Source organism: Janthinobacterium agaricidamnosum (assembly GCF_003667705.1).
Classification (GTDB): Bacteria; Pseudomonadota; Gammaproteobacteria; order Burkholderiales; family Burkholderiaceae_D; genus Janthinobacterium.
Window position 1 is genome coordinate 2,172,084 of record NZ_CP033019.1, and the last position, 55,212, is coordinate 2,227,295.

60 protein-coding genes (2 of these 60 running past the window's edge) are annotated in these 55,212 nt (G+C 62.9%); 15 read left to right on the forward strand and 45 right to left on the reverse strand.

Translation table 11 applies throughout. The annotated features are described in order from the left end of the window. The 13 genes from D9M09_RS09980 to flgB all read right to left on the reverse strand — a co-directional run. Positions 1–920, reverse strand: the 5' portion of a protein-coding gene (locus D9M09_RS09980) for an IS1595 family transposase (protein WP_121669186.1). Its footprint begins 49 nt before the window's first position; 920 of the gene's 969 nt are visible here — the first part of the coding sequence; its start codon is at positions 918–920; the stop codon falls past the left edge of the window. Positions 921–1,090: 170 nt separating this feature from the next. Further along, positions 1,091–2,134 carry a hypothetical protein gene (locus D9M09_RS09985; RefSeq protein WP_070219884.1) on the reverse strand — a complete coding sequence of 348 codons (1,044 nt, stop codon included), beginning with the start codon at positions 2,132–2,134 and terminating at the stop codon, positions 1,091–1,093. Between the two features lie 5 nt (positions 2,135–2,139). After that, positions 2,140–3,051, reverse strand: coding sequence for a flagellar hook-associated protein FlgL (gene flgL, locus D9M09_RS09990; protein WP_070219886.1), 912 nt, complete (start codon positions 3,049–3,051; stop codon positions 2,140–2,142). Between the two features lie 10 nt (positions 3,052–3,061). After that, on the reverse strand, positions 3,062–4,423 hold the full coding sequence (flgK, locus tag D9M09_RS09995; protein ID WP_070219888.1) for a flagellar hook-associated protein FlgK: 1,362 nt from the start codon (positions 4,421–4,423) through the stop codon (positions 3,062–3,064). An 81-nt stretch (positions 4,424–4,504) separates the two neighbouring features. After that, the gene (locus D9M09_RS10000; protein ID WP_373633016.1) at positions 4,505–4,897 is read right to left on the reverse strand and encodes a flagellar biosynthesis protein FlgJ; all 393 of its coding nucleotides are present in this window, start codon (positions 4,895–4,897) and stop codon (positions 4,505–4,507) included. Further along, on the reverse strand, positions 4,894–6,006 hold the full coding sequence (locus D9M09_RS10005; protein WP_070219890.1) for a flagellar basal body P-ring protein FlgI: 1,113 nt from the start codon (positions 6,004–6,006) through the stop codon (positions 4,894–4,896). The genes D9M09_RS10000 and D9M09_RS10005 overlap by 4 nt, the downstream gene beginning before the upstream one ends. 9 nt (positions 6,007–6,015) lie before the next feature. After that, positions 6,016–6,678 carry a flagellar basal body L-ring protein FlgH gene (flgH, locus tag D9M09_RS10010; protein ID WP_046685514.1) on the reverse strand — a complete coding sequence of 221 codons (663 nt, stop codon included), beginning with the start codon at positions 6,676–6,678 and terminating at the stop codon, positions 6,016–6,018. Positions 6,679–6,689: 11 nt separating this feature from the next. Next, positions 6,690–7,478, reverse strand: a complete 789-nt coding sequence (gene flgG, locus D9M09_RS10015) for a flagellar basal-body rod protein FlgG (protein WP_170909686.1) — start codon at positions 7,476–7,478, stop codon at positions 6,690–6,692. Positions 7,479–7,510: 32 nt separating this feature from the next. Further along, the gene (locus D9M09_RS10020) at positions 7,511–8,239 is read right to left on the reverse strand and encodes a flagellar basal body rod protein FlgF (RefSeq protein WP_070219896.1); all 729 of its coding nucleotides are present in this window, start codon (positions 8,237–8,239) and stop codon (positions 7,511–7,513) included. Positions 8,240–8,265: 26 nt separating this feature from the next. Then, on the reverse strand, positions 8,266–9,444 hold the full coding sequence (locus D9M09_RS10025; RefSeq protein WP_070310097.1) for a flagellar hook protein FlgE: 1,179 nt from the start codon (positions 9,442–9,444) through the stop codon (positions 8,266–8,268). Positions 9,445–9,502: 58 nt separating this feature from the next. After that, positions 9,503–10,156 (reverse strand): flagellar hook capping FlgD N-terminal domain-containing protein, encoded by a 654-nt coding sequence (locus D9M09_RS10030; protein ID WP_070310095.1) that lies wholly within the window; start codon positions 10,154–10,156, stop codon positions 9,503–9,505. Between the two features lie 3 nt (positions 10,157–10,159). Beyond that, complete coding sequence (gene flgC, locus D9M09_RS10035; RefSeq protein ID WP_034757795.1) at positions 10,160–10,576, reverse strand: flagellar basal body rod protein FlgC; 417 nt, start codon at positions 10,574–10,576, stop codon at positions 10,160–10,162. 8 nt (positions 10,577–10,584) lie between these two features. Continuing rightward, a complete protein-coding gene (gene flgB, locus D9M09_RS10040; RefSeq protein WP_034758109.1) occupies positions 10,585–10,947 on the reverse strand; it encodes a flagellar basal body rod protein FlgB in 363 nt (120 codons plus the stop codon). 281 nt (positions 10,948–11,228) lie between these two features. Between flgB and flgA the strand changes: the two genes are divergently transcribed. After that, positions 11,229–11,849, forward strand: a complete 621-nt coding sequence (flgA, locus tag D9M09_RS10045; protein WP_227742151.1) for a flagellar basal body P-ring formation chaperone FlgA — start codon at positions 11,229–11,231, stop codon at positions 11,847–11,849. Between the two features lie 7 nt (positions 11,850–11,856). On the opposite strand, the gene D9M09_RS10050 is transcribed toward flgA, so the two are convergent. From D9M09_RS10050 to D9M09_RS10130, 17 genes are all read right to left on the reverse strand, one after another. Further along, a complete protein-coding gene (locus tag D9M09_RS10050; protein ID WP_070219908.1) occupies positions 11,857–12,609 on the reverse strand; it encodes a glycoside hydrolase family 73 protein in 753 nt (250 codons plus the stop codon). Next, positions 12,596–13,036: a flagellar export chaperone FlgN gene (flgN, locus tag D9M09_RS10055; RefSeq protein ID WP_121669187.1), complete on the reverse strand. Its 441-nt coding sequence runs from the start codon at positions 13,034–13,036 to the stop codon at positions 12,596–12,598. Before flgN ends, D9M09_RS10050 begins: the two co-directional genes overlap by 14 nt. Beyond that, on the reverse strand, positions 13,033–13,323 hold the full coding sequence (flgM, locus tag D9M09_RS10060; RefSeq protein WP_034757812.1) for a flagellar biosynthesis anti-sigma factor FlgM: 291 nt from the start codon (positions 13,321–13,323) through the stop codon (positions 13,033–13,035). The genes flgN and flgM overlap by 4 nt, the downstream gene beginning before the upstream one ends. Positions 13,324–13,339: 16 nt before the next feature. Continuing rightward, entirely contained in the window at positions 13,340–14,401 is a 1,062-nt protein-coding gene (locus D9M09_RS10065; protein ID WP_070219910.1) for a flagellar motor protein MotB, read from the reverse strand. Beyond that, a complete protein-coding gene (gene motA, locus D9M09_RS10070) occupies positions 14,328–15,242 on the reverse strand; it encodes a flagellar motor stator protein MotA (protein ID WP_034757817.1) in 915 nt (304 codons plus the stop codon). Before motA ends, D9M09_RS10065 begins: the two co-directional genes overlap by 74 nt. 56 nt (positions 15,243–15,298) lie before the next feature. Continuing rightward, a complete protein-coding gene (locus tag D9M09_RS10075) occupies positions 15,299–16,042 on the reverse strand; it encodes a FliA/WhiG family RNA polymerase sigma factor (protein WP_046684903.1) in 744 nt (247 codons plus the stop codon). 33 nt (positions 16,043–16,075) lie between these two features. Next, positions 16,076–16,540 carry a flagellar basal body-associated FliL family protein gene (locus D9M09_RS10080; protein ID WP_306798497.1) on the reverse strand — a complete coding sequence of 155 codons (465 nt, stop codon included), beginning with the start codon at positions 16,538–16,540 and terminating at the stop codon, positions 16,076–16,078. Between the two features lie 11 nt (positions 16,541–16,551). Beyond that, on the reverse strand, positions 16,552–17,715 hold the full coding sequence (locus D9M09_RS10085; RefSeq protein WP_121669188.1) for a flagellar hook-length control protein FliK: 1,164 nt from the start codon (positions 17,713–17,715) through the stop codon (positions 16,552–16,554). Beyond that, positions 17,712–17,990 carry a hypothetical protein gene (locus D9M09_RS10090; protein WP_227742152.1) on the reverse strand — a complete coding sequence of 93 codons (279 nt, stop codon included), beginning with the start codon at positions 17,988–17,990 and terminating at the stop codon, positions 17,712–17,714. Before D9M09_RS10090 ends, D9M09_RS10085 begins: the two co-directional genes overlap by 4 nt. 31 nt (positions 17,991–18,021) lie before the next feature. Next, entirely contained in the window at positions 18,022–18,411 is a 390-nt protein-coding gene (gene fliS, locus D9M09_RS10095) for a flagellar export chaperone FliS (RefSeq protein ID WP_070219791.1), read from the reverse strand. Positions 18,412–18,462: 51 nt separating this feature from the next. Next, positions 18,463–19,887 (reverse strand): flagellar filament capping protein FliD, encoded by a 1,425-nt coding sequence (gene fliD, locus D9M09_RS10100; RefSeq protein WP_121669189.1) that lies wholly within the window; start codon positions 19,885–19,887, stop codon positions 18,463–18,465. Positions 19,888–19,976: 89 nt separating this feature from the next. Further along, positions 19,977–20,414 carry a flagellar export protein FliJ gene (locus D9M09_RS10105; protein WP_070289072.1) on the reverse strand — a complete coding sequence of 146 codons (438 nt, stop codon included), beginning with the start codon at positions 20,412–20,414 and terminating at the stop codon, positions 19,977–19,979. An 8-nt stretch (positions 20,415–20,422) separates the two neighbouring features. Further along, positions 20,423–21,733, reverse strand: coding sequence for a flagellar protein export ATPase FliI (gene fliI / locus D9M09_RS10110; RefSeq protein WP_121669190.1), 1,311 nt, complete (start codon positions 21,731–21,733; stop codon positions 20,423–20,425). Next, positions 21,730–22,419 carry a flagellar assembly protein FliH gene (gene fliH, locus D9M09_RS10115; RefSeq protein WP_070219799.1) on the reverse strand — a complete coding sequence of 230 codons (690 nt, stop codon included), beginning with the start codon at positions 22,417–22,419 and terminating at the stop codon, positions 21,730–21,732. The genes fliI and fliH overlap by 4 nt, the downstream gene beginning before the upstream one ends. Continuing rightward, positions 22,416–23,456 carry a flagellar motor switch protein FliG gene (locus tag D9M09_RS10120; RefSeq protein WP_070219807.1) on the reverse strand — a complete coding sequence of 347 codons (1,041 nt, stop codon included), beginning with the start codon at positions 23,454–23,456 and terminating at the stop codon, positions 22,416–22,418. The genes fliH and D9M09_RS10120 overlap by 4 nt, the downstream gene beginning before the upstream one ends. Further along, positions 23,434–25,170 carry a flagellar basal-body MS-ring/collar protein FliF gene (fliF, locus tag D9M09_RS10125; protein WP_121669191.1) on the reverse strand — a complete coding sequence of 579 codons (1,737 nt, stop codon included), beginning with the start codon at positions 25,168–25,170 and terminating at the stop codon, positions 23,434–23,436. Before fliF ends, D9M09_RS10120 begins: the two co-directional genes overlap by 23 nt. Before the next feature lie 60 nt (positions 25,171–25,230). Next, positions 25,231–25,569 carry a flagellar hook-basal body complex protein FliE gene (locus D9M09_RS10130; RefSeq protein ID WP_034787870.1) on the reverse strand — a complete coding sequence of 113 codons (339 nt, stop codon included), beginning with the start codon at positions 25,567–25,569 and terminating at the stop codon, positions 25,231–25,233. 554 nt (positions 25,570–26,123) lie between these two features. Between D9M09_RS10130 and D9M09_RS10135 the strand changes: the two genes are divergently transcribed. Genes D9M09_RS10135 through D9M09_RS10165 form a run of 7 tightly spaced genes read left to right on the forward strand, consistent with a single transcriptional unit; the run spans position 26,124 to position 32,465 of the window. Then, positions 26,124–27,002, forward strand: a complete 879-nt coding sequence (locus D9M09_RS10135) for a FliM/FliN family flagellar motor switch protein (protein ID WP_162995626.1) — start codon at positions 26,124–26,126, stop codon at positions 27,000–27,002. A 1-nt stretch (position 27,003) separates the two neighbouring features. Continuing rightward, positions 27,004–27,369 carry a FliM/FliN family flagellar motor switch protein gene (locus tag D9M09_RS10140; RefSeq protein ID WP_070220030.1) on the forward strand — a complete coding sequence of 122 codons (366 nt, stop codon included), beginning with the start codon at positions 27,004–27,006 and terminating at the stop codon, positions 27,367–27,369. Continuing rightward, positions 27,366–28,136 (forward strand): flagellar type III secretion system pore protein FliP, encoded by a 771-nt coding sequence (gene fliP, locus D9M09_RS10145; RefSeq protein ID WP_070289077.1) that lies wholly within the window; start codon positions 27,366–27,368, stop codon positions 28,134–28,136. The genes D9M09_RS10140 and fliP overlap by 4 nt, the downstream gene beginning before the upstream one ends. A gap of 3 nt (positions 28,137–28,139) precedes the next feature. Then, positions 28,140–28,412: a flagellar biosynthetic protein FliQ gene (locus D9M09_RS10150; RefSeq protein WP_034757874.1), complete on the forward strand. Its 273-nt coding sequence runs from the start codon at positions 28,140–28,142 to the stop codon at positions 28,410–28,412. Between the two features lie 11 nt (positions 28,413–28,423). Beyond that, a complete protein-coding gene (locus D9M09_RS10155) occupies positions 28,424–29,221 on the forward strand; it encodes a flagellar biosynthetic protein FliR (RefSeq protein ID WP_086137689.1) in 798 nt (265 codons plus the stop codon). 20 nt (positions 29,222–29,241) lie between these two features. Then, positions 29,242–30,381, forward strand: coding sequence for an EscU/YscU/HrcU family type III secretion system export apparatus switch protein (locus D9M09_RS10160; RefSeq protein ID WP_070289078.1), 1,140 nt, complete (start codon positions 29,242–29,244; stop codon positions 30,379–30,381). Continuing rightward, on the forward strand, positions 30,378–32,465 hold the full coding sequence (locus D9M09_RS10165) for a flagellar biosynthesis protein FlhA (protein ID WP_070220038.1): 2,088 nt from the start codon (positions 30,378–30,380) through the stop codon (positions 32,463–32,465). The genes D9M09_RS10160 and D9M09_RS10165 overlap by 4 nt, the downstream gene beginning before the upstream one ends. A gap of 81 nt (positions 32,466–32,546) precedes the next feature. Here the strand turns inward: D9M09_RS10165 and D9M09_RS10170 are convergent, their stop codons facing one another. The 12 genes from D9M09_RS10170 to D9M09_RS10225 all read right to left on the reverse strand — a co-directional run bounded on the left by D9M09_RS10170 (position 32,547) and on the right by D9M09_RS10225 (position 46,879). Further along, a complete protein-coding gene (locus tag D9M09_RS10170) occupies positions 32,547–33,653 on the reverse strand; it encodes a hypothetical protein (protein WP_205602348.1) in 1,107 nt (368 codons plus the stop codon). 40 nt (positions 33,654–33,693) lie between these two features. After that, a complete protein-coding gene (locus tag D9M09_RS10175; protein WP_121669193.1) occupies positions 33,694–34,548 on the reverse strand; it encodes a flagellin in 855 nt (284 codons plus the stop codon). 191 nt (positions 34,549–34,739) lie between these two features. Continuing rightward, positions 34,740–35,591 (reverse strand): flagellin, encoded by an 852-nt coding sequence (locus D9M09_RS10180; protein ID WP_121669194.1) that lies wholly within the window; start codon positions 35,589–35,591, stop codon positions 34,740–34,742. A gap of 164 nt (positions 35,592–35,755) precedes the next feature. Further along, a complete protein-coding gene (locus D9M09_RS10185) occupies positions 35,756–36,775 on the reverse strand; it encodes an aromatic ring-hydroxylating oxygenase subunit alpha (RefSeq protein WP_070289081.1) in 1,020 nt (339 codons plus the stop codon). Then, entirely contained in the window at positions 36,772–37,404 is a 633-nt protein-coding gene (locus D9M09_RS10190; protein ID WP_070220049.1) for a NeuD/PglB/VioB family sugar acetyltransferase, read from the reverse strand. The genes D9M09_RS10185 and D9M09_RS10190 overlap by 4 nt, the downstream gene beginning before the upstream one ends. Before the next feature lie 8 nt (positions 37,405–37,412). Beyond that, entirely contained in the window at positions 37,413–38,168 is a 756-nt protein-coding gene (locus D9M09_RS10195; protein WP_430886696.1) for an SDR family NAD(P)-dependent oxidoreductase, read from the reverse strand. 6 nt (positions 38,169–38,174) lie between these two features. After that, positions 38,175–39,230, reverse strand: coding sequence for a ketoacyl-ACP synthase III (locus D9M09_RS10200; RefSeq protein ID WP_121669195.1), 1,056 nt, complete (start codon positions 39,228–39,230; stop codon positions 38,175–38,177). A gap of 2 nt (positions 39,231–39,232) precedes the next feature. Next, complete coding sequence (locus tag D9M09_RS10205; RefSeq protein ID WP_121669196.1) at positions 39,233–39,451, reverse strand: acyl carrier protein; 219 nt, start codon at positions 39,449–39,451, stop codon at positions 39,233–39,235. Positions 39,452–39,495: 44 nt separating this feature from the next. Next, positions 39,496–40,512 carry a ketoacyl-ACP synthase III gene (locus D9M09_RS10210; protein WP_121669197.1) on the reverse strand — a complete coding sequence of 339 codons (1,017 nt, stop codon included), beginning with the start codon at positions 40,510–40,512 and terminating at the stop codon, positions 39,496–39,498. Between the two features lie 43 nt (positions 40,513–40,555). Beyond that, a complete protein-coding gene (locus D9M09_RS10215; RefSeq protein ID WP_070310082.1) occupies positions 40,556–41,671 on the reverse strand; it encodes a DegT/DnrJ/EryC1/StrS family aminotransferase in 1,116 nt (371 codons plus the stop codon). Further along, a complete protein-coding gene (locus D9M09_RS10220) occupies positions 41,668–44,880 on the reverse strand; it encodes a tetratricopeptide repeat protein (protein WP_121669198.1) in 3,213 nt (1,070 codons plus the stop codon). Before D9M09_RS10220 ends, D9M09_RS10215 begins: the two co-directional genes overlap by 4 nt. A 322-nt stretch (positions 44,881–45,202) precedes the next feature. Further along, complete coding sequence (locus tag D9M09_RS10225; RefSeq protein WP_175444538.1) at positions 45,203–46,879, reverse strand: electron transfer flavoprotein-ubiquinone oxidoreductase; 1,677 nt, start codon at positions 46,877–46,879, stop codon at positions 45,203–45,205. Positions 46,880–47,143: 264 nt separating this feature from the next. On the opposite strand from D9M09_RS10225, the gene D9M09_RS10230 reads away from it, so the two are divergent. The 3 genes from D9M09_RS10230 to D9M09_RS10240 all read left to right on the forward strand — a co-directional run bounded on the left by D9M09_RS10230 (position 47,144) and on the right by D9M09_RS10240 (position 49,426). Further along, entirely contained in the window at positions 47,144–47,920 is a 777-nt protein-coding gene (locus D9M09_RS10230) for an SDR family oxidoreductase (protein ID WP_070221564.1), read from the forward strand. A 157-nt stretch (positions 47,921–48,077) separates the two neighbouring features. Then, positions 48,078–48,602 carry a class I SAM-dependent methyltransferase gene (locus D9M09_RS10235; protein WP_240453602.1) on the forward strand — a complete coding sequence of 175 codons (525 nt, stop codon included), beginning with the start codon at positions 48,078–48,080 and terminating at the stop codon, positions 48,600–48,602. An 8-nt stretch (positions 48,603–48,610) separates the two neighbouring features. Further along, entirely contained in the window at positions 48,611–49,426 is an 816-nt protein-coding gene (locus D9M09_RS10240) for a phytanoyl-CoA dioxygenase family protein (RefSeq protein ID WP_070289088.1), read from the forward strand. A 9-nt stretch (positions 49,427–49,435) separates the two neighbouring features. Here D9M09_RS10240 and D9M09_RS10245 read toward each other — a convergent pair whose 3' ends face one another. Beyond that, on the reverse strand, positions 49,436–50,002 hold the full coding sequence (locus D9M09_RS10245) for a LuxR C-terminal-related transcriptional regulator (RefSeq protein ID WP_070221561.1): 567 nt from the start codon (positions 50,000–50,002) through the stop codon (positions 49,436–49,438). Between the two features lie 147 nt (positions 50,003–50,149). Here D9M09_RS10245 and D9M09_RS10250 point away from each other — a divergent pair, with 147 nt between their 5' ends. The 3 genes from D9M09_RS10250 (at position 50,150) to D9M09_RS10260 (ending at position 52,884) form a co-directional block, all read left to right on the forward strand. Further along, positions 50,150–50,848, forward strand: coding sequence for a CoA transferase subunit A (locus tag D9M09_RS10250; protein ID WP_034752348.1), 699 nt, complete (start codon positions 50,150–50,152; stop codon positions 50,846–50,848). A gap of 21 nt (positions 50,849–50,869) precedes the next feature. Then, complete coding sequence (locus D9M09_RS10255) at positions 50,870–51,520, forward strand: CoA transferase subunit B (protein ID WP_070221586.1); 651 nt, start codon at positions 50,870–50,872, stop codon at positions 51,518–51,520. Positions 51,521–51,672: 152 nt separating this feature from the next. After that, on the forward strand, positions 51,673–52,884 hold the full coding sequence (locus D9M09_RS10260) for a T6SS phospholipase effector Tle1-like catalytic domain-containing protein (protein ID WP_162995627.1): 1,212 nt from the start codon (positions 51,673–51,675) through the stop codon (positions 52,882–52,884). Positions 52,885–52,893: 9 nt separating this feature from the next. On the opposite strand, the gene D9M09_RS10265 is transcribed toward D9M09_RS10260, so the two are convergent. Further along, the gene (locus D9M09_RS10265) at positions 52,894–53,307 is read right to left on the reverse strand and encodes a DoxX family protein (protein ID WP_121671035.1); all 414 of its coding nucleotides are present in this window, start codon (positions 53,305–53,307) and stop codon (positions 52,894–52,896) included. 249 nt (positions 53,308–53,556) lie between these two features. Next, complete coding sequence (locus D9M09_RS10270) at positions 53,557–54,858, reverse strand: dicarboxylate/amino acid:cation symporter (RefSeq protein WP_121669201.1); 1,302 nt, start codon at positions 54,856–54,858, stop codon at positions 53,557–53,559. A 263-nt stretch (positions 54,859–55,121) separates the two neighbouring features. On the opposite strand from D9M09_RS10270, the gene D9M09_RS10275 reads away from it, so the two are divergent. Then, positions 55,122–55,212 carry the 5' portion of an alpha/beta fold hydrolase gene (locus D9M09_RS10275; protein WP_121669202.1) on the forward strand. It continues 791 nt past the right edge of the window, so the window shows 91 of its 882 coding nt (coding positions 1–91); it begins with the start codon at positions 55,122–55,124; its stop codon lies beyond the right edge, outside the window.

Sequence of the window (55,212 nt, forward strand, 5' to 3'; positions counted from 1 at the left end):
GTTTCCGGGGAGCGGATGCGCCCGGCGTCCAGTATCCAGCGCCACCCCAGGTAATTCGGCAGATAACGGCTGGCCACGCCATGGAAGATGCGCAGCCAGCCGCGCAAGCGGCTGTGATACGCGTTGACGTTCTGCACGTGGGCGGCGCCCTGCACGCGGATGCCGGCACGCACATTGACGGTCTGGTGACTGATCCCCGCTTCACGCGCGAAGGCGCGATAGGCAGCGTGGCCGTCGGTCATCAGCAAGATGTCCTTGTCGATCACCGGCGGCAGGCAGGCATGCAGCTGCGCCTTGGTCAGCGCCCCTTTTCCCGCGATGAAATCGCGGGTTTGTCCCGTGCGGTCGCGCGCCACCAGGATGCAGACTTGTTCACTGGAAATGCCGCGCTTGCGGGCATGGCCGCCACGGCGGCGCGCCGGACGCGTCAGATGCCGCGCGCCCTTTTCCGATTCCAGCACATACAGCTCGTCCGCTTCGGCGATGCCATGCAGGCAATGGGGCCGGTCCGTCTTGGCCAGGCTTAAAAACCGGTGGCGCCAGCGAAAGGCGGTGTTGCGGTGCACGCCCAGCTGGCCTGCCGCCTTGCGCACGGAAGCCGACTCGAGCAGGCAGTCGGCGTAGTCGAGCCACAAGGTCTTGTGGCGCAAGCGCGCCAGCGGCGTGCCGGTGAGCGCATTGAAGGTGCGTCCGCACGGCACGCAGCGGTAGCGCTGCAGTCCGTGCGCATGACCGTGCCGGTGCGCATGGCTGCTGTTGCAGGCGGGACAGTGTAACCGCTGCCGGGCCACGCTTTCGACCAGTGCCACGGCGGCGTTCTGCGATCCTGCCCCGCGCAGCAGAGCAGTGCTCGCCTGACGCTGGCGACGGCTCAGTGCGGCAAACTGGGTGATGAAGGTTTTCCATTCGGCTGACTGCATGGATGGCTCCCGTTTGTCTGCGATGCACAGTCAGACAGCCGGGGCTGGGGAAGATTCCTTGAGTTCCCCTATTTGTCGGGGACAGAGCCTACGGATTTCCACCGTCCTGAGCTAGGGGGCGTGCCCCATTATTGCCGCGTGCGCCAGGGCGGCGCACGCGCGGGGAGCGATTATTCGAGGCCCAGCAGGGCGACGACTCTCTCGCGGCTGATGCCGACCAATGCCGAGCTGATCGCCAGCAGCGATTCATAGCCGGGCTCGCTGGCCTTTTGCGTGAAGTTTTCCGCCAGGGTATCCATGCTGACGTGCACCTGCACCGGTTGCGCGCGGGCAACTCGTCCCGTCGCTTGCGCCAGGGCCAGACTGACGGAGCTGCGCGCCGCCTGCAACTGCGCCAGCGCCTGCACCACTTGCTGCAAGGTGGCGCGCAGGGCTTCCACGTCGCCGGTATGCCATTCTTCCGGGGCGATGGCGGCCGGCTCCGCATCCGTGCGCACGCGGCTCATCTGGCCGGTCGGATAGCGGATGCCGCTGCCGCGCACGGACAGGCTGTCGCGCACGTTGGCCCAGGCCGCCTCCGACGTGCTGAACACCAGTTCGCCATTCTCACCCAGTTTGACGCCGATACCCGATGGCATCAAGGCGCGGTCGAAGCGCGAGACGATTTCGTTCGCGCTCAGGCCAGGTTCGATATTGACCGAGCGCAATGCCTGGTTCGCGCCGCCGACGGAAAACGCCAGCACTTCCTGCGGGCCTTCCTGCAGGCTGGCCATGGTCAGGCCGCGGATGCTGAAGTTTTGCTGTGCCGCGCGCGGGCTGGTATAGCTGAGTTGTGCGTCGAGCGTGCCGCCTGAGGCGCTGGCGCGCTGGCGCCAGGTATTGCTGAACTGGCGTACTCTCGCTTCGACTTGCCCTTCGCGGCCCTGGCGCGCGGCCAGCTTGGCCGCCAGCTCGCTTTTCAGCGCTTGCAACTGGCTGCTGCTGCGTTCCAGGTAGTCGAGCGTTTGCTGCGCGTTGGAAATCTCCCCCTGCAGCTGGTGATCCCAGTTGCTCAGGCCGCGTTGCAGGCTCGCCGTCGACCTCTTCGCCGCCGGCGCATCGCTGCGCGCGCTGGCGCTGCCGTTGATGGCGGCGGACGCGTCATCAACGACGCGGGCTGTGCCGGCGCCTTTGGCATTGACGCCGGAAGAGGAGGGAGTCTGAACGATTTGCATGATGGTCAGAGAAGATCAAACAGGGAAATGGTGCCAACCTTGGCGTATGCCTTGTATGTTGCCTGCAGGGCTGTCTGGTAGCCGGTCAGTTCGATGGCCGCCGCACCCATGTCGGTCTTTTTCAGGTCCAGCAGGGCCGAATCGTTCGACAGTGAGACATTGGCCAGGTTGCCTGACAAGGTGGACAGAATGTTCTGCGCGCCGCCGAAGATGGCGATCTTGCCCGAGAGCAGATCCATGCCGTCATCCGTGCCATTCAGGCCTGCGCCCACCACGGCCCGCACGGCCGGGTCATTCGGGCTGACGCCCGGCGTGCCGAGGGTGGTGATGACCTGGTCGATCTTGTTGAGCCATACTTCCAGATTCTTCACGTCGACGTTGGCCGCCTGCGTCACGCCATTGCCCACCACCACGGTCTGCGTGTCGGTATTGCCGATGTAGCTGTAGCGCGAACCGGCAGCCGCCGTCGCGTCGTACTTGATCGCCGGCTGGTCGGTGGCGGTGCCGGAAAACATGTAGCGGCCTTCCTGGTCCTTCAGGTTGGCCGTGTACAGCACGCTGTCGCGCATGGCGACCAGCGATTGCGTCATCGCATTCAGGTCGTCGGGGGCGTTGCTGCCGTCGGCCGCCCACACGAGCAGGTCGCGCGCCTGGCCCATGTCGGTAACCATGCTCGACAGGTAGTTTTCGTTTTTCAGCAGGCGCACTTTGACTGTGGCGATATTGTCCTGGTACTGGGTGACCATGGCTTGCTCGCGCGTCAGGCGCGAAATGCGCACGTTGCCGATCGGGTCATCCGACGGCAGCTGGATGCGCAAGCCCGACGCCATCTGCTGGGTCAGGTAATTGATGCGTTCTTGATTTTGCTGAAGAGAAATATTAATCAGCGATTGGTACTGGCTACTGGCAACACGCATGATCTTCTCCTTAACCCATCATTTGCAAAGTGGCGTCAAACAAGGTATTCGCCACGGAAATGACTTTCATGTTTGCCTGGTACATATTCTGAAATTCGACCAGGTTCATCGCTTCTTCGTCCTTGTTCACGCCGCTCGTGGATTTCCAGTCGTCGATCGCTTGCGCGCGCACCGTGCTGGCCGTTTTCAGCAAGGCCTGGTTCTGCTGGCTGTAGATCGCCAGCTTGCCGACCAGCTGCGTGTCCGCGTCGCTCATCAGGACGGAACCCACCCAGCTGACGTTGATCGGTTGATTCTTGATGTCGATCAGTTTCTGCAAGTTGCCGCTGTCGCCGGCCTGGCCCGTCAGCGACAGGGCCAGGTCCTTGGCGTTGAAGCCAGGGGTAATGCTCAGCTTGCCATTCGCGTAGGCCAGCAGGGGACCGCCGGCCGTGCCGGCCATGGTTGTTCCCAGCGCCAGTTGCGCGTTGACCTTGCTGGTCAACTGGGTGGCCATGTCCTGCAGCGACTGCTGCAGCGGTTTCAGGGTATTTTTTTCGAATTCGCCCAGGCCGCCCATCTGGCCGCCGATGGCGACCAGATCGAGCGTGTACGAGGACTTGGCGAAATCGAGGCTCAGCGTCTGGTCGCCCGTGTTCGTCATGGTGCTGCTCAGGGTGCCGGCCAGGCTGCCGATGACCAGAGGCTGGCCCGACTTCAGCGAGACATTGCGCGAGCCGTCCGGCTGGTCGAGCACCTCGATGCCCATTTGCGAGGCCAGGCCATCGATCAGCTGGTCGCGCGCATCCATCAGCGACGACACGTTCGTGCCCGACGCAGTGGAGGTGCTGATACGCTGGTTCAACGCGGCGATATTGGCCAGGGTGGTATTGGCTTGCGGCACAATCGCCGCCCGTTGTTGCTGGACCGACAGCAACTGGTTGCCCATGACGGTGCTGATGCTGTTGAAGCGCTGCGCCATGGCGTCGGCGGAAGTGACGATCTGCTGGCGCAGCGGCGTCGACGTCGGGTCGACGGCGGCCGCGTTCAGGGCCTTGAAGAAACCGTCGATGCCATTGCTGATGCTCGACGCATCGTCGCCCATCACGCGCTCGAGCTGGGTCAGGTAAGGCTGGGTCTGCGAGCGGGCGCCCTGGTCGGACGCGGCACGCCACATTTGCTGGCTCTTGTAAGCATCGGCAAAACGCAGCAAGGCGGACACTTCCACGCCATTGCCGGCCGAACGCACGCCGGCGGTGGCGCCAAGCGATGACAGCAGCACACCCTGGCGCGTGTAGCCCGCCGTTTGCAGGTTGGCGATGTTCTGGCTGGCCGCATTGAGTGCGGCCTGGGCGGCGATGCTGCCTGACAATGCATTGCTGATGATGCTCATTGGGCAAGTTTCTTTCGTGAAGAGTGTGGCGCGTGCGGGTGGGCAGGCACTGAATCGTTGTTACCTTGTACAGGCGACGCTTCAGACGGATTTATTAAGCGGCGCTGCAATATTGTCGGTCTTGACAGCGCCACGGGCTGTCACCGGGGCGCCGGCGGGCGGCAGCAGCTGGCGCAGGATGGCGTCGGCGATGCCGAAGGCGCGCTGGCCGGCCATCTTGTCGGCCACCAGGTTATCAGCCATTTCCAGCATGTCGCTGTTGACCGGGTCCTTGAAGACGCTGTCTTCGCCCGCCATCTCGCGCGTGCCCGAACGCATCTGGCGCAGCATGTGCGAGATGAAGAAGGCTTCGAACTTGACGGCCGCCTCGGTGGCCTTGGCCGCATAACGGGGATCGGCCGGCGTGGCCGCGGCGGGCGTCTTGTCGTCGAGGGCCGAGGGCAGGGCGCCGCTGCTGTCGTTGATATTCATCATATGACCACCAGTTCGCCTTCGATGGCCCCTGCTTGGTCCAGGGCTTGCAGAATTGCCATGATGTCATCGGGCGAGGCGCCCAGGCTGTTGACCACGTCGATAATCGACTGCAGCTTGGCACCGGCCGGCCATTTGAACATATTGCCATTGCCCTGGTCGACGGATACTTTCGACTGCGGCGTAACGGTGGTCTGGCCGCGGCCGAACGGCGCCGGCTGGCTGACGGCCGAACTTTCGGAAATGACGACCTTGAGCGAGCCGTGCGTGACGGCGGCCGCCTTGACGCGCAAGCCTTCGGCGATGACCACGGTGCCGGTGCGCGAATTGAAGACCACTTTCGGCGTATCGACGCCGACATCGACGGAGAGCGCTTCGAGCTTGGCCATGAAGGCCACGCGCTGGGTCGGGTTTTCCGGCGCCAGTACCTCCACGCTGGTGGCGTCGCGCGTGGTGGCGACGGCGCCAAAGCGGCGGTTGACGGCTTCGACGATATTGATGGCCGTCTCGAAATGCGGGTGGCGCAAGTTCAGGGTGACGGTCGGCTTGGTCGAGAAATCGCTGAGGATTTCGCGTTCGATGTTGGCGCCGTTGGGAATGCGGCCCGAGGTCGGCGTGTTGACGGTGACGGACGAGCCGCTCTTGCCGGTGGCGTTCAAGCCGCCGACGACGACGTTGCCTTGTGCCAACGCATACGTTTCATTGTCGGCCGCGCGCAATTGCGTCAGCAGCAAGGTGCCGCCGCGCAAGCTCTTCGCATCGCCCAGGGACGAGACGGTGACATCGATGGCCTGGCCACGGCGGTATCCTGGAGGAAACACGGCACTGACCATGACGGTGGCGACGTTCTTGCTTTTTGCTTCGGCGCCGTCGGGCATCTTCACGCCGAATTGCTTGAGCATGTTGACCACGGACTGGCTGGAAAACTTCACCTGGGTGGTGTCGCCGCTGCCGTTCAGGCCCACGACGAGGCCGTAGCCGACCAGCGGGTTGTCGCGCACGCCCTCGATACTGACCAGGTTGCGCAGCACTTGCGCGGCGCTGGCGGGCAGGGCAAAGCCGGAGAGCGCGGCCAGCATGGCTGCCAGGGGCAGGGCGGAACGAAATTTCATGAGCTCACCTTAAAACGGCATCCATGGGCCGACGAAGAAGCGCGTCAGCCAGCCTGGTGTATTGGCTTCGGCCAGGGTGCCCTGGCCGGAATAGGCGATCTGTGCATTGGCGATGCGCAGGGACGAGACCTGGTTGTTCGAATCGATGTCGGCCGCGCGCAGGTAGCCGCGCAGGCGCACGAATTCCTCGCCCTGGTTCAGGGTCAGCGTTTTCTCGCCCTGCACGCGCAGCAAGCCGTTCGGCAGCACTTCCTGCACGATCACAGTGATGGCGCCGGACAGCGCATTTTGCTGCGTGCTGGTCGAGTCGCCGGCGAAGTTGCGGTCGGCCGACAGGTCGATGCCCGTCTTGGGGAAGGTCTTGCCGAGGATGTTGGCCGCATTCACGCCGACGGACGAACCCTTGTTGAACGAGGTGCCGGCCTTCTTGCTCGCCTGCGTGGTTTCCTGCAGGGCCACCGTGACGACGTCGCCGACGCGGAAGGCGCGGCTGTCCGAAATCAGGTCCAGGCCCGCGTCGGGATTGAAAACGCCGCCGCCCACGCCGCCGCGCGCAGCGCTGCGCGGCGCCACGGGCAGCGGCGTATCGGAAAAGCTGGGCGCCACCGGCGCGGCCGGCTGGCTGGCGCAACCGGCCATCAACACCAGCAGCATGGCTGCCGTGGCTTTCATGGCGATTCTCATCAGCGTGCCGCTTGCGCCAGGTATTGCAGCATATTGTCGGCGGCCGACAGCACCTTGGTGTTCATTTCATAGGTGCGCTGGGCAGCGATCATGTCGACCATCTCTTCGACCACCTGCACGTTCGAGCCTTCCAGCGCGAACTGTTTCAGCTTGCCCAGTGCGCCTTCGCCGGGACGGCCTTCCGTCGGCGTGCCGCTCGATGCCGTTTCCTGGAACAGGTTTTCGCCCAGTGCCAGCAGGCCCGTCGGGTTGACGAAGCTGGTCAGGTTCAGCTGGCCCAGCTGGGTGCCGTTGACATTGCCCGGCACGGTGGCCGTGACCATGCCGTTTTCACCGATGGTGATCGCCGTCGCATTGTTCGGCACGGTGATCTGCGGCACCAGCGGCAAGCCCTGGGCATTGACCATCACGCCGTTTTCATTGATGCCGAGCTGGCCGGCGCGCGTGTAGGCCGCTTCGCCGTTCGGGCGCAGCACTTGCAGGAAGCCGTTGCCGGTGATGGCGACGTCGAATTCGCGGCTCGTCGTTTGCAGGCTGCCGGTGGTAAACACCTTTTGCGTGCCGACCATGTGCGTACCGTTACCCAGCTGCACGCCCGATGGCGACAGGGTATTGTCGGCGCGCTGCGTGCCCGGCTGCTGCTCGACCTGGTAAAACAGGTCTTCGAAGACGACGCGGTCGCGCTTGAAGCCAACGGTATTGACGTTGGCCAGGTTGTTCGCGATGGCTTGCAGCTTGGCGTCTTGTGCCTGCACGCCGGTCTTGCTGATCCACATTGCTGGATTCATGATTTACTCCTGGTAATTGGTTGGCGTTGGGCTCAGGCGCCCAGCAGGCGGTTGCCGGACTCGGTCATCGCGTCGCTGGCCTTGAAAATTTTCATTTGCATTTCGAAACTGCGGTTCAGGCTCATGGTGGCGACCATTTCCTCGACGGCCGACACGTTGCTGCCTTCCAGGTGACGGTCGCGCAGGCGCACCGCCGGGTCGGCCTGCAAGTCTTCGCCGCTGCGTGCCACGATCAGGCCCGCCTCGTTCTTCGTCAACTCGCCCGATTCCGCATTGACCAGCTTGAGCTTGTCGACGGTCTGCATTTGCGCCGTTCCTGGCACCTGGATGGAAATCGTGCCATCGGCGCCGATCGACAGGCTGGTGTGCTCGGGAATCGTGATCGGACCGCCTTCGCCCAGCACGGGCCGGCCGTTGATGGTCAGCGCGCCCGTTTCATCGAGGTCCATGGCGCCGGCGCGCGTGTAGGCTTCACCGTTTTGCCATTGCACAGCGAGAAAGCCGGGGCCCGTGACGGCCACGTCGAGTTCGCGTCCCGTTTCCTTGATGGCGCCCGTGCGCGTGCCGACGGCGCTCGACTGCGTCTGCGTCATGTGGCGGTCGTCGTAGCCATAGCCGTTTTGCAGCGGCTGGGCAGTGGACACTTCCAGGTTGGCGCGAAAGCCGCCCGTCTCGATATTGGCCAGGTTGTTGGCGTGTACCTGCTGTGCCCGCAGGGCACGGTCGGCCCCGCTCATGGCGGTATAAATCAGCGCATCCATTGCTTTTTACCTTTGCGTATCGTGGATTACAGCGCTTGCATCAGCGATTGCAGCATGGCGTTCTCGGTCGAGATGACCTTCGAGTTCGCCTGGTAGTTGCGCTGCGACGTCATCAGGCCCACCAGTTCGGAGGTGATGTCGACGTTCGACTGTTCCAGCGAGCTCGTCACCAGTTTGCCGGCCATGCCGACGCCCGGACGGTCATAGATGGCGGTGCCGGAGGTGGTCGAGGCGACCCAGCTGGTATCGTTGACGGCCGTCAGCCCGCCTTCGTCAGGGAAGGTGGCCAGGGCGATCACGCCGATGCTTTGCTTCTGGCCGTTCGTGTATTTGGCCACGACGGAGCCGTCGTCGGCCAGTTCCACGCCCGTGTAGGTGCCCGAGGCATAGCCGTCGGCGCGGTCGGTCGAGGTGGTCGCTTCACCGGCGAACTGGGTCGTGCCCGTGTAGTCGATGGCGATCGACAGCGCTGCGGCGCCAGGCGGCGTCGGGAACACCGGCGTGGCGGTCGTTCCGGTCACCAGCTTGCCGTTCGTGTCGAAGGTCATGCTCGTCACCGGCGTCACATCGGCGTTGTCAAAGGTGTAGTGCACGTCCACGCCCGTCGCCGTCTTGACGAAGTACTGGCCCAGCGAGTGCTTGGCGCCCAGCGAATCGTAGACGATCGAGGACTTGGCGCTGTTGTAGCTCAGTTCGTTGGTCTTGTTGAAAGGCACGGCCTTGATGGTCCATTCGGACGACATGTTGGCGGCATATGCCAGCTTGGTCGATGCCACGGCGGGAATCTGGCCCGTCGGAATGTTCATGTCGCCCATGGTGCCCAGGGTGGTGCTGCCTTTGACGGCGGCATAGCCCTGTACCAGGCGGCCGTTCGAGTCGATCAGCTTGCCATCGCTGCTGGCCGAAAAGATGCCGACCCGGCTGTAGCTCATGGTGTTTTGCGCATCGCGCGCGACGAAAAAGCCGCGGCCGTCGATGGCCGCGTCGAGCGCGCGGCCCGTGTTCAGCACGCCGCCAGTGAGCGACATGCTTTGCGTGATCGAGCCGATTTCCGTGCCCGTGGCGCGCGAACCGGCATACATGGCCGAAAAGTTGGCGCGGCTGCTCTTGAAGCCGTAGGTGCCGGCATTGGCGATATTGTTACTGGTGCTGTTCAACTGTTGGTTGATGGACTGGATACCGGACAGCGCGATGTCGAAACTCATGTTGACTTCCTTTAGTGAAGGACGAGATTAGTGTTCAGGAAACGAAGGGGCGAGCGGATCAGGCCGTCTTGCCGTTGAAGCCGGTGATCGCGCCAGGGTTGACTTCGCCCAGGTTCGACACGCTCAAAATCATGCTGCCGCCGGACGACAGGCGCACGCTGTTGAGCTTGCCCGCGATGTCGACCGATGGTTTTTCGGTGCCATTGGTGGTGACCGCCATGGTGTACGTGCCTGCAGGCAAACCCAAGGCGACGGGATCGATGGTGAACGGCACCGTGCCGGCCGACTTGGCGCCCAGTTCGATCTTGTATTCCTTGTCGTCGATGCCTTTCAGGGTCACGGTGGTCTTGGTGGTGCCGGCCGCCAGCGCGATGCTGCCGCTGACCTTGCTCTTGTCGAGCTGCACCGTTTCGCTGTTGACCATGACTTCGGAGCCTACCTGCGCGCCCAGGGCCAGCACCTGCATCGATTGCAGCACGCTGGCATTGGCGCTGGTCAGCGTCGACAGGTTTTGCATCGCTTCCGTCTGCGCCTGCTGCGTCAATTGATTGACGAACTGGCTCGGATCGGTCGGCGCCAGGGGATCCTGGTTCTTGATCTGCGCGACCAGCAACTTGGTGAACATGTCCTGGGTGGCATTGTTTTGCGATTTGACGGCATTGTTGTTGCTGCCGCTGCCATTGGTGTTGTTTGTAAAGAGATTGGTTTCCATGGATTATGCTTCACCTAATTTGAGGAGCGATTGCTGCATCGACTTGATGCGGCCCAGAACTTCGACATTGGTTTCAAACGCGCGCGAGGCCGACATCATGTCGGTCATCTCGGCTACCTGGTTGACGTTGGGGTAGAACACCATGCCGTCGGCATTGGCCATCGGGTGGCCCGGTTCATACACCTTGCGCAGCGGCTCATCGCTTTGCACCACGTCGAGCACCTGAACGCGTCCGCCGGCGCCGCTGGCGCCCGGGCCATCCATCACGGCCGCAAACACGGGTTTGCGCGCGCGGTAGGTTTCGCCTTCGGAACCGGCAACGGAATCGGCATTGGCCAGGTTGCTGGCGATGGTATTGAGGCGCACGGTCTGCGCCGCCATCGCCGAACCGGCGATCTTGGAAATATCCTGGAAGCTCATGCTGATCCTTATTGTCCGGAAATGGCCTTGGACAGACCCTTCAGTTTCATGTTGACGAAAGTGAGGCTGGTCTGGAAGTCGGTGGCATTCTGCGAGAACGCCGCCTGCTCGACGCCGATTTCGACGGTATTGCCGTCGCGGCTGGGGTGGTAGGGTACGCGGTACAGGGCACTGGCATCGTCATCGGTCGACAGCAGGCCGGCCTCGTTATCCTGCAATTGTTGCAGGGCGCTGCCGAAATCCATGTCCATGGCCTGGAAGCCGGGCGTGTTTTCATTGGCGATGTTGGCCGCCAGCACGCGTGTACGGTCGGCACGCAGTGCGAGTGCATCGGCATGCACGCCCAGCGCATCCTTGAAATTAATCCCCATGGTCATCCTTTGTGTTGAATTCGATCGTGCTTTTTGCGGTTTGGTCCAGAAAATAAGTGGTGCAGAGGTAAAATCCCAGCCAAGTCATGTTGACGCATGGTAAGGTCATGCCGCTTCAGTATCTTTGATTAAGGTTAGCAATGATTTACTTTGAGAACTATTCCGTGATGTGGAACAAGGCGCAATGTCGTCACATACTGCTGCCAAGCCTATTTTTACTGACCAGCCTATATAGTAGTGCAGGTCGCGCAGAATTGCCAGCCGACAATATATTTTCACGTGTGGAACAGCTAGCTCGCGAGCAATTGACACAGCAGGCGGCCACGGCGGGACTGCTGGAACCCCAGTTTCAGGTGACCGTCGTGAAAAGCACGCGCCCCATGCCGGCGTGCGCCGCGCCCGTTGCGCTGGAAACGGCGGACAGCCGCTCGGCGCAGCGCATGCGCTTTGTCGCAGTGTGTCCTGGAAGCAACGGATGGCGTTACGAAATGCTGGCGCGCGGCAGCATCACGGCGCAAGTGGCCGTCACCAGCGCCCCCGTCACGGCCAATACGCCGTTGCAATCGGGTGACGTGGTGCTGGCGCGGCGGGACGTGACGATGGTGCCGGACAGTATTTCTGCCTTGCCTGGCGCGATTGGCCTGTCGAGCCGGCGCAGCTTGCGTGCCGGCGAAGTGCTGCGCCAGGGACAGCTGGCCTCGCCCGTGCTGATCAAGCGGGGCAGTGCGGTCAACATCGTGGCGCGCAAGGAGCAGGTGGAAGTGAGCATGGCCGGCGAGGCGATGGATCCGGGCGCGCTTGGCGAGCTGATCCGCGTGCGCAACGCCACCAGCGGCACGGTGATACGCGCCAGGGTGGTCGATGCGGGCGTGGTGGAGCCGGCCGAACTTCCCGGCCGTTAAAGGGAACTTACTCGGCGGCGGCCGTGCGCTGCAGACGTGTCGCCAGTTGGGTTAGCTTGGCGGCATAGTTGGGGTCGGTGGCATAGCCGCCGCGCGCCAAACCCTGCGCGAAGGCGCCCGCGTCGGCGCCCGTGTTGAGGGCGGCGCGGTAGCGTGGATTGTCGAGCAGCACTTGCGCATAGTCGCGGAAGGCGCTGGCCTGGTCCGGGTAGCTGCGGAAGCGCTCGGTTTTCTTCAGCGCCGTGCCGCTGCCAGCCTCGTATTCGGTCGTCAGGTTGCTGGCCACGTCGCCCTGCCATTTGCCGCCGGCCTTGATGCCGAACAGATTATTGGTGTCCGCGCCCGTGCCCTGGCGCAGCGGACGCTGGCCCCAGCCCGATTCCAGCGCCGCGTGGGCGGCGACGATTTCCGGCGCCACGCCCAGGCGCGCGCCCGTTTCTTCCGTCCATGGCTTGATCGAGGCGAGGAATTGCTGCTGCGTTTCGCCGATCTCGCCGCCCTGGCTGATGGCGCCCAGCACATTGACGGGCTGGCTTTGCTCCAGGTAGGCGCGTCCTTGCGGGCTCAGGTTGGTGGCGTTGCCGCCGCCCTGTTCGATGAAGCGGGCCACTTCGCCCTGTACTTGCCGGAACACGCTGCCAAAGCCGCCGCTGGAGGCCGTGGATTCGGTGGCGCGCATATTGCTCTGCACGGCATGGGTCGCCGCCGTCGATGGCGTCGCCGCCGTGGCGCGGGTGGTCAGGAAATCAGCCTGGCGCATACGTATCTTCCTCGCCATGCAGCACGCGCTGCATGATGCTGTACTGCTCTGTTAATAAATCGCTGTTGCGGGCATTCAGGCGCTTGCATTCGAGCACCATCTGCTCGAGCGCGGCCCAGTCGCGCTGGGCGGTGGCACGCGCGTCTTCTTGTAACAGCGCAAACAATTGGGGCATGTCGCCTTGCGGGCCCAGCAGGGCGGTGACGAGACTGACACGCTGGCGGCGGCGTGCGTCGAGTGGCTCGACGGCGGCGACGAGCTGGTCGGCCAGCGCCGTCAGCCGGGTGCTCTGGTGGTGCAAGGTGGCCTGAAATTGCTCTTCCAATAAGGTTTGCAGCGCGGCATAGCCGGCGCGGTCATCCGTCATGCCTTGCAGCACGCGGCGCACGGCTTCCTGGCGCGTGATGCCCTTGCGCGGCGCGGTCACGATTCGCCGCCGTGGAAACGCTGGATCAGGCCCGCCAGTTTCGATGGATCGAACGGCAACTCGCCCTTGGCCAGCGCATCGCGCAGCATGGCCACTCTTTCATGGTCGATCTCGGGCATGGCGCGCAGGGCGGCCATGGCCGGCTGCAGCACGGCCGATTGCAGTTCCGCCCCGGCCGACGAGCCGCCCATGGCGCCGGCGGCGCCCGCGTTTTCGGCGATCGCCTCGGCCGGCGCGACGGCGCTGCTGCGCACGGCAGCACCGGTGTTGCCGGAGGAGATTTTCATACGTTGTCCCTTGCCCTTAATTTGCATGCTCTTCCCGATCTTTCTTTGCGGGCAGGCCCAGTTTTTCGCGCAGGCGTTGCAGGGTGCCGGAGTCCGGTTCACCCACCTGCAGCTCGTCGCCTTGCGGCTTTTGTCCGGCCATGCCGAACATGGCGGCGATGCTGTCGGCCTGGCCACGCGTCAATATTAACAGTTCGATGCGGCGGTTGATGCCGGCACTGGCATTTTTCACGTCCAGCGGCGCGCGGTCGGCCATGCCGACCACTTGCAGCACGCTGTCCGGACTCATGCTGCCGATCAGCAATTGCGCGCGCGCCGACATGGCGCGGTTGGCCGACAGGGTCCAGTTCGAGAAGCCTTCATAGCCGGTATTGGCGTATTGCATCGAGTCCGTATGGCCGACGATCAGCATCTGGTTCTCCATTTGCGCAAACACGGGCCCCATCTGGCGCAGCAGCTTGCGGAAACGGTCGGTCGGCACGGCGCTGCCGCGCACGAACATGCCTTGCTTGTCCGTATCGTGCAGCATGACGCGCAAGCCGTATGGCGTGATCACCGATTGCAGGTTGCTCTTCAGTCCCGCTTCGTCGCTGAGCTTGTCGAGCGCGCGCGACAGGGACAGCAAATCTTCCGGCGACTGGTAGCTGACCTTGGTCTGGTTTTGCGGCGCCGCGCCAGCCTTGCCGTCCTGCGTTTGCTTGCCTTCCGTGCGCGTGTCGCCCGTGCCCTTGCGGGGCATGGGGAAGCGCTCGATCAGGCTGCCGCGCGGGCCGCCTTTCTGTTCCGGCATGACGCCCTGGCCTTCGCCCTGGCGGCTGCCTGCCGACGCGTCCATCATGATTTCCTTCATCGCCTGCTGCTCGCGCGCGGCCATCAGCCACAGCACGAGGAACAGCGACAGCAGGGCCAGGCAAAAGTCGGCGAACGCTACTTTCCAGGCGCCGCCATGGCCATCGTCGTCATGCTTGCGGCCGGCACGCTTGATGATGGCCTGTTCATGTTTCTCATGCGGCTTTAGCACGGCGGCCTCCCCGGCCTTGGCCTTGCTCTTGTTCGGCGCCGCCATCTTCCAGCGCATTGATCCAGCTTTCCAGCTGTGCGAAGCTCGGTTTGATGTTCAGCTGCACCAGGCGGCGGCCCGCATCGATGGCCAGCAGGGGCGGCTTGCCCGCCACGTGCGTGACCAGCACGACCTTCACGCATTCCATGGTCGAGCCTTCCTCGCCCACCAGCTGTTTCATCATGTTGCACATCGGATCGAGCACGCCGTAGCAAAAGAAGATGCCGATGAAGGTACCGACCATGGCAGCGCCCACTTTTTCCGAAATTTCCGCCGCATCCGCGCCGTCGGCCACGGAATTCATGGCCATCACGATGCCGAGCACGGCGGCCAGAATACCGAAGCCGGGCATGGCTTCGGCGATCTTGTGCAGGGACTTCGACGGCTGCAGCAATTCGTCGTGGATGGCTTCGAGTTCCTGCTCCAGCACGCCTTCGAGTTCATGCGCGTTGATCTTGCCCATCGCCATCAAACGGAAGTTGTCGACGATAAAGGCCAGCAGCTTCGGCTCTTCCAGCACCAGCGGATAGCGCTGGAACAGGGCGCTTTCGCGCGGCGCCTCGACGTGGGCGTCCAGCGCCTTCAGGCCGCCGGCGGCCGTTTGCAGCAGTTCATACATCAGCAGCAGCAACTGGCGCTGGAATTCCGAGCCTTGCTTCTTGTGCGTGACGATCTTGCGCATCTGGTGCAGCATTTCACCGAGTACATGCTTCGGGTTGCCCAGCACCAGGGCGCCGACGGCGGCGCCGATGATGATGATCAACTCGACCGGTTGCCAGATCGCGTGGACGGTGCCGCCCATCAGGGCGAAGCCTCCGAATACACACCCCATCACGATTAAGATACCGATAATTACCATGTCAACTGCCTTTCTGCGTCATTGTGCTGCGTCAATTTGATGGATAGTGCTGAAACTTATGCGTCTTGCAGCATGGCTTTCATCTTGCCCAGCGCCGTCTTGTTGAGCTGGCAGACGCGGGCGTCGCTCAGGTCCAGTACGGCGGCTATTTCCTTGTAGCTCAGTTCGAATTCGTAATACATCTGGATCACGCGCTGCTCGCGTTCGTCGAGCGCGCGCAGCGCCTGCTCCAGGCTGCGCCGCACCATCAATTGCTCTTCCGGGCTCGGTGCGCTGTCGGCCTGTCCCAGGCTTTCCTGCAGCACTTCATCGAAACTGGCGATCAGCTCGGCGTTTTCCGCCAACTGGTATTCCTGGAAAGCTTCCGGCGTCAGCTTCAGCGCGGCCATGATTTCCGCGTCCAGCGGCTCGCGTCCGAGGCGGCGGGTCAGGGCGCGCACGCTGTCGCGCAGACGGTGGCTTTCCTGGCGCACGGCGCGCGGGCGCCAGTCCTGGCGTCGCAGTTCATCGAGGATGGCGCCACGGATGCGCAGGCTGGCATAGCTGCCGAAAGACTGGTCCGGCACGCCGTAGCGGCGCAAGGCTTCGAGCAGGCCCATCAGGCCGATCTGTTCCATGTCGTCGCGGTCGATGGCGCCCGACACCTGCGAATTGAGCTGGCGCACGATGCGTTTCACCAAAGGGGAGTACGCCACCAGATGTTGTTGCTCTTCAGCAACGCTGAGCACGGCCGCGCAAGCGCTGGCGGCGGCATATTCGCCGGCGCCATACGCTTCCTGGTATTGCTCTACATAGGCCAAGGGATCTCCCACTAGGTCGGCTGGCGTGTTGGCTTATTCAATGATCAGCTTGCCGACCATGACTTCGGTGAACGGTTTTTCCATCTGTTCACGCTCGTAGCTGACATTGAAGGCTTTGTTGATCTGCTCGGCATATTGTTCCACGGTCATGGTCTGCGCCTTGTCCAGCGGAAAACTCGACAGGGTGCTGACGGCGATCGAGCGCATCAGCGGCAAGTGATCCTTGGTCAGCTTTTCCTTTTCCTCGGTGGTGGCGATCACCAGGTCGGCCGACAGGTAATGCGTTTCGCCTTCGCCGGGGCCGCGGCGCAACATCACGATGACTTTGTCCAGCGTGAGGAACTTGCGCGCCTTCTTGCCCGTGGCGGGCGGTGGCGGGGCTTTCGCTTCGGCGACATCGGCATGGCCGGCGACCGGCTTGGCCAAATACCAGATGGCGCCGCCAGCGGCGCCGGCGGCCAGCACGGCCACGCCGACAAAGCCGGCTATCAGTTTCATTTTCATATTCATCAGGCGGTCTCTCGCTCGTGGCTGGCGTATGTGGTAGCGGCGGTGCTGCCGTCGGACAGGGCGCGTCCCGGCTCGGCGTCGTCCTGCTGGCGGCCCGGCTGACGCTGGCCGCGCGCATCGCCTTCGGCGAACGCCTGGGCAGCGGGGCTGCGCGGGGTGGCGCTGATATTGACGGCCACGTCGGTGTACTGGCGCTGCGCCAGGTCGCTGCGCATGTTCTCGCCGATGCCTTGCAACTGGCGCAACACTTCCGAATTCGACGCCGTGACGTTCACCTGCAGCGCGCCGGCCGTATGGCGGATGGAAATTTCAATGCGTCCCAGCATGGGCGGCTCGAGGCGGATCGTTGCGTGTTCGCTGTTGCGGCCGATCTGCGTCTGCAGGCGTTCGCCCAGCGCTTCGCGCAGCGGTTCCTGCCATTGCTGGGCTGGGCCGTTGAGCTTGATGGTGTCGCCGGCCGGGGCCGCTGTGGCCGTATTGCCGACCGTGCCCGTCAGGCCCAGGTTGGGCGTGGCCGGTGCCGGCGTCGCGGCGCCACGTTCGCCTTCGCGCGCGGCAACGGCAGGCGCGGCGACGGCGGTTGCCGGAGCGCTTTGCTGCAGCAGCGATTCGAACGGCTGTGCCGGCGAGCCGCCCTTGGCGGCCGTCGCCGGGTTGGCGGCGGCCAGCGGCTCGCGCGTGTCGCGGCCTGGCGCTGGCGCCGTTGCCGGTGCGTTCAGGGTGACCGCCGACGGATGCAGGCTGATGTTGAGTGCCGGATTGGCTTGCGCCGCATTCGCCTGCACCTGTGTCTGCGCTTGTGTCTGAACTTGCGCCTGGGCGGCGGCACGCGTCTCGGCTGCGGCCGCGTCCGTTGGCGGCAGCATGCTCACCGGCAAGCCGATAACGGGGGCGGCCATGGCCGGCAGGCTGCTGTCGGCCTGGCTGTCGCTGTCGCTCTCCTTCGCGGGAGCGGGCGTGTCGGTGTCGGCCGTTTCCACGCCCGTCACGTCAAGCACCTGCGCAAACAGGGGCAGGGCGGAGGGCACGGTGCCAGTAGCGGCATAGCCTGGTGTGCCGGGCAAGGCGGCGGCCTGTGACGGCGCTGCCGCCGGTGCTGGTGCAGCTGCCGCAGGGGTCGCCGGTGCCGGAGCGGCCGGCGCCGTGTTGAAGTTCATGATCATGCTTGATTCCCGTCCGAGTCGTATTCGCCGAGCGCGGCGTAGGCGACCCAACCTTCCTTATTTGCCTGTAATGCACCCAGGTGTTGACCCAGGCGTTCTTTTTCCTCAGAGCAAATTTTAACCGCTTGCGCGTGATTTTTGCGCAATTGCAACAATTCTGTTTGTTCCAGCGCACTCCATGCGCCCCGTTCGGCCAGCAAGGGGATGTTTTTCGCCAGGCTGGCGGACAGTTTTCCCATGGCTTCCCAATCCGCTTGCGCGATGGCGGCGCTCAATTGCCGGTTCAGCTGTTGCAGGATGCCGCGCCTAGGCATTGTTGGCCTGGACGCCCACCCAGCCGCGCTTGATGGTGGTCATCAGGGTAGTCACTTCGTCGATCAGGGTCGGGTCGAGCTTGATGCCGGCCGTGTACAGGCGCGCCACGCAATAGTCGTACAGGCGGGCCAGGTTGACGACCACTTCGCCGCCATTGTCGAAATCGAGCGAGCTCGACAGACCGTTGATGATTTGCGTGCATTTATCCAGGCTGATGGCCTTTTGCTCGTAGCGCTTGCCTACGATATGCCCGCGCGCGCGCGCCAGTTCTTCCAGCAGGCCGTCCGTCAGCACCAGTACCAGCTCGACCGGTGTGGCGCGGGCGGTCTGGGCATCCAGGTTGACGGCATGGTAGTTGCCGTAAGCTTCATTGTTTAACATGTCTTATTTCTCACTGTCTAAACTTGCGGCGGCGCGGCAGGCACGCTCGCCTTAGGATTTGTCGTTGCCAAACATGGCGTCGAACATGTCGACCGTCTTGTACATCTGTTCCTGCATGACTTGCAGGCGCGTATATTGATCCAGGAAACGCTTGTAGGCCGTGTTGTACTGGCTCGTCAGCAGGTCGGTGCTTTTGCTCAGCGACTTCTGCAAGCTGGTATTCGCATCGAGACGCTGCACCAGCTGGCCCTTGGTGATATTGCTCCATTGGCCCAACGCCTTGTCCAGGCCGCCTAACACGCCCGATGGGGCCGACAGGCTGTTGTTGCCAAACAACTTGTCCAGGTCGCCAGGGTTCGATGCCAGCTTGGCGGTCAGCTTGGCCGTATTCAGGCTCAGCGTGCCGTCGCGGTTGGCGGTCACGCCGTAGGAGACCAGCGAGACGCCGCCGACGCTCTGGCGCAGCAGATTGTTCAAATTGCTGCGCAGGGCGTTCAGGCCGGAATCGTGGGCAAAGATGCCGGCCGCGACGTTCTTGTCCGGGTCGCCGGAACTGGCCAGGCCGTCCAGCACGCTTTTCAGCTTGTTGTAGGCATCGACGAATGCCTGCACATTGGTTGCCGTGCCGCCGCTGTCGGTTGCCACCGTGACCGTCACGGGCGCGTCGCCCGTGTTCATGGCCTTGGTGAAGGTCATTTTCACGCCCGTCACGTTGGTAAAGGTATTCGACGCCTGCGTGATTTGCGTGCCGGTGTCCTTTGCGCCCAGCCAGACGATGGCGTCCTGCGCCTTGACGACTTCCTTGATGTTGGTGGCCGCGTCCGTCACCAGGGCCTTGGTCAGCGCGGTATTCGTCACGCTCGACGCGTCCAGCGTGACGGCGTTTTCCTTGCCAGTCAGGTTCGATGTCAATACCAGCTGCGCCTGGTTGCCGATGGTGACGATGGAAGCCGTCACGCGCGAATTGTTCTTGCTGTTGCCATTGATGGCGGCGGCGATTTCCTGCGGCGTCAGGTTGCCGTCGGCATCCTTGTCAGCGGCGCTCAGGTCGATGTCAAAGCTGTTGTCTGCGGTGACGGGGGCCAGCGGATCGCCGATCCGCACGGCCAGCGTGCCGCTGCCGGCGGCGGGGCTGCTGGCGAGGCCGCTGTACGAAGTCTGGCTGGCTGTGGCCAGTTGCTGTACGAAAAAGGAATAGCTGCCGGCAACTGCCGTGGCATCGGCCGTGCCGCTGCCATAGGCGGTATTGCTGAAGGTGGCGGACTGGCTCAGCAGCGACTTGCTGCTGCTCATGGTCGTCATCGTACTTTGGAAGGCGCTCATGGCCAGCTTCAGGTTGTTCAGCGCCGCGGCCGTGGTGTTGGCCAGTGCGGTTTGCTTAGTCAATTTGTCCTGCTGCGCCGCGACCGACTTGGTAGCCAGGTTTTTTGCAGTGACGAGCGGATCGTATTGCGGTGCAGTAATTACGTTTGCCATGCCAGACTCCTGAATAAAGGGATATACCGGTACAAGGCGACCCCCATTCCCGTTTTGTGAAGTTTTCCTGAAAGAAACTTACACCAACCTCATTTTACCTGTCCGCGGAACCAGAATTGCGTCGCCAGCTCGTCTTGCCGCTTGGCATCGACACGTTGTTGCTCATTTGCAACATGTTTTTGTTTTTGCGTCAGCACCTGGTCCAATACTTCGCGCTTGGCCCAGGCCGTATTGAGCGCGCGTTGCGAGACGGCCATGTTGGCCTCGTGCAAATGCAGGTCGGTACGGTGCTGGTCGGCCATCTGCATGACGGCTTGCTTGAAGTTGCCGCAATTGACGGACAGGGCCAGGGGCAGGGCGCCGCTGGGGCCGCTATCCGTGTACAGACCCGTCAGGCGCTCCAGGTTTTTCTGGTAGCGCTCGCGCACGGCCGTCTGCGCCGCCATTTCGCCTTGCAGGCGTTCGACTTCGGTGCTGCGCAGGCCGACCAGGGTGGTCAGGTTGCGGATAGTATGCGCGTCGCTCACGTATGCTCCTAGGCCATGATCTGTTCAAGTTGTTCGATGCACTGCCCCATCGGCGCCTCTTCCTTGGTGCCCTGGCACAGGAAGGCTTCGATGGGCGCGTGCAACTGCACGGCGCGGTCGGTGATCGGGTCGGCGCCGGGCACGTAGGCGCCCAGCGGGATCAGGTCGCGCACGCGCGCATGGCGCGCCATCGACGCTTTCAGCGCGCGCGCCGCCTGCATGTGGGGGGGCGTGATCACCTGCGCCATGCAGCGGCTGATCGAGGCGGCGATATCGATGGCGGGGTAGTGGCCCCGCTCGGCCAGTTCGCGCGTGAGCACGATGTGGCCGTCGAGAATTGCGCGCGCCGTATCGACCACGGGGTCCTGCTGGTCGTCGCCTTCGGCCAGCACCGTGTAGATGGCGCTCATGCTGCCTTCCGGGTGGGCGCCGTTGCCGGCGCTTTCCACCAGTTGCGGCAGGTTCGAAAACACGGACGGCGGGTAGCCGCGCGTGGCCGGCGGCTCGCCCAGGGCCAGCGCCACTTCGCGCAAGGCCATCGCATAGCGCGTGAGCGAGTCGACCAGCAGCAGCACGTGCTTGCCCTGGTCGCGGTAATGGGCGGCGATCGAATGGCACAGTTCGGTGGCCATGATGCGCATCAAGGGCGATTCGTCGGCCGGCGCGATCACCAGCACGGCCTTTTTCAAGCCTTCGGCGCCCAGCGATTTTTCCACGAATTCGCGCACTTCGCGGCCCCGCTCGCCGATCAGGCCGACGACGACGACATCGGCCACGGTCTGGCGCGTGATCAGGCCCAGCAGCACGCTCTTGCCCACGCCGGAGCCGGCCATCAGGCCCACGCGCTGGCCCTTGCCCAGGGTCAGCATGCTGTTAATCGCCCGCACGCCCACGTCCAGCGGTTCGACCACCGGTTGTTTCTTCAGGGGATTGATCTTCGGCGGCGTCACTTCCAGGATGTGTTCGCCGCCGAGGCGGCCCAGGTCGTCGATCGGCTCGCCCAGGCCATTGACCATGCGGCCCAGCCACGACGGGCCGATCTGCAGGCTGGCCTTGTCGGGCAGGGGCAGGACTCTGGCGCCCGTGGTAAGGCCCGTCGCCTTCTTGAACGGCATTAAATACGACAGTTTTTCGCGGAAGCCGACGACTTGCGCATCGAGCCATTCGCCATTGACTGTTTCAATTTGACAACGCTGGCCCGTGTGCAGGCGGCAGCCGGCGCTTTCCAGCAGCAGGCCGGAGGCGCCGACCAGGCGGCCGGTGGGTGTCGCGACCGGGATGTCGCCGATCTCGAAGCTGCGCAGCGTGTCGGCGATCATGCAGGCGCGCCGTGGTCTGCGTGTTCGGCGGCCAGCGCCAGGTGGCTGCTGACCTGCTCCATGCAGGCCGACAGGCGCTGATGGCAGCCCGCATCGACTTCATTGTCGCCGGCCTTGATGCGGCATTCGCCCGCGTCGAGGCGCGCGTCGGCGATCAGGTTCCAGCGCTTGGCGCGCTTCGGATCGAGTTCGCTGATGCGTTTGAGTTCTTCCGGATTGAGGAAGACGTCGATTTCCTCGCGCGTGGGCGGCATCGAGGCCAGGGTCTCGTCGACCAGGGCCAGCAATTGCACCGGCTGCAGCGCCAGTTCCGCGCGGATCACCTGGCGCGCCACCTTGGCCACCAAGTCGACCACTTCCTTGCGCTGCGCTTCGCGGTAATCGGCGCGCACTTTCTTCAGGTCGCGCAAGATGGCGTCGACGGGGCGGGCCAGGCGGTCCAGCGCCACCAGCGTTTCATTGCGGCCTTCTTCGCGGCCCTGCGCCATGCCGTCGCTGCGCCCGGCGTCGTAGCCATCCTGCTGGCCTTGCACCAGGCCCACTTCGTAGCCGTCGCGCTGGCCCTGCTCGAAACCTTCCGAGACGGACGCCTGCCACTGGCCATCCGTGTCCTCGTTGGAGGCACGCTGGCCGGCGGCGATGAATTGCGACAGCGGCGGGAAACGATACGAGCGGAAGTGTTTCATTCGATCACCGCTTCGGCAAACAGTTGCACTTCGATCTCGCCCGCATCGGCGAGGCCTTTGACGGTGGCCATGATTTCCTGGCGCGTCTGTTCGATGCGCGACAGGGGCACGGGGCCGGAGCGGCGCATCATGTCTTCGAAACTCTGCGCCTGGCGGCGCGGCATGGTTTTCAGCACGGCGTCGCGGATCGACGGTTCCGCGCCCTTCAGTGCAATCGCCCACTGTTCCATCGGCACGTCTTCCAGGATGCGCGTGAGCGTGACATCGCTCTGCGTGGCCAGGATCAGGAAGTCGTACATGCTCAGTTCGATTTCCGACACGACGTCCGGGTCGTGCGCACGCAGCAGTTCGACCAGCGCGGCGCGGTTGCCCGGCATGCGGTTGAGAATCTCGGCCGCCTGGCGGATGCCCTCGACGCTGGTGCTTTGCGTGTCGAGCGCGCCCAGGCAGCGGCCCACCAGTTCGTCGAGCTCGACCAGCAGGTCGCGGTCGATCTCGTCCAGGCGCGCCAGGTTCAGCAAGACCAGGTCGCGGCCTTCGGCGGGCAGGGCGTCGAGGATCTGGCCGGCCAGCGCGGGCGGCAGGAAGGCCAGGAACACGGCTTGCATCTGCACGTGCTCGTTGACGATGTATTCGGCCAGCCATTTTGGCGAGGCCCATTGCAGGCGCGCCATTTTGGGGCGGATGGCGTCGCCGTAAATGTTGTTGAGCACGCTATTTGCGATATCGCTGCCCAGCGCCATGTCCAGCGAGCGCTTCAGGTAGCTGCGCGAGGCGCCGTGCACGCCGCTTTGCTGGCGGTAGTCGTCGAAGAAGGTCTGCATGGCCGTTTTCACGGATTCGACCTTGATGCCGCTCATGCGCGACATCACTTGCGTGACTTCCAGCAATTCTTCGCGCGACAGGCAGCGCAGCACGTTGGCGGCCTGTTCTTCGCCGATGCTCAGCAGCACGATGGCGGCCTGTTCCACTGGGTTCAGGCTGGCGCTTTCGTATTCGGCGCCGTCGGAGGGATTATTGTTGTTGAGTTCGGCCATTTTTCTGCATCCATTGTTTGACGACTTCGGCGACACGCTCGGGTTCTTTTTCCGCCAGCACTTTCAGGTGGTCGACCATCACGTCGACCGCCGAGCCTGGTGGCGGCAAGTCATAATTTTCCAGCAGCGGCACGACCGGCATGGCGTTGCCGGCGGCGGCTTCGCCCTCGAGCGCCAGCGGGCTGCCATTCACGCCCAAGGCCGGCGCGCCGGCGGCGGTCACGCCATTGGCGCCGGCGGCGGCGTTGCTGCCGCCCAGCGCCAGGGCCGGATCGAGCTGTTTCAGTGCCGGCGGCGCCAGGCGCGTGGTCAGCAGGCGCAGCAGCGGACGCAGGATCAGGAAGTAGCCGAGCACGGCGCCCAGGGCGTACAGCAGCCAGCTGCTGAAATCGACGACGGTGTCGCGCTCTTCCCACCACTGCGCCACGGGCGGCTTGGCAGGGAAGGGCAGCGCCGTCAGGCTCAGGCTGTCGCCGCGCTGGGCGTTGATGCCCAGGCCGCTGTTGAGCATTTTTTCGATATTGCCCAGTTCGGCTGGTGTCCAGCCCGTTTTCGGGTTCGGTGCGGCGGCGCTGTTGAGGACGACGGCGACGCTGAGTTTTTCCAGGCGGCCACGGCTGCGCTTGATCTGCGTGATGCTGCGGTCATACGCGTACTGGCGCGTGGTGGCGTTCTTGCGGGCCGTGCCGTCGTCGGACGGCTTCGGCGCGCCATCGGCGGGCGCGGCGCCGGCGGCGTCGGCCGGTGCCGGCACGGCGGCCGCTGGCGGACGGTTCGACAGGCTGCCGGGAATGCCGGCCACGGTGCGGTTGCGTTCCTGCTCTTCGCGCATCGCTTCGCTCGTCACTTTCGGCGCTTCGCCGTATTTTTCCAGCGTTTCGTCCACGCGGTCGTTGTTCACGGCGGCCGTCACGCTGAGCTTGAAGTTGTCTTCGCCGATGACGGGACCGAGCAAGCCCGTGACGTTGCGGCGGATTTCATCCTGAAAGCGTTTCGCGCCTTCATTGCCGGCGGCCGACGCATCGAAACCGTCCGTCAGGTCGACGTGCGAGGACAGCAGGTTGCCGCCCTGGTCGACCAGGCTCACGCGCGTGGGCGCCAGGCTGGCGACGCTGCCGGCCACCATGTTGATGACGGCGGCGATCTGTTCCGGCGCCAGGGTGCGGCCCGGTTTCAGCGCCACGACGATGGAAGCCGACGATTTGTCGCCGTCGCTGGCGACGAACGACGTCGACTTGGCAATCGACAGATGGACGCGCGCCGAAGCGATCGCGTCCATCGTCATGATGCTTTGCGCGAGTTCGCCTTCCAGGCCTCGGCGGAAGCGCACGTCCTGCACGAATTGCGATACGCCCAGCGGGTCATTCTTGTCCATCAGTTCCAGGCCGGCCGGCAGCTGCGCCGTCACGCCCTTCGAGGCGAGCAGCATGCGTACCTTGCCCAGCATGGCGTCGGGCACCAGCACCTGGCCGCTGTCCGGATGCAAACGGTAGGGGATGTGCTCGGCGTCCAGGGTGGCCATCATGTCCGTCACGGCCACTTTTTCGCGCGCGCCAAACACCGGCTTGTAGTTGGCCTGGTCGCGCCAGGCATACATGGTCACCATGGCGGTGATGCCGATGGCCAGCACGACGATGGGAACCAGGTTTTTCAGCAGGGCGGGTGGGATGGCGGGCTGGGCGCCAGGGCGCCAGCGCGCAAATGCGGACTTCATGGTGGTAATCACTTGGGGTAACTTTCGCTGGGAGGCTGGGCGTGGATCAGGACGTGAAGATTACAGAGGCAGTTTGATGAGTTCGTCGACCGCGCCCATGACCTTGTTGCGCACTTGCATCAACATGGAAAAGGACAGGCTCGCTTCCTGGCTGGCCAGCATGGCGCCGACCATGTCGTCGCTCTTGCCGCTGTCGACGTCGCTCATTTTTTGTGCAGCCATGCGGTCATCGCCGTTGACCTTGCCGATGGCGTCTTTCATGCTTTGCGCAAACGAGAAGCCGGATTGTTCCGGTGCGCCGAACTGGGCGGCCGGCGCGATGCTGGCGCCCAGGGCGCGCGCGTCATTGCTCAGTGCTGCCAGATCGGCCTTGATCAGACCTGCGAGTTCGTTGCTCATCTTGCCCTCTACTTTCAATATGCGGTGACGTATCAATCAGAAATTACTGGTGTTGCCATTCCGGCAGGCATTCCATCCAATGCCATCTTGCCCGGCCCAATTGACAGGGCCCATCAGTTTTATCAGTTGCCACACCATCCGCTCAAGCAGATTCAACAAACCCGGCAGAACCGCGCCGAATGATTTACATGGCCATGATAACTAATAATTATCTGATAAAAGTTTCTTCTGGTGGCAATAAGAGGGGCTGGAAACTGCCATAAAAACCGGAATCAGGTAAGCGGAATGGCGCACTGCAAATCACTTTTTTCTCGCTATAAGCTTACCTCGAGGCAACTATAAAGTAAAGAGAGGATTGCCTCAAGGAATATTGATACATGGCAATATTTTGCTTTTTCATGTATTGTTCAGCACCGTAGTCATCCAGCATGCGATACGATGCGCAATCGTTTGCTCGCCGGCCGGCCGGTTGGCAAGGCCAAGATGATGCTGTATTTAATTTCGGGCGATCCGTATAATTTGTTCTGCCACCGCAATACCGACATGACCACTACATGACAATCATTACCAAGACAGATCAAACTGCGCGCCATCAAGTCCTCGATTCCTGTCTGCTTGGACGTCCTGTCCATTTGCTGCATGTATTCGGCGCCCAGCTGCGCGACGACCTGGCCGTGGCCCTGCGCCAGCCGATGAGCCGGCGCTACTGGGGCAATTTCCAGATCGATGCCGTGACCTTGTCGCGCGTGGAGAGCGAGGACAGCGCGAATCGCTGGCTGAGTTTTTCCACGCCGGCCGGTCAGCCGGGCTTTGCGCTCGAACGGCAGATCCTCTTGAGCGTGCTGAACTATCGCTACGGTAGTGCCGGCGCCAAGGGCGCGCTGCCCGATCCGGCGCAAGTGCGCGTGACGGCCACGGAAGAGCGCCTCGCTGTGGTGCTGGGACAACAGTTGGTGAACAGTTTGTTCACGCGCATCCACAAGAATCTGCAAACCCTGGGCAAGAGCAGCGAGATCGACACCAGTGCCGAGGTGGCCGTGCAGTCTGGCGTGCACCCGGCGCGCGGCAGCTGGATCGTCACCGTGTCGCTCAGCGACGTCGAGGCGGGGCAGAGCGGCCAGTTCTGGTTCTCGCTGGACAAGCGCCTGATGGCCGATGTGCTGCGCGGCCTGCTGCCCGAACGCGCGCAAGCGAAGAAAGCCTTGCGCGGCAGCGTGCGCCCGCTCGCGTCGCGCCTGCAAGTGACCCTGGAAGGCCGGCTGGTCAGCAAGCAGATGCAGCTGGGCGCCTTGTTCGACCTGCGCGTGGGCGACGTGATTCCCGTCAGTCTGAGCCGTACTGACGTCATGCTGGACGACTCCCGTTTATTTACAGCGGCTGTTTCCGAACACAAGGGCAAGCTCTGTTTAACCTCATTTGAAGATGTCGAATAATATGAATATGACCGATACCAACCAGAGCGAAACCCTGCTGGAAGACCTGGGCGATGACATGATCATCGACCAGGGCGACGTTGCCGACGTGGCCAGCACCCGCGCGCGCCGCGACATTCCGCAGATGATGCGCAAGATTCCCGTCACCCTGACCCTGGAAGTGGGCTCGGCCCGCATTTCGCTGGAAGAGTTGATGGCCATCGGCCCGGAAAGCGTGATCGAACTCGACATGCTGGCCGGCGAACCGCTGGTGATCAAGGTCAATGGCACGCCGATCGGCCGTGCCGAAGTGGTGGTGGCCGGCGAGAACTATGGCCTGAAAGTCATCGACCTCGACGGCCTCAACCTCGACCTGATGACAGCATGAAGCTGGCGGTACCCGGCTTGAGCCGGCGCCGCGGCGCGCTGGCTGCCGCGCTGGCTGTCCCTGTTCTGATGCTGTGCTGCAGCGCCGCCGGCGCGCAGGACCTGCTCGCCGGCGTGGTGCCGGGCGCGAAGACCGACTTGTCGGTGAAGATGCAGATCCTCGTCGTCATGACACTGCTCGGGCTGCTGCCCGTGATGGTCATGATGATGACCAGCTTTACCCGCTTCGTCATCGTGCTGTCCCTGCTGCGCCAGGCCCTGGGCCTGCAGCAGGGCTTGCCCAACCGTATCGTCACCGGCATCGCCCTGATTCTCACCTTGCTGGTCATGCGCCCCATCGGCGACCAGATATGGAAGGACGCGTTCGTGCCTTACGACCGCGACCAGATCGGCATGCAGGAAGCGCTGAAGATCGCCGAAGTGCCGATTTCGCGCTTCATGCTGGCGCAGACGAGCAAGGCCGCGCTGGCGCAGATCGCGCACCTGGCCGGCGAACCGTCGACCATGCGCCCGCAAGACCACAGTTTCACGGTCAAGCTGGCCGCGTTCGTGTTGTCCGAACTCAAGACAGCGTTCCAGATCGGCTGCATGCTGTTCATTCCCTTCCTCATCATCGACCTGGTGGTGGCGTCCGTGCTGATGGCCATGGGCATGATGATGCTCTCGCCGCTCGTCATCTCGCTGCCGTTCAAGCTGCTGCTGTTCGTGCTGGTCGACGGCTGGACGCTGACCGTCAACACCTTAGTTACCAGCATACAGGGCTATTGACCGATGTTTACCCCTGAAGTCGCCGTCGACCTGATCATCGAAGCGCTGCATGTCGTCATGCTGCTGGTGGTGATTCTGGTCGTGCCGGGTTTGCTCATGGGCTTGCTGGTCGCGCTGGTGCAGGCGGCCACCTCGATCAATGAACAGACCATGAGTTTCCTGCCGCGCCTGCTGGTCACCCTGCTGGCCCTGATCCTGGCCGGACGCTGGATGGCCGGTTACCTGATGGATTATTGCGTGTCCATTTTTCAGCGCGCCGCCACCCTGGTCGGATAGCGCCGCGCGCCATGGATCAGATTTTCAATCAGGTGCTGCCGTTTCTGCTGGCCGTGTGGTGGCCGTTCTGCCGCATCCTGGCCATGCTCAGCGCTTCGCCCGTCATCGGCGACGCCATGGTGCCCGTCCCCGTGCGGGTGCTGCTGTCGCTGGTGCTGGCGATCCTGATGCTGCCCGTGATGCAGGCCTCGGGCGTGTCGCAGGACTTGCTGAAGATCGATCCGTTTTCCCTGCATGCGCTCGTCGCCACCCTGGAGCAGGCCGTCATCGGCTTCGTCCTGGGCCTGGCCTTCCACTTCGCCATGTCCGTCATGTCGGTGCTCGGTTACCTCGTGTCGAGCCAGGTGGGTTTTTCCATGGCCGTCATGAACGATCCGCTCAACGGCACCTCGTCGGACGTGATCACGGGGATGCTCACCATCATGTGCATGATCGTGTTTTTCGCCATCGACGGCCACCTCGTGCTGACGGGCGTGATCGGCGCCAGTTTCAAGGCATGGCCCGTGGGGCAGGGCTACGGGCCGCTGCTGCTGCAGACGGTGGCGTATAACGTGGCGTGGATCTTCGCCGCCGCCATGCTGCTGGCCTTGCCCATCGTCTTTTCCACCATGGTGGTGCAACTGGGCTTTGGCTTCCTGAACCGCGTGGCGCCGTCGCTGAACCTGTTTTCGCTGGGCTTTTCCATGATCACCATGTTCGGCCTGCTGATGCTGGGACAGATCGTGCGCTTTATTCCGGAGCACTACATCGCCATGACGAACCGCGTGCTCGACATGATCGCCGAACAGATGCGGGTGGCCCATGGATAGCGCGCGGAAAGGTGTGACGCATGGCGGATAGCAGCACGGGCGACAAGACAGAAAAGGCTTCAGCACAGAAGCTGAAGAAATCGCGCCAGGAAGGGCAGGTGGTGCGTTCGCGCGACCTGTCGACGGCGCTGGGTATTCTGATCAGCATGAAGGTCTTCATTTACCTGCTGCCCGGCTATCTGGTGAGCTTTCGCGAGCTGTTCGCCATGGCCTTCATGCCGCTCGACAGCAAGGGCGCGCTGGACAATGCCATGTCGATGGCGTTTACCACGTCCGTGGGTTTGCTGATCAAGATGATCGTGCCGCTGTTCTGCGTGCCCTTGTTTGTTGTGCTCGGCTCATTGGTCCCTGGCGGCTGGGTCATCAGCACGAAGAACTGGATGCCGAAGATGGAGCGCCTGAGCCCGGCCAAGAACCTGGGCCGCCTGGTGTCGCCCAAGCATGGCTTTGAATTCGGCTTGTCGATCGCCAAGGCCGCCGTGCTGGGCATGGTGCTCGTGCACGTGAGCCGCTCCAGCCTGACGCAGTACGTGGACTTGCAACACCGGCCCCTGCAGCAAGCCATGCTCGACGGCTCGGCGCTGATGCTCGACGGCCTGATGGCGCTCATTTCCGTCTTCGTGCTGTTTGCCATCATCGACGTGCCGGCGCAGGCGTTTTTCTTTGCCCGCAACCAGCGCATGAGCAAGCAGGATGTCAAGGAAGAACATAAAAGCAGCGAAGGGCGGCCCGAAGTGCGCCAGCGCATCCGCCAGCTGCAGCAGCAGATCGGCCGGCGCAGCGTGCGCAAGACCGTGCCCGACGCCGACGTGGTGATCGTCAACCCCGAGCATTACGCCGTCGCGCTCAAGTATGACCAGGACCGCGCCGAGGCGCCGTTTGTCGTTGCCAAGGGCGTCGACGAGATGGCGCTGTATATCCGGCAAGTGGCGAAGGAACACAACATCGAAACGCTGGAGTTGCCGCCGCTGGCGCGCGCCATCTACAACACCAGCCAGGTGCAGCAGCAGATTCCCGTGCAGCTGTACCAGGCCGTGTCGCAGGTGCTCAACTACATCCTGCAGCTGAAAGCATTCCGTACTGGGCAGCGCGCCGCCCAGCCCCCATTTCCCACCGAGGTGGTCGTGCCATCTCATTTGAGCGAGGTAGTACCTTCATGAATTTCCTGAACCGGTTGGTTGCCGAAATGCGCCGCCACAAGTTCGCCACGCCGCTGTTCCTGCTGGTGATCCTGGCGATGATCATCTTGCCGCTGCCGCCCGTGCTGCTCGATATCTTGTTCACTTTCAATATCGTGCTGGCACTGATCGTCATCCTCGTCAGCGTGTCGGCCAAGCGGCCGCTCGACTTCTCCGTCTTCCCGACGGTGATTCTGGCCACCACCATGCTCAGGCTGACCCTGAACGTGGCGTCCACGCGCGTGGTGCTGCTGCACGGCCATACGGGCGCGGATGCGGCCGGTAAGGTGATCGAGGCGTTTGGTAACGTGGTCATCGGCGGTAACTTCGTCGTCGGTATCGTCGTCTTCGTGATTTTGATGATCATCAACTTCGCCGTCGTCACCAAGGGCGCCGAGCGTATTTCCGAGGTGTCGGCGCGCTTTACCCTCGATGCCTTGCCGGGCAAGCAGATGGCGATCGACGCTGACCTGAACGCCGGCCTGATCAATCAGGAAAAAGCCCAGATCCGCCGCAAGGACGTGGCCGCCGAAGCCGACTTCTATGGCGCCATGGATGGCGCATCGAAGTTCGTGCGCGGCGATGCCGTCGCCAGTATCCTGATTTTGATCATCAATATGGTCGGCGGCGTGGCCATCGGCTCGCTGATGCACGACCTGTCGTTCGGCGACGCTTTCCGCCAGTACGCACTGCTGACCATCGGCGATGGCCTGGTGGCGCAGATTCCGGCGCTGCTGCTGTCGGCCGCGGCCGCCATCCTGGTGACCCGCATCAGCGATTCGGGCGATTTCGAGCAGCAAGTGGCGGGCCAGGTGCTGACCTCGCCAACGGTGATCTACAGCGCGGCCGGCATGATGGTGGCGCTGGCCCTGATTCCTGGCATGCCGTGGTTCATGTTCATGACCTTTGCCGCCGTGCTGGCCTTTGTTGCCTGGCGCCTGACCAAGCGCGTGAAGGGGCCCGACGCGGCCGGCATGGCGGCCATCGAGGCGGCCTTGCGCGACGACAAGCCTGCCGAACTGGAGTGGCAGCAACTGCCCGCCGTGCAGCCGCTGATGGTGATGCTCGGCTATAAGCTGGTCGGCATGGTGGATAAAACGCAAGGCGAACCTTTGACCAAGCGCGTCAAGGGCGTGCGCCAGAGCCTGTCCGAAGCGATGGGCTTGCTGCTGCCGAATATCGGCGTGCGCGACGATCTGGCCCTGAAACCGTCGCAGTACGCGATCGTGCTGTCGGGCACCGTGGTGGCGCAGGCGGAAGTGCAGGCCGACCGGCTGATGGCGATCCCGTCGCCGAACGTGTATGGCCAGCTCGACGGCATTCCCGGCATCGAACCGGCCTACGGCATGCCCGTCACGTGGATCGAGCCGAGTGAAAAGGCGCATGCGCTGGGCCTCGGTTACCAGGTCATCGAGGCGCCCAGCGTGATCGCCACGCACTTGTCGAAAATGGTGCGCGAATACCTGCCGGAACTGTTCCGCCACGAAGACGTGTCGAACCTGATGGAGCGCCTGACGGCCCTGTCGCCGAAGCTGGCCGGTGCGCTGGACAAGGCCCTGACGCACACGCAGATGCTGCGCGTGTTCCGTGTCTTGTTGGCGGAAAATGTGTCCCTGAAGGATATCGTGCCCATCGCCACCACCTTGCTCGACAGTTCGGAAACGACCAAGGACCCGATCCTGCTGGCGGCCGAGGTGCGTTGCGCGCTGCGGCGCCAGATCGTCAGCGGCCTGTTCGGCCAGAAGATGGAAATGCAGGCGTTTAATCTGGGCGGCGAACTGGAAAACATGCTGCTCGGTTCCTTGAACCAGGCGCGCCAGTCGGGCAAGGTGACGCTCGATAACTATCCGATCGACCCGCATCTGCTGTCGCAGCTGCAAGTGAACATGCCGGTGGCGCGCGAGCAGATGAAGCAGCAGGCCACGCCGCCGCTGCTGCTGGTGCTGCCGCAGATCCGTCCGCTGCTGGCCCGCTACGCGCGCCTGTTCGCGCCAGGCCTGCACGTGCTGTCATACAATGAAATTCCGGAAAACCGCGAAGTGAGCATCATCGGCACGGTGGGCTAGTACGGTGAATTGAAAGAAAAACGGCGCCGCGGGCGCCGTTTTTTTATGTTGCTTTAATCCTGTTGCATCAATCCTGCTGCATCAATCCTGCTCGTCGATGGGCGGCAGCAGGTCGTGCTCCTGGCCGTCGGCCAGCAGCAGCACGGTGCCGCCCTGCGCCGCGTCTTCCGCGTCGCCATAGTCGTAGCCGAGCGGCGCCGCCACTTCCTTCGAGACAAAGATGGCCTCCTCTTCGGCTTGGGCTTCGGCCGCAGCCGCCGCGGGCGCATCGGGATCGGCCGCCGCTTCCGCTTCCGGCTGCGTCAGCAGCAGGGCCACTTCGGCCATCGCGCGGAACAGGGGCAGCGACAGCGAGGCGGCGCCCGCCTGCATCGGGTAATTGCCGTGCATGCGCTGTGCATGCAGCTGGCGATTCAGGCGGCAGCGCACCAGGCGCAGGCCCGCGCGCCGCACGGCGTCGGCGATCTCGGGCAGGGCCAGGCGCAGATGGCGCAGCGCGGCTTCCTCGTCGGCGGCCAGTTCCAGCAGCACGCCGTCGCCGGACGGCTCCATCTGGATCACCACCCGGCCGATGCCGATGATGATCAGCTCGACGCGCAGCGCCACCTTGCCGCGCCGCCTCGGCGTTGCCTCTTCGTCTACGTCGCTGGCCAGCACGCGCAGCAGCAGGCGCTGGCCGCCCCAGCCATACACGGCAAAGCGCCACGCTTCGCTGTCGACCGTCAGTGGCGGACGGGCGCCTTCGCGCAGCAGGGCCGGTTGCTGCTCGGCCATGAAGAGGTTGCCCGGCACGTGCTGGCCGCGCGCCTGTTCCTGCAGGGCCGCATATTGTTCGCCATAGGTCCTGACCATCACGCGCCACGAGGCGGCCAGCTGCGCCGCGTCGGGCGGTTGCCAGACGAGCTGGCGCGTGAAGAACAGCTGATTGACCTGCATGGCGCTGCTGTCGCGCGGCAAGGCGCCGCCCGTGCCGTCGGCATTGGGCTTGATGAGCGACGCCAGGCTGTCCTGGCCCGGCTGCTGCAGCTGGGCGGGCAGGGCGCCGGCGTCGGGCGCGGGCGCCATGTAGGGGCCGATCGGCACCAGCGGCTGCACCACGCCCGGCACCATCGGCGTCGCGGGGCTGACGTCGAAGCGCTGGGTAATCAGGGGCACCGGATTGCCCGATGAAATGCGGTCTATCGCCATGCCACTATGTCCAGATCTGGTTCCATCAAAAAGCCTGCCGTCATGGCTGCAACAGGGAGAGTATCATTTTGTGCATGCTCTGGCTTTGCTTGAGCATTGCCGTGCTCGCTTGCAGCAACATTTGCGCCGACGTCATGTTCGCGCTTTCGGCCGCGTAATCGACATCCATGATGCGGCCGATGGCAGCCTTGGTGTTGGTGGCCATGTTCGACAGGTTGGTGTGCACGTGGTCCAGGCGGTTGCCGGCGGCGCCCAGGGCCGAGCGCACGCCGCCCACATCGTCGATGGCTGCTTCCAGCAGGGCGATGCTGGCATTCGCGCTGCCCGTCAATTCGTTGCCGGTGGCGGGTGCGCCGAAGTTGGCGCTGGCCGCGCCGAGCGAGGCCAGCACGCCGGCCATCTTGCCCGAGATGTCGAACACCATCGTTTCGCTCTGGCTGGCGCCGATCTGGAAGGTCATCGACGACGCCAGCGTACCGCCGGCCAGCAGTTTGTTGCCGCCATAGCTGGTGTTTTTCATGACGTTGGCCAGTTCCAGGCCCAGGGCGTCGTATTCGGCCTGCATGGCGACCTTGTCCTTGGCGCCGGACGATGCATCGGCGGCCTGGGTGGCCAGGTCCTTCATGCGGATCAGCATGGTGTTCACTTCGTCGAACGCGCCTTCGGCCGTCTGCAGCATCGAGGTGCTGTTTTGCGTGTTGCGCATGGCGACGGCCATGCCGCTCGCCTGTGCCCGCAGCCGGGTCGCGATTTGCAGGCCGGCGGCGTCATCCATGGCCGAATTGATGCGAAAGCCGGTGGAGAGCCGCGTCATCGAGGTCGACAGCAGCGATTGCGCGCGTGCGGCGGCATTTTGTGCGGCCAGTGCTGCGATATTCGTATGGAGACTGAGCACTCGGCGATTCCTGTGGATGACGGCTGTTGGGCGGGCTTGCCCATCAAACAGGCGACCATGCGTGCCGCATCGTTAAAGATTGCCAGCAAATAGTTACTCTTGCGTGCAAAGGCGAGATACCGGGGACGAAAAAAAACCAGGCCAAGGCCTGGTTTTCAGCGACTGGCCGCGAACGGCCAGGCAGGGACATATTATTGCAGCAGGGACATGACCATCGAGGACATGCTGTTGCTTTGTTTCAACATTGCGGTGCCAGCTTGCAGCAGCATTTGCGACGACGTCATGTTCGAGCTTTCGGTAGCGAAGTCGACGTCCATGATGCGGCCGGTAGCGGCTTTGGTGTTGGTGGCGATGTTGGACAAGTTGGTGTTGACGTGGTCCAGACGGTTTGCAGCAGCACCCAGTGCCGAGCGAACGGTGCCGACGTCGCCGATTGCCGTTTCCAGCAGGGCGATGGTGGCGTTGGCGGAGCTGGTCAGCTCGGAGCCGCCTGCAGTCGCGGCGTAGTTGGCGGTAGCCGACGTCAGCGATGCCACCAGGCTGGTCATTTTGGCCGAAACGTCAAATGCCATCGTTTCGGATTGGCTTGCGCCGATCTGGAACGTCATCGACGAGGCCAGCGTGCCGCCTACCAGCAGCTTGTTGCCGCCGAAGGTGGTGTTTTTCATCACGTTCGACAGTTCCAGGCCCAGTGCATCGTATTCCGACTGCATGGCGGTCTTGTCTTTGGCGCCCGACGAAGCATCGGCTGCCTGGGTTGCCAGATCCTTCATGCGGATCAGCATGTTGGTGACTTCGTCAAACGCGCCTTCAGCCGTTTGCAGCATCGAGGTGCTGTTCTGGGTGTTCGACATTGCAACGGTCATGCCGCTGGTTTGTGCTTTCAGGCGGGTTGCGATTTGCAAGCCTGCTGCGTCATCCATTGCCGAGTTGATGCGGAAGCCGGTGCTCAGGCGCGTCATCGAGGTCGACAGTTGGTTTTGGGTGCGGGTGATCGAATTTTGTGCGGACAGTGCAGCGTTGTTAGTGTGAAGGCTCAGCATGGTGTAACTCCTGGTTTGGTGGGTTCAGTCCGGAGCAACGGTTCTTTGTGCTCTCCCAAGTACAAGACGACCATCCGCATAAGCTTATTAAATGCTTTGTGGAAATTTTTTAAAATTCTTTTTAAAAAAGTTTCACATCGGCCGGCGAGGCCGCCGCCAGCCCCCTAAGACTGGCTTGCCGCCGCGAGGCAGGCCCGGAAATGCGCGATCTTTGCCTCGTCGCTGGAAAGGATCTTGAAGCGCGCGCTGTCGGCCGCCTGGACGGCTATGCGCTTGCAGATGGCATGGTCTTCCTCGAATACCTGGCGATTCATCTGCGCGCTCGAGTCGAAAAAGCCCTGCAGCGTAGCGCTGGCGGCGGGCTTGGTTGCGGCCATGAGCAGGCGGCTGGAGAAATGCGTGCGCTGCGCTTGCGTTGACGGAAAGAAATGCTGCAGCGAATACGAATATGAAAACGTCGACGAGAGCATGGTAAACGGGAACAGGTACAGGCTCTGGTAGCCCTCGAACTGGCTGTCGAGCTGGAACAGGCGTTTGACGGAGCGCAGTTTCCTGGCCATGCCGGCGTTGCCCAAGCCCGCTTCCCATGTCGACGTCCAGTCCGTGAAACGGTTTTCGCCGTCGTCCAGTTGCAGTTGCGCCAGCGATTCCGGGTGCACGAACGGCACGTGCAGCGGCTCGAGCGCATTTTCCAGCGCGATACGCCAGTCGCACTCATAGTCATAGGCGTTGAAATCGCCCAGGCCGGCGACGTTGAAGGAAATGTTTTCCAAGGTGGCCTGGGTCTCGCCCAGCTGCGCTTCGAGCGGCATGCGCGGCTGTGGCGAGGCGAACAGGAAATCGGCGCACCAGTCCAGCTGCAGCACCTGCAGGCGGGCATTGTCCAGCTCGGCCGGCGCGTAGCGTTCGCGGCAGGGGATGTGCATGGCGCCGGCCCGGTAGGCCCAGCCATGGTAGGGGCAGGCCAGCGGCGCATTGCCGCGTTTTTCGGTGAAGAAGCGCGTGCCGCGGTGCGGACACAGATTGTCGAAGGCGATCAGCTCGCCCTGGTCGTTGTAGACGACCACTTCCTCGCCCAGCCAGTCGAGTTTCAGATAGTCGCCGCTGGCCGGCAATTCGCTGCGGTGGCACAGCAAGTGCCAGAACTGGTCGCGCAGCTGCCGCGTCTCGGAGATGGTGCTCATAGTGTCTTTGCCGGTGGCGTGTAAACGGTGGCGCCGGCGGCCACGCGGCGCATGACGACGGCGCCGGCGCCGACCGTGGCGCCGGCGCCGACGCTCACGCGTGGCAGGATGGATGCGCCCGAGCCGACCATGACGGCCTGGCCCAGATGCACGCCGCCCGTGATGTCGACGTGCGAGCTGAGCGTGCAGCCCCGTTCCAGCACCGCGTCATGGCCGACGCTGGCGTAGCTGTTGATGGTGACATAGTCGCCCAGTTCGCTGCCCGCCGAGACGAGGGCGAACGGGCAGACGACGGCGCCCTGGCCGATGCGGGCCGTGCGCGCGACCACGGCGCTGGGATGGATCAGCGTATGGAAACGGGCGCCGCGCGCGGCCAGCGCCAGCGCCACTTCCAGCCGGGCTTTCGGTGCGCCGATGGCCAGCAGCAGCGCCTCGCCGGCCGCCGGCCGGTAGTCGCTGATGCTGCCCAGCACGGGGTACGGGTAGTCGGCGTCGAGCATGGGCGCGGGCGGCAGCGTGTCGTCGAGCAAGCCGCCGATGCGGGCCGTGGCCGGGTCGAGGCTGTCTTCCAGCCAGCACAGCAATTCTCGGGCGAAGCGTCCGGCGCCGACGATGAGGATGGTTTGCATGAATACTCCTAACGGGCCAGGTAGCCGCCGTCGACGGCCCAGGTGGCGCCGCTGACCCAGCGCGCCGCCGGCGACAGCAAAAAGGCCGCCGTCTGCGCGATGTCGCTGCTGCGGCCGAAGCCGAGCGGATGGCGCTCCGCGTAGGCGCGCATGGCCTCGTCAGGCAAGCCACGGCTCAGGCGCGCGTGCATTTCCGTTTCGACGGCGCCGGCGGCAATGCTGTTGACGCGCATGCCGCGCGGCGCCAGTTCCACGGCCAGGGCGCGCACCAGGCCGTCAATGGCGGCCTTGGCCGCCGAATACACGCTCATGCCGGACTGGCCGCTCTGGCCCGCCACGGATGACATGAAGAGCAGGGCCGCGCCATCGCTGAGCACGCCGCGCAGGGCGGCGCCGCGCGCCAGCGCCAGCGCCGTCTTGACGCTGGAGGCGAAGACGTCGTCAAACTGTTGCGCCTTGGATAATTTGACCGGGCGCAATAACTCGATGCCGGCCGCATGGAAGATGCCGTTCAAGGGCGCCTCAAGCGTGGCTTGCCTGAGGAAGTCGACGATGTGGTCGCCGCCGTCGAGTTCGAGCACTTCGGCCCGGTGGCCGCTGCCGTCGAGGGCCTGCAGGGTTTGCTCCAGGCGAGCCGGGTCGCGTCCGCTGATCAGCAGTTGCGCGCCGCAGCGCGCCAGCAGCAGGGCCGTGTCGCGGCCGATGCCGGACGAGGCGCCGGTGACGAGGATGCGCTGGCCGGCCAGCATGTCGGGTTGAAAGATCATGGTTCAGACTTCGATAAGGCGGTTGACGGTCAGCGATTGCAGGCCCAGCACGGCCGCCGACCAGGAATAGCCGACGCCAAAGCCGAACATGGCGATGGTCTGGCCCTGTGCCGCCGCTCCCAGGCTGTCGGCGATCAGCAGGGGGATGGAGGCGCTGGACGTGTTGCCATAGCGGTCCATGTTGATCGGTGCGCGCCCGGCTGGCAATTTGGCTTTTTTGATAATGTGCTTGAGCATGAAGGTATTTGCCTGGTGAAACAGGAAGGCATCGATTTCGTCGCTCGTGCGGTTTGCCAGGCGCAGCAGGTCCGCCACCAGCGGCGGAATGCTCTTCAGCGTGAAATTGAAGATTTCGCCGCCGTCCATGTACAGCTTGGCGGGATCGCGCTGCGCCAGGCGCGCATCGTCGCCGGCGTAGGGGCGGCAGGCGCTGGCAGCCATCATCAGGTGCCGTTCGCCGCCGCCGTCGCTGCCGACGATGAAATGGGTGGGCGCCGCCGCCGCATCGAATTCCAGCGCCGTGGCCGTGCCGGCGTCGCCAAACAGCAGCGCGGTGGCGCGGTCGGTCTCATCGACGGTCTTGCTGATGGTGTCGCCCACCAGCAGCAGGATGCGGCACATGGCCTGGCCGTCGAGCATCTTCGCCGCCAGCCACAGGCCATACGCGTAGGCCGAGCAGCCGAGGTTGATGTCGAAGGCGGCGCAAGCCTTGTGCAGGCCCAGGCGTCCATGCAGGGCGCAGGCGGTAGCCGGCAGCACGTAATCGGGGGTTTGCGAGATGAAGATCAGGGCGTCGATGCTGTCGCGCTCCCAGCCCAGGTCGTCGAGCAGGGTTTGTGCCGCCGCCTGGCACAGGTCGGCCGTCGTCTGGCCATCGGCGGCGCGGCGGCGCGACTGCACGCCGATCATCTTGCTCACGTCGGCCACCGCCTCGGCGCCGAAGCGCTCGGCCAGGTCGGCATTGTGGACTTGCGTGCGCGGCAGCGCGCACACCACGCCGCGCATGGCCAGATGGGCGGTGCTGAAGGGCAGTCCCGATTCCAGGCGCTGGCTGGACATGGTCAGACCTTGACGGCGATCAATGCCAGCACGTCGGCCAGGGTCTCGCAATTGGCCAGGGCCTGGCCTTCGAGCATCTGATCGAACAGCTCATCGGCCAGGGCGATGGTGGAAATGATGGCCAGCGAATCCCAGGCGTAATCGCCCAGTTTCAGGGCCGGCACGACTTTGTCGGCGTCGATTTCCAGGATGTCGGCCATGCCGTTGAAAAATTCTTGCATTGTGTTTCCTTTCAGAGAAGTTCAGTACGCAGACGCGCGGGCGCCTACAGGCGCGCCAGCGTGCCGGCCCAGGAATAGCCGACGCCAAAGCCCAGCAGCAGGGCCGTGTCGCCCGGCACGATGCGTCCCGAGGCGCGCGCGCGGGCAATGGCGATGGGAATGGTCGAGGAGACGGTATTGCCGACAGTATCGATTTCAATCACAAATTTGTCTTCCGGAATGCGTATTTTGCGGCGCAAGGCGTCAAGCATGAATTTGTTTGCCTGATGGAAGATCACATGATCGATGTCATCGAGGGTCTTGCCGGCCGTGTCCAGCAGCTCCTGCATTGTACGCGGCACGGCGCCCAAGGTGAACTGGACGATCTGCGCGCCATCCATGAACAGGTCGTCCTGGCTGCGCCAGTTGCCGGACGCGTCTTCGACGGGCATGGCGGTGGCCGCGCTGCGGGCCGTGCGCATGCCGCCGGCCGGCACGATCAGGTTGTTCGCGCCGCTGCCATCCGTGCCCAGGACGAAAGGCCCCAGCGCCAGTTCGGGCGCGCCGCCGGCGATCACGCTGGCGGCGGCGCCGTCGCCGAACAGCGTGCGTACGCTGCGGTCGCGCGCGTTGATGTACTTGGAATAGGTGTCTGCCGTCAGCAGCAGCACTTTCTTGCGGATGCCGCTCTCGATCAGGCCCTTGGCCATGGCCAGCGCGTAGACGTAGCCGGAACAGCCGAGGTTGATGTCGAGCGCGCCGCAGGAGGTCGGCAAGCCAAGCCGCTGCTGCAGCACGCAGGCGCTGCTGGGCAGCAGGTAGTCGGGCGCCTGCGTGCACAGGATCAGGAAATCGATGTCGCCGCGCGCGACGTCATGCGTGGCGAACAGCTTTTCCGCAGCATGGAAGGCCAGGTCGCTGGCCGTTTCATGTTCCGCGGCGATATGCCGTTGCGCAATGCCCGTCTTGTCGAGGATTTTTTGCGCCGGCCAGTCGATGAACTCCTGTTCCAGCGCGGCATTCGTCAGGATCGCCTGCGGCAGGTGGTAGGCGATCGCGGTAAGGTGGGCGTAGTGGGGCATGCGGTGGCCGTTCGGTCTGGGTCAATAGGGAAGGGCGGGGCGCTCAGGCCGCCCCGGCGATCAGGGCGGTGATCGCGTCCACGCTCGACAGCTCGAGGGCCGGGTAGATCGGCAGGCAGATCACCTGGGATGCGGCCTGGCGCGCGACCGGCAGATTGGCATGCGCGGCGGACGGCATGCCGCGGTACATGGGGAAATCGCTGATGAGCGGGTAGAAATAGCGCCGCGCGTAGATTTCGTGATCGCGCAGCCGCTGGAACAGCGCGTCGCGCGCCAGCGGATACCCGGGCCCGACGAGGATGGGAAAGTAGGCGTGATTGGCCGCTTCGGCGTCGGCCGCTTCCAGGCAGGTGATGCCCGCGACGCCGGCCAGACGCTCGCGGTAGTGGGCGTCGATGCTGCGCCGCTGTTGCCGCGCCTGGTCGATGCCCTTCAGCTGCAGCAGGCCGAAGGCGGCATTGATTTCGCTCATCTTGCCGTTGATGCCGGCGGCGACGACGGTGACTTCGTCGACAAAGCCGAAATTTTTCAGATGGTCGATGCGCTGCTTGGTCTTGGCGTCCGGGCAGACGATGGCGCCGCCTTCGAAGGTGTTGAAGATCTTCGTCGCATGAAAGCTGATCACGGACAGGTCGCCGTAATTGAGGACGCTGGTGCCCCCATGGCGCACGCCGAACGCATGCGCGGCGTCATAGATGACCTTCAGATCGTAATTGTCGGCAATCTTCTGGATGGCGTCGACATCGCAGGGCTGGCCATAGCAGTGCACGGGCATGATGGCCGTGGTCTGCGCCGTGATGGCCGCCTCGATGCGCGCCGGATCGAGGTTCAGCGTGCGCGCATCGATGTCGGCGAAGACGGGCTTGATGTCATTCCACAGCAGCGAATGGGCCGTGGCAACGAAGGAATACGGCGTCGTGATGACTTCGCCCTTCACGCGCAAGGCTTGCAAGGCCGTCATCAATGCCAGCGTTCCATTGGTAAACAGGCAGATATGCCGCACGCCCAGGTAGTCGCACAGCGCTTTTTCCAGCTGCTGGTGGAAGGGGCCGCCATTGGTGAGGATCTTGTTTTCCCAGATGCTTTCCAGGTATGGCAGGAAATCCTGCAGGTCCGGCAGCAGCGGCTGGGTGACGTAGATGGGTTTGGCGTCGCTCATGCCGCTATCTCCCCGGGCAACTGACTGTCGAGCGGCGCGTCGAAGCTGACTGGCGGCAAGTCTTCGCACCAGCGCTGCCAGGCCAGGCGCAGGCTGTTGGCCAGGCCTTCCGCAATCAACTTCGGCTGGCCCAGCGCCGTTTGCGCCAGGCGGTGCCGGGTGCTGAAGCGGTAGGCGCCCAGCAGCATGGGGTTGGCCGCCATGTACAGGGCCTTGCTGACAAATTCCTCGTCATCGCGGGCGATGAATTCCTCCAGCTGCACGTGGCGCAGAATCGAGGTGCCGGCGCGGCTCGGTACTGTCGGTCCGGCAACGGTGAGGGTGGGCACGCCCATCCACAAGCCGTGGAAGGTGGTGGTGCCGCCACCGTAAGGCTCCGTATCGAGGCACATGTCGACGCGGTGATGCATGGCCAGGAAGTTGGCCATGTTGGCGCGCGGTTCGAAGATCAGGCGGTCGGCGCTGATGCCTTCTTCGGCGAACCACGCCGTCAGCCCGGGGTGGGGGCCGGGCGCCGGCATGGCGGCCAGCAGCATCCTGGCGTCCGGGATGGCGCGCAAGACCCTGGCCCAGCGCGCGATGGTTTGGCGGTTGAGCTTGTTAGGGCGGTTGAAGCTGCCGAAAGTCAGGTATTTGTTCTTCAGCACGGGCGCCGGCAGGATGCCGTCCGCATTTTCGGATGGCAGGAATGGGGCGATGGTCGGCAGGAAGATCAGTTTTTCCGTGAAATGGCTGGCGAATGTCTCCGGCGGCGAGAAATGACGGTCGCTCAGGTAGTAATCCATGGCCTGCAGGCCCGTTGTCAGCGGATAGCCGATCCAGCTCATCTGTATGGGCGCCGGCTTGCGGGCAAAGGCCAGCAGGCAATTCTTGGCCGTATGCCCGGACAGGTCGATCAGGATGTCGATGCCGTCGGCGCGGATGCGCTCGGCCAGCTTTTCCTGGCTCAGGTGGGTCACTGGCAGCCAGTTGGGCAGCAGTTGCGCGATACGCATGGTGACATTGTCGACGCGGCTATTGTTATAGTACGCATACAGCGAAAACTGCGGCATCGCCACCAGTTCCTCGAGCAGGGGCGTAATGAAATGCGCCACGGCATGGTTGCAGAAGTCGCCCGAGACCAGGCCGATCTTCAACTGGCGCTGCGGGTCGCGCTCGTTCGCGTGCGGCTGCCACGCGGCGCGCAGCGGCGTTTCGTAGCGCTCGCCGAAGCCGAAATGCTCGGCCACCATGGCGGCAGGGTCGTCGGCATGCATGTGCGACAGGCCGAACAGCATGTTGCTGTAGACCTCATCGTACTGCGGATACCTGGCCAGAGCCGTGCGGCATGCCTGGACGGCGTCGTCGGTGCGGCCCATCTCGCTGTAGGTCGCGCAGGTATTCAAGTGGGAACCGATGAAGTCGTCCTGGATTTCCAGCGAGCGCGCATAGCTGGCCAGCGCTTCGTCGTAGCGCTTCAGCGAGCGCAGGCAATTGCCCATCGTAAAGTGAACGCGGCTGGAGTCGGGCGCGATGTCGCGTGCGCGCTGCAGATACTCGAGCGCCTGTTCCGACTGGCCGCTATCCTCGAACGCCACGCTCAGGTTGCAATGGATCAGCGATGAGCGCGGGTCCAGTTCCAGCGCGTGCTGGTAGATGCGGATCGCCTGGGGATAATCGCCGGCGTCCTGCACGGCGATGGCCAGGTCATTGTGCAGGTTGGCGACATCGGGCGCCAGGGCGAGCGCTTGCCGGTAAGCGACTTGCGCTTCCTCAAAGCGGCGCATTTGCTTGAGGCAATGTCCGAGGCAGGTGTGCGCCTGCAGCTTGTCTGGCGCCAGCTGTACCGCACGCTGGTGCAGGGCCAGCGCTTCGTCGAGTTCGCCGACCGATTGCAGGCCCAGGCCCAGCTGGGTGTGCGCGTCGGCGCTGTCCGGCTGGAGCTCCAGGGCGCGGCGATAGCTGGCGATCGCCGCATCGAATTCGCCCAGACTCACCAGCACGCCGCCCAGGTTGGAGTGGGCCTGGGAATAGTCGGGCTGCACTGCCAGCGCCTGACGATAGGCATCGGCGGCGTCGTCGAGCCGCTGCTGCGACTGCAGGCTGTTGCCCAGGCCATTCCACAGGTCCGCATGGCGCGGCGCCAGCGACAAGGCCGTGCGATAGCTCGCTTCCGACTGCGCGTACTGCTCCAGATTCTGTAGCGCGGCGCCGAGGTTGCTGTGCGCCATCACCAGCCGGGGCTCGAGCGCCAGCGCGCGGCGATAGCTGTCGGCCGCTTCCTCATTGCGCTCCAGCGCCTGCAGGGCATTGCCCAGGTTGCAGAGCACTTCGGCGTCGCCGGGCATGCTTGCCAGGGCGGCATTGTAGGCGCCGACGGCACCGTCGAGGTCGCCACGCGCCTTGCGCGTATTGCCCAGGTTAAAGTGCGCCATGCCATAGTCGGGCCGCAGGGCAATGGCCTGCAGATAGGCGTCTTCCGCTTCCGCCAGGGCGCCGAGCGCCAGCAGGGCGCCGCCCAGGTTGCTGTGCGCTTCGGCGAATGCCGGATTGAACTGCAACGCCTGCTGGTAGGACTGGACCGCTTGCGCATGTTCCCCGCGTGCCTGCCACGCATTGGCCAGATTGCAATGGGCTTCGGCGTCATACGGGGTGAGCTGGACAGTGGTTTGCAGCGCGTCGAGGGCATCCTTGCCCTGCGCCTGCAGGACAGTGCCGAGTACGCTCCAGGCAAAATCGGAGGTGGGGTAGCGCGCAATCAGCGCCCGGGTGGCCGTTTCCATTTCCACATACCGTGCCGCCTGGTACAGCTCCACCACGTGCTGGCATTCGTCGGCCGTGGGCGCGGCAGCAATCGCCGCGGCGATACGTGCGCGCAAGGTTTGCGCCTGGTCGTTATCGAGGCCGCGGCCGATGGCCGTATCGATGATGTCGAGCGCTTCGTCCCGTTCGCCCGCCTTGAGCAAGCCGTCGGCAAGCGATAGCCAGAACTGGCCTTCGTCGGGATTGACCGACAGCGCCTTGCGCAGATACGGCAGTCCTGCCCGGAACTGGCCTACCTGGCCGGCCAGCAAACCCATATTGTGGTTGGCGATGGCATGGTAGGGCTGGGCTTGCAGGATGGCGACATACAGGTCTTCCGCCTCTTCCAGGTGGCCCGCCTGATGCGCTTTCAGCGCCAGCGCCAGTTGGGTGTCGAGTTGCGTTTCCAGGGTGGCGTCAGCGTTCATGAGAGGGAAGAAAAGTGTACCAGCGGCAATTGTAACTGCTGGGAGTGGCGAATAGAAAATTTCCCCAAGGAATTTTGCCCTAGTGCATCATTGAACAAATTTTGGTGTTCCTGGCAGGCCACAGCGGCAAGAAAGATTGCAATAAAAGTAAAAGATTCCGGCATCGGCAAGTGGGGGATGCCGGAATCTTGCCTTGGCTGTGCTGTCTGGCGCTGCAGTGACATAGCCAGATAAAGAAAGCGCGGCCACCCGAGGGTGCCGCGCTGTTGTCCAGCTACGCGTGATGACGCGATGACGCGATGATGCGATGACGCGATGACAATTACATATTCGGATAGTTCGGGCCGCCGCCGCCTTCCGGTGTCACCCACACGATGTTCTGCGTCGGGTCCTTGATGTCGCAGGTTTTGCAGTGCACGCAGTTTTGTGCATTGATCTGCAGGCGTTCAGCGCCGTCGTCGTTCTTCACGAATTCGTACACGCCAGCGGGACAGTAACGCGCTTCCGGACCCGCATACGTGGCCAGGTTGACATCGACGGGCACGCTGGCGTTCTTCAACGTCAGGTGGATGGGCTGGTCTTCCGCGTGGTTCGTGTTCGAGATGAACACGGACGACATCTTGTCGAAGGTCAGCTTGCCATCGGGTTTCGGATACACGATCTTTTTCGACTGGGCCGCCGGTTTCAGGCATTCGTGGTCGCCATGCGAGTGGTGCAGGGTCCACGGCGCCTTGCCGCGGAAGATCAGCTGGTCGATGCCCGTCATCAGGCTGCCCAGGTACAAACCTTTCGACAGCCATGGCTTGACGTTGCGCGCCACGTGCAGTTCTTCATGCAGCCAGGATTTCTCGAACGCAACAGGGTAGCTCGTCAGTTCGTCGTGCTGGCGCTGTTCGCCCAGCGCGCCGAAGGCCGCGTCCGCCGCCAGCATGCCGCTCTTGATGGCCGCGTGGCTGCCCTTGATGCGGCTCATGTTCAAAAAGCCCGCATCGCAGCCGATCAGCGCGCCGCCGGCAAACACCAGCTTCGGCAGCGATTGCAGGCCGCCGGCCGCAATCGCCCGCGCGCCGTACGAGATGCGCTTGCCGCCTTCGAAGAACTTGCGGATTTCCGGATGCGTTTTATAGCGCTGGAATTCCTCGTACGGCGACAGGTAGGGGTTTTCGTAGTTCAGGCCCACCACGTAGCCGACCATCACCTGGTTGTTTTCCAGGTGGTACAGGAAGGAACCGCCATAGGTTTTCGTGTCCAGCGGCCAGCCGCTCGAGTGGATCACCAGGCCCGGCTTGTGCTGGGCCGGGTCGATTTCCCACAATTCCTTGATGCCGATGCCGTACGATTGCGGGTCCTTGCCGGCGTTCAAGTCATACTTGGCCATCAATTGCTTGCCCAGGTGGCCGCGCGCGCCTTCGGCGAACAGGGTGTATTTGGCGTGCAATTCCATGCCCAGCTGGAAGTCGGGACCGGGCTCGCCGTCGCGCTTGACGCCCATGTTGCCGGTCGCCACGCCTTTCACGGAGCCGTCGTCGTTGTAGAGGATTTCCGCGGCAGGGAAGCCGGGGAAGATTTCCACGCCCAGGTTTTCCGCCTGCTGGCCCATCCAGCGCACCACATTGCCCAAGGAGACGATGTAGTTGCCGTGGTTTTCAAAGCAGGCCGGCACGGCGAAGCCTGGCGTCTTGTACGCTTTCGTTTCGGTCAGGAACAGGATGCGGTCTTCCGTTACTTCGGTGTTCAGGGGCGCGCCCAGTTCTTTCCAGTTCGGAATCAATTCCGTCAGCGCTTTCGGGTCCATGATGGCGCCCGACAGGATATGCGCGCCCAGCTCGCCGCCTTTTTCCAGCACGCACACGGACACTTCCTGGCTTTTCTCTGCCGCAAGCTGTTTCAGGCGGATCGCGGCCGCCAGGCCTGCGGGGCCGCCGCCCACGATGACCACGTCATACTCCATGGTTTCGCGCGGTCCGTACTGTTCAACTAAGTTATTAGGCTGTGTCATGGTCTCGATTTATAGTCACTCAATTAGGTAGCAAGGATAGGGAATAAAGCATCATCGGGGAAATTTAAGCACGAGTGTGCTTGTTTTTGACGAGGATTGCAACTTTGGCGCCATTTTGCGTGACATTGCCCCTCGCCGCAATCTAAATCCGGCCATTTTGTGTAATGATGGCGTTTACTTTTGCTCGAGTGCGGGGCGGGGGAATTTGCCCGATTGCCATGGGCATAGCGTAAAGTGTTGTTTAAAATAAAACAGGAGTAGCTCGTGGGCATAGAAGTCAATTTCGAGGGCAAGATTGCCCTGATTACCGGCGCATCGAGTGGCCTCGGCGCGCGCTTTGCGAAAGTGCTGGCCCAGGCGGGCGCGCAGGTCGTGCTGGCGTCGCGCCGCACCGAACGCCTGAAGGAATTGCGCGCCGAGATCGAAGCGGACGGCGGTGCCGCGCACGTGGTGTCGCTCGACGTGACCGACTTTGCCAGCATCAAGTCGGCCATCGCCCATGCGGAAACGGAAGCGGGTCCCATCGATATCCTCGTCAACAATTCAGGTGTCTCCACCACGCAACGTCTGGTCGACGTCACGCCCGAAGATTACTCGTTCGTGATGGACACCAATCTGCGCGGTTCGTTCTTCGTGGCCCAGCAGACGGCCAAGCGCATGATCGCGCGCGCCAAGGGCGACCCGAAGAAACAGCACCGCATCATCAATATCGCCTCGATGGCCGGCTTGCAGGTGCTGCCGCAGATCGGCGTGTACTGCATGAGCAAGGCGGGCATGGTGCACATGACGCGCGCCATGGCTGTCGAATGGGGTAAATATGGCATCAACACCAACGCCATCTGCCCCGGCTACATTTCCACCGAGATCAATGAAGATTATTTCGCTACCGAGCAGGGCAAGAAACTGATCGAAATGCTGCCGAATAAACGGCCGGGCAAGCCGGAGGACCTCGACGGCCTGCTGCTGTTGCTGGCGGGTGAGGATTCGCACTTCATCAATGGCGCGATTATCTCCGCCGATGGCGGCATGGCCAGCATGTAAGCGGCAGAGGGAAGGTATTGTTGCCACAGGGAAAATTAGCGGCTATGATGTTTTTGCTTGCGGCATAGCGTCCGGGCATAACCACTATACGAGAATTTTTACGATGGCAACTCCTTCGAAGTTTGACAATGACACGTTTCAGCTGGCACGCGATCACTTGAACGCTTTTGTGGCAAGAACGGCCGCCAAGCTTGCCGGTGAGACGGGCAAGCTGCTGGAAGTGGGGCCGCAGGACCGCTCCACCGTGCGCGAAAACTTCAACAATTTCAGCGTCGACACCTTTGATATCGTCGACACTTACAGCCCCACGCTGGTGGGCGACATCACCAAGGTCAATTCGGCGATCGCCGACAGCGCGTATGATTGCGTCGTCTGCCTGGAAGTGATCGAACATACGCTCAACCCCTTCGACACCGTCAAGGAAATCCGCCGCATCCTCAAGCATGAAGGCTATCTGCTCATTTCCGCCCCCTTGAACTGGCGCATCCATGGTCCGATTCCGGACTGCTGGCGTATTACCGAGCATGGCTGGAGCGCCTTGCTGCGCGATTTCGACATCATTGAAATTGATATTCTGGAAACGCCTGACCGCGAGCTGTTTCCTATCAAATATAACGTGCTGGCGAAGTGCAATAAGTTCAAAAACACGCAAGACAATGAACTGACGTTCCGCTTTATCTAGGAGTGGCGATGACACTGGCTGTAGTCAATGAGCAGACCCAAGACGTCTTGCAGCGCATCAGCGGGGAGCAGTTCCTGCCGGAGGTTTTCCGGGAGACAGGCGTTTTTGTCGTGCGTAATGCGATTGCACCGGATCTGCTGGCGCAATGGCAGCATGAGTGGGATATTTTTTATGATGCCAAGCTACGTGCCGGCCGCAATGTCAGCCAGGCCAATCCCGTTTCGCTGACCGAGGAATTGCCGCAGAAACTGCTGGAAATGTACCGCGCGCCGGTGTATGCCGCAACGCTGTCGCGCATATTCGGTCCCGACGTGGCGCTATACAATCACCGCTTCGTCATCAAGGATGCATTCAGTCCGAACAAGGTATTCCTGCACCAGGATAGCTGTTACCACCTGGGTAACTTGAACAAATGCAGCATTTTTACCGCATTGAGCCGTGTGGACGAGGATAACGGTGCGATGAGTTTTTATGTCGGCTCGCATAAACTCGGTTATCTCGGCGATGCCGGCGAAATCAACCCTGACAGTTTCAACATCCAGTTCGTCAAAGTCACGCCTATCCTCAATCCCGGCGATTTCGTGGTCATGCACAGTTCGACGTGGCATGAGTCGGGACCGAATGTGTCGGGTGTCCATCGCATTCTGGCAGATACGATTTTCCAGCCTGCGGACGACCCGACAGGCAAGGAATTGATCGCGGGCGAATGGAAGACCGATATTTTCTATTCGCCGCTCAATTGCATCCAGTATTTCGCCAACTCCAGGGTACTGAAAATCATCAAGTACGAAAAAGTAATGCGGGAGCAGGCCGGCACGCCGTAAACGTCCGCCTCAGCGCTGCAGCTGCAAGCCCACCAGCTTGTGCACCAGCTCCGACGACGTCGAGGCGGCGAACTTGCGCATCAGCTTGGCGCGGTGCATTTCCACCGTGCGGGGGCTGAGGTCGATCTGGCGGGCGATGACCTTGCTGGTCTTGCCTTCCACCAGCAGGGCGGCGATTTCGCGCTCGCGCGGGGTCAGTTCCGCCGTTACGGGGCGTTTCTCGCTGACATCTTCGAACGTCCAGATGCCCGCTCCCAGCGGTTGGTTCGGCAGCATGGCGTGGCCCGTCACGTGACACCAGAACAATTCTCCATTACTGCGGCGCATGATGCGCTCGTCCGAATAGCGGCCCCTGGCGTTCATGATGGGGATGATGCGGTCACCGGTGCGCAGAAATTCGTCGTGCGTGGGGTAAAGTACTTCGAAGGACTGGTCGTCGAGCTGGGCGCGCGCATAGCCGAACATGGCCGCCAGCGCTTCGTTGCAGCTGCGCATGATGCGGTTTTCCGACATACACATGCCCACGGGCGCGTGCAGGAAGATGCTTTCATAATCGATGGCTGACGCGGCGTTCATCTGATGCGTATCACTCTCACAGGGGGATTGCCGGCACGGCGCCGGTAGTTCTACGGTATTGTACTTTCCACTCGCGTATTTTATGCTGAGACGCTGCCTGAGTCATGGACTCAAGACCAAAGCTTAACAAAAGATAGAGGGACACCCATGAATAAAGTTTATCCTGACGCCGCCTCGGCGCTGGCCGGTATCGTCCAAGATGGCCAGACCATCGCCGTCGGCGGCTTCGGCCTGTGCGGCATTCCCGAAGCCCTGATCGGCGCCTTGCGCGATTCGGGCGTGACGGGCCTGACCGCCATTTCCAACAACGCGGGCGTGGACGGCTTTGGCCTGGGCCAGTTGCTGACCACGCGCCAGATCAAGAAAATGATCGCCTCCTATGTGGGTGAAAACAAGGAATTCGCGCGCCAGTACCTGGCCGGCGAACTGGAGCTGGAATTCACGCCGCAAGGCACCTTGGCCGAGAAACTGCGCGCCGGCGGCGCCGGCATCCCCGCCTTCTTCACCAAGACGGGCGTGGGCACCATCGTTGCCGACGGCAAGGAACTGCGTGAATTCGACGGCGAACAATACGTGATGGAACGCAGCCTCGTGGCCGACGTGGCCCTGGTCAAAGCCTACATGGCCGACCGTGCGGGCAATTTGGTCTACCGCAAGACGGCGCGCAATTTCAACCCGAACGTGGCCATGGCGGGCAAGATCACCATCGTGGAAGTGGAAAAACTGGTCGAAGTGGGCGAGATCGACCCCGACCAGGTCCACACGCCGAGCATCTTCGTGCACCGCATCGTGGTCAACGCGAACCCGGAAAAACGCATCGAGCAGCGCACCGTGCGCGCCGACTAAATACAAGATTGGGAGATGATCATGGCTTGGACAAGAGATGAAATGGCCGCGCGCGCGGCAAAAGAATTGCAGGATGGCTTTTATGTGAATCTGGGCATCGGCTTGCCGACCCTGGTGGCCAACTATGTGCCGGACAATATCGAAGTGTTTTTGCAGTCGGAAAACGGCTTGCTGGGCATCGGCCCGTTTCCCACCGAAGATGAGGTTGATGCCGACCTGATCAACGCTGGCAAGCAGACGGTGACGGCCTTGCCCGGCGCCGCCTACTTCAGCTCGGCCGATTCGTTCGGCATGATTCGCGGCGGCAAGATCAACCTGGCTATCCTGGGCGCCATGCAAGTGTCGGAAAAGGGCGACCTGGCGAACTGGATGATTCCAGGCAAGATGGTCAAAGGCATGGGCGGCGCGATGGACCTCGTCGCCGGCGTCAAGCGCGTCGTTGTGCTGATGGAGCACGTGGCCACGGCCAAGGATGGCACGACGTCGCACAAGTTGCTCAAGCAGTGCGACCTGCCGCTGACGGGCGTGGGCGTGGTCGACGTCATCATCAGCGACCTGGGCGTCATCGACGTGACGGAAAACGGCTTGAAGCTGGTAGAACTGGCGCCGGGCGTGACCAAGGAGCAAGTGCAGGCGGCCACGGGCGCGGAACTGGACGTTTCCGCCGTATAAACGGATCGTTGCATGCATAAAAAAAGCGGACAGCGATGTCCGCTTTTTTTTCGCTGCGCACGCACTACGTCTGCGCCATGTCTAAGGCTGTCCCTGGAGTGTGCCTATGCTGGAACGGTGCAGGGCAGACGAAGTCACGACAAGGAGCAGTCATGAAGGCAAACTGGTACGCATCGCCACTACTGAGGCGCATGGCAGGGAGTGTGTTGGCAGCGGGCTTGGCGGCGTTGCTGTCCGCCTGTGCTGCCGCTGGCGGCGAGCACGTCAACCCGGTGGTGACGGAGAAAGTATTCACGGGCGATCCCGCCCTGGCAAAAAACATCTTTGTCTTTCTGGATGGGACGCGCAATGACAGCGCCTCCGGGACCAATGTGCGCCGGGTCTTTGATGCGGTGCTCCATGCCGACGAGGCGCAGACCAGCGCCATCTATATCGAAGGCGTGGGCAGCGTCGAAAGTCCCGTGCTGGGCGCCAGTCTCGGCCTTGGCATGGAGCCGCGTATCCTGCGCGGCTATGACTTCGTCGCGCAGGCGTTTCGCCCCGGTGACAAGCTCTACATTTTGGGCTTCAGCCGTGGCGCCCACCAGGCCCGCGCACTGGCTGGCCTGATCGCCTATGCGGGCGTGCCGGCCAGGTCGGAAGACGATATCGAACAACGGCTTCGGCGCGATAACGCCATCCTCGAAGTGGTCAAGCGCAAGAACGATGAAGCCTATGTGGATGCGTGGAAGGCGTGGCGGCCGGGACAGGAGCCGATCGCCGGTAAAGAGCTGCGCGAACGTTTCAAGGTTGCCGTGGTGCCGGTGGAAATCCAATTTCTCGGCCTGTGGGATACCGTGCCCGGTTCCCTGTTCAAGGACTTCGGTGTGTGCAAGGAAATGAGCGACGGCAGGGACGGCGACCGCTACAAGTCCGATTCCTATCCGCCGATCCGCCGCATCCTGCACGCCGTGTCGCGCGATGAAAAGCGCAGCCGCTTCCATCCCATCTTGCTGTGTCCGCCCATTAATGCGGACTACACGAGCGTCAGCGAACTCTGGTTTCCCGGATCGCATGCCGATATCGGTGGTGGTTACGCCGATTCACGGTCGTTGTCCGATCTGTCGCTGGCGTGGATGATGACGGGCCTGGCGCAAGATTATGCGCTCCCGCCGTTGCAGCTGGCTGGCGATCCGCTGGGCCTGGCGCATTGGTCGATCGGCGACCGGCCGGCCAATTTGTTCAGCCATTGCGAGGACAGGGTATTGCCCGACGGCGCCATGCAGGCCCCGGCCCTGCAAGTGAGGACCGTTGCCGGCAGCGCGCCGTTGCGCATGCAGGGTGTGATCGAGCAACGGCCCTATCCGTTGGAGTGCTCGCGCTAGCCCGGTCGTTTATGCGGCGCCAGCCTTGCCGCGCAAGCCGTCCAGGCTGTAGGCGCCGCCACCGGCCGCCGCGAAGTACAGGAAGGTGAAGCAGTACATCACGGCCATTTCGCCGCCGTTCAGGATCGGTAAAAAGCCGGCAGGCGCATGCGCGATGAAATAGGCGGCTGCCATCTGGCCCGACAGGATGAAGGCGACGGGGCGCGTGAACAGGCCGAGCAGCAGCAAGCTGCCGCCTACCAGCTCGATGACGCCGGCCGCGCCCATCAGGGAAAACAGTTGCAAGCCGTCGAACATGGCCACGTGCGGCGCACCGAACAGTTTTGCCGTGCCATGTTGCAGGAAAAGGAAGCCGAGGATGATGCGCAGCAAGCCCAGCAAGCGTGGGGACCAGGTGGCGTAGAGGGCGGGCGAGAGGGACATGGCGTACTCCATTCAAAGGTGGATGGTTCGGTGTCTGGCTTGCATTAACGTAATGTCATTATGCGGGAGCCTGGCGGCGAACAATAGACAGTACTGTAATGGTTTTTCATTCATTGATCATCCGATGAAATATTGATGCATGATTTACCATATGTTGATGATGCAATAAAAAACCCCTCGCGCATGCAAAAAGCCCCGCAGATCGCTCTGCGGGGCTTTTCAATGGAGAGTACAGCTTGCTTGACGGGCTTACTTGACGATATTCACGGTCGGTGCAACGTAGGCGTCGTCGGCCGGGTGGGTGGGATGGGCCAGCTCGCTGTGCAGCTTGTCCATGTCCAGTTCCTTTTCCCATTTCGACACGACGATGGTGGCCACGCCGTTACCGACAAAGTTGGTCAGCGCGCGGCATTCGCTCATGAAGCGGTCGATGCCCAGGATCAGCGCCATGCCGGCCACGGGAATCGTCGGCACCACGGCCAGGGTGGCGGCCAGGGTGATGAAGCCGGCGCCCGTGATGCCGGACGCGCCTTTCGACGTCAGCATCGCCACGCCCAGGATGGTGAGCTCTTGCCAGATCGTCAGTTCCGTGTTGGTTGCCTGTGCAACAAACAGGGCGGCCATGGTCATGTAGATATTGGTGCCGTCCAGGTTGAACGAGTAGCCGGTCGGCACGACCAGGCCGACGACTGGCTTGGAGCAGCCCAGGCGCTCGAGTTTCTTCATCAGGGCCGGCAGCGCCGATTCCGACGAGCTGGTACCGAGCACGATCAGCAATTCTTCCTTGATGTACAACAAGAAGCGGCCGATGGAGAAGCCCGTGTACTTGGCGATCAGGCCCAGCACGACGAAGACGAACAGGAAGCAGGTCAGGTAGAACGAACCCATTAGTTTAGCCAGCGGGATCAGCGAAGCCAGGCCGTATTTACCGATGGTAAAGGCCATCGCGCCGAACGCGCCGATCGGAGCGACTTTCATGATGATGTTGACCATGCCGAAGATGGCATGCGACAGCTCGTCGATCAGCTTGGTGACGGGACGGCCACGCTCGCCCAGCAGGGACAGCGAGAAGCCGAACAGGATGGCGATCAACAGCACTTGCAGGATGTCGCCCTTGGCGAAGGCATCGACGAAGGTCTTCGGGATGATATTCATCAGGAAGTCGACGGTGCTCATGCCTTCGGCGTGCGTGTATTGCGCGATCGACTTGGCATCGAGGTGGGCCGGATCGGCGTTGAAGCCGGCGCCCGGTTTCAGGATGTTAGCAACCAGCAAGCCGATGGCCAGCGCGAAGGTGGAGACCACTTCGAAGTACAGCAGCGCCTTGCCGCCCACGCGGCCGATTTTCTTGACGTCCTGCATGCCGGCGATGCCGGAGACCACGGTACAGAAGATCACGGGGGCGATGATCATCTTGATCAGTTTGATAAAGCCGTCGCCCAGCGGTTTCATGTCGACGGCGTTCGAAGGGTAGAACACCCCCAGCAGCACGCCAGCCACGATGGCGAACAGCACCTGTACGTACAGGATTTTATAGAATGGTTTTTTCACGAGTGGTCTCCTCTTGCGGGTTGATGCTGCGAATCATCCGCCCATTGGCAGGCGTGCTCAATTGTGGATAACCGCAGATATGCAGTTTCGCTATATCGGGTATTGCGCCATGGCGAATGTGCCAGTGCTATGCTGCGGCGCAGCATTTCAGCCGCGCGCTTGGAGCATTGCCCGCGCTGCGCTACACTGCCGTAGCGTCGCGCGCGGGACATCCCTTGGCAGGCAGAAAGCGGTGCTCTTTTTATATCGAATAAGGAAATCGAATGATCGAAGCGAGCATCAAATCCGTCCAGTGCATCTCCCCCGCAGGCCTGCACACCATGTCGTACAAGGAGTGGGGCGCGCCCGACAATC

Excerpts from the sequence above, each read along its gene's own strand:
- fliF (WP_121669191.1), bottom strand. The coding sequence starts at position 25,170 with ATGAAGTCCGCATTTGCGCGCTGGCGCCCTGGCGCCCAGCCCGCCATC.
- D9M09_RS10130 (WP_034787870.1), bottom strand. The coding sequence starts at position 25,569 with ATGAGCAACGAACTCGCAGGTCTGATCAAGGCCGATCTGGCAGCACTG.
- D9M09_RS10020 (WP_070219896.1), bottom strand. The coding sequence starts at position 8,239 with ATGGATGCGCTGATTTATACCGCCATGAGCGGGGCCGACCGTGCCCTG.
- D9M09_RS10185 (WP_070289081.1), bottom strand. The coding sequence starts at position 36,775 with ATGAGCACCATCTCCGAGACGCGGCAGCTGCGCGACCAGTTCTGGCAC.
- D9M09_RS10225 (WP_175444538.1), bottom strand. The coding sequence starts at position 46,879 with ATGACACAGCCTAATAACTTAGTTGAACAGTACGGACCGCGCGAAACC.
- D9M09_RS10260 (WP_162995627.1), top strand. The coding sequence starts at position 51,673 with ATGAAGGCAAACTGGTACGCATCGCCACTACTGAGGCGCATGGCAGGG.
- D9M09_RS10265 (WP_121671035.1), bottom strand. The coding sequence starts at position 53,307 with ATGTCCCTCTCGCCCGCCCTCTACGCCACCTGGTCCCCACGCTTGCTG.
- D9M09_RS10170 (WP_205602348.1), bottom strand. The coding sequence starts at position 33,653 with ATGGCGATAGACCGCATTTCATCGGGCAATCCGGTGCCCCTGATTACC.
- D9M09_RS10205 (WP_121669196.1), bottom strand. The coding sequence starts at position 39,451 with ATGCAAGAATTTTTCAACGGCATGGCCGACATCCTGGAAATCGACGCC.
- D9M09_RS10025 (WP_070310097.1), bottom strand. The coding sequence starts at position 9,444 with ATGAGTTTCGACATCGCGCTGTCCGGTATCCAGTCCATCAACCAACAG.
- D9M09_RS10030 (WP_070310095.1), bottom strand. The coding sequence starts at position 10,156 with ATGGAAACCAATCTCTTTACAAACAACACCAATGGCAGCGGCAGCAAC.
- fliH (WP_070219799.1), bottom strand. The coding sequence starts at position 22,419 with ATGAAACACTTCCGCTCGTATCGTTTCCCGCCGCTGTCGCAATTCATC.
- D9M09_RS10140 (WP_070220030.1), top strand. The coding sequence starts at position 27,004 with ATGAATATGACCGATACCAACCAGAGCGAAACCCTGCTGGAAGACCTG.
- motA (WP_034757817.1), bottom strand. The coding sequence starts at position 15,242 with ATGGTAATTATCGGTATCTTAATCGTGATGGGGTGTGTATTCGGAGGC.
- D9M09_RS10255 (WP_070221586.1), top strand. The coding sequence starts at position 50,870 with ATGGCTTGGACAAGAGATGAAATGGCCGCGCGCGCGGCAAAAGAATTG.
- D9M09_RS10240 (WP_070289088.1), top strand. The coding sequence starts at position 48,611 with ATGACACTGGCTGTAGTCAATGAGCAGACCCAAGACGTCTTGCAGCGC.
- flgL (WP_070219886.1), bottom strand. The coding sequence starts at position 3,051 with ATGCGTGTTGCCAGTAGCCAGTACCAATCGCTGATTAATATTTCTCTT.
- fliS (WP_070219791.1), bottom strand. The coding sequence starts at position 18,411 with ATGTTAAACAATGAAGCTTACGGCAACTACCATGCCGTCAACCTGGAT.
- D9M09_RS10180 (WP_121669194.1), bottom strand. The coding sequence starts at position 35,591 with ATGCTGAGCCTTCACACTAACAACGCTGCACTGTCCGCACAAAATTCG.
- D9M09_RS10120 (WP_070219807.1), bottom strand. The coding sequence starts at position 23,456 with ATGGCCGAACTCAACAACAATAATCCCTCCGACGGCGCCGAATACGAA.
- flgB (WP_034758109.1), bottom strand. The coding sequence starts at position 10,947 with ATGGGGATTAATTTCAAGGATGCGCTGGGCGTGCATGCCGATGCACTC.
- D9M09_RS10050 (WP_070219908.1), bottom strand. The coding sequence starts at position 12,609 with ATGCGCCAGGCTGATTTCCTGACCACCCGCGCCACGGCGGCGACGCCA.
- flgM (WP_034757812.1), bottom strand. The coding sequence starts at position 13,323 with ATGAAAATCTCCTCCGGCAACACCGGTGCTGCCGTGCGCAGCAGCGCC.
- D9M09_RS10155 (WP_086137689.1), top strand. The coding sequence starts at position 28,424 with ATGGATCAGATTTTCAATCAGGTGCTGCCGTTTCTGCTGGCCGTGTGG.
- fliP (WP_070289077.1), top strand. The coding sequence starts at position 27,366 with ATGAAGCTGGCGGTACCCGGCTTGAGCCGGCGCCGCGGCGCGCTGGCT.
- D9M09_RS10220 (WP_121669198.1), bottom strand. The coding sequence starts at position 44,880 with ATGAACGCTGACGCCACCCTGGAAACGCAACTCGACACCCAACTGGCG.
- D9M09_RS10160 (WP_070289078.1), top strand. The coding sequence starts at position 29,242 with ATGGCGGATAGCAGCACGGGCGACAAGACAGAAAAGGCTTCAGCACAG.
- fliD (WP_121669189.1), bottom strand. The coding sequence starts at position 19,887 with ATGGCAAACGTAATTACTGCACCGCAATACGATCCGCTCGTCACTGCA.
- D9M09_RS10135 (WP_162995626.1), top strand. The coding sequence starts at position 26,124 with ATGACAATCATTACCAAGACAGATCAAACTGCGCGCCATCAAGTCCTC.
- D9M09_RS10250 (WP_034752348.1), top strand. The coding sequence starts at position 50,150 with ATGAATAAAGTTTATCCTGACGCCGCCTCGGCGCTGGCCGGTATCGTC.
- flgC (WP_034757795.1), bottom strand. The coding sequence starts at position 10,576 with ATGAGCTTCCAGGATATTTCCAAGATCGCCGGTTCGGCGATGGCGGCG.
- D9M09_RS10215 (WP_070310082.1), bottom strand. The coding sequence starts at position 41,671 with ATGAGCGACGCCAAACCCATCTACGTCACCCAGCCGCTGCTGCCGGAC.
- D9M09_RS10190 (WP_070220049.1), bottom strand. The coding sequence starts at position 37,404 with ATGCAAACCATCCTCATCGTCGGCGCCGGACGCTTCGCCCGAGAATTG.
- D9M09_RS10245 (WP_070221561.1), bottom strand. The coding sequence starts at position 50,002 with ATGAACGCCGCGTCAGCCATCGATTATGAAAGCATCTTCCTGCACGCG.
- D9M09_RS09985 (WP_070219884.1), bottom strand. The coding sequence starts at position 2,134 with ATGCAAATCGTTCAGACTCCCTCCTCTTCCGGCGTCAATGCCAAAGGC.
- D9M09_RS10085 (WP_121669188.1), bottom strand. The coding sequence starts at position 17,715 with ATGATCATGAACTTCAACACGGCGCCGGCCGCTCCGGCACCGGCGACC.
- D9M09_RS10065 (WP_070219910.1), bottom strand. The coding sequence starts at position 14,401 with ATGCGCTGGAAGATGGCGGCGCCGAACAAGAGCAAGGCCAAGGCCGGG.
- D9M09_RS10000 (WP_373633016.1), bottom strand. The coding sequence starts at position 4,897 with ATGATGAATATCAACGACAGCAGCGGCGCCCTGCCCTCGGCCCTCGAC.
- flgK (WP_070219888.1), bottom strand. The coding sequence starts at position 4,423 with ATGAGCATCATCAGCAATGCATTGTCAGGCAGCATCGCCGCCCAGGCC.
- D9M09_RS10200 (WP_121669195.1), bottom strand. The coding sequence starts at position 39,230 with ATGTCCAGCCAGCGCCTGGAATCGGGACTGCCCTTCAGCACCGCCCAT.
- flgG (WP_170909686.1), bottom strand. The coding sequence starts at position 7,478 with ATGAATCCAGCAATGTGGATCAGCAAGACCGGCGTGCAGGCACAAGAC.
- D9M09_RS10080 (WP_306798497.1), bottom strand. The coding sequence starts at position 16,540 with ATGAAACTGATAGCCGGCTTTGTCGGCGTGGCCGTGCTGGCCGCCGGC.
- D9M09_RS10210 (WP_121669197.1), bottom strand. The coding sequence starts at position 40,512 with ATGCCCCACTACGCCCACCTTACCGCGATCGCCTACCACCTGCCGCAG.
- D9M09_RS10005 (WP_070219890.1), bottom strand. The coding sequence starts at position 6,006 with ATGAAATTTCGTTCCGCCCTGCCCCTGGCAGCCATGCTGGCCGCGCTC.
- D9M09_RS10150 (WP_034757874.1), top strand. The coding sequence starts at position 28,140 with ATGTTTACCCCTGAAGTCGCCGTCGACCTGATCATCGAAGCGCTGCAT.
- flgH (WP_046685514.1), bottom strand. The coding sequence starts at position 6,678 with ATGAAAGCCACGGCAGCCATGCTGCTGGTGTTGATGGCCGGTTGCGCC.
- D9M09_RS10165 (WP_070220038.1), top strand. The coding sequence starts at position 30,378 with ATGAATTTCCTGAACCGGTTGGTTGCCGAAATGCGCCGCCACAAGTTC.
- fliI (WP_121669190.1), bottom strand. The coding sequence starts at position 21,733 with ATGATCGCCGACACGCTGCGCAGCTTCGAGATCGGCGACATCCCGGTC.